The organism is Actinomadura sp. DC4, from assembly GCF_030406325.1.
GTDB lineage: Bacteria > Actinomycetota > Actinomycetes > Streptosporangiales > Streptosporangiaceae > Actinoallomurus.
This window is the reverse complement of sequence record NZ_JAUEQY010000009.1, coordinates 284532-333973: the sequence shown is the minus strand read 5'-3', so window position 1 is coordinate 333973 and position 49442 is coordinate 284532. Positions and strand designations below refer to the sequence as shown.

Annotated in this window: 37 protein-coding genes and 2 pseudogenes (1 of these 39 only partly in view); 8 read left to right on the top strand and 31 right to left on the bottom strand. The window is 70.2% G+C overall.

All coding sequences use genetic code 11. From position 1 onward, the window contains the following. Positions 1 to 228 precede the first annotated feature (228 nt). A pseudogene (locus QWU11_RS17935) lies at positions 229 to 489 on the top strand (IS5/IS1182 family transposase); the annotation flags it as partial. A 12-nt stretch (positions 490 to 501) separates the two neighbouring features. On the opposite strand, the gene QWU11_RS17930 reads toward QWU11_RS17935, so the two are convergent. The 3 genes and pseudogenes from QWU11_RS17930 to QWU11_RS17920 all read right to left on the bottom strand — a co-directional run bounded on the left by QWU11_RS17930 (position 502) and on the right by QWU11_RS17920 (position 2888). Then, positions 502 to 1008 (bottom strand): DinB family protein, encoded by a 507-nt coding sequence (locus tag QWU11_RS17930; RefSeq protein WP_290111378.1) that lies wholly within the window; start codon positions 1006 to 1008, stop codon positions 502 to 504. A gap of 1245 nt (positions 1009 to 2253) precedes the next feature. Further along, positions 2254 to 2412: pseudogene (locus QWU11_RS17925) on the bottom strand (IS3 family transposase); the annotation flags it as partial. A 239-nt stretch (positions 2413 to 2651) separates the two neighbouring features. Then, entirely contained in the window at positions 2652 to 2888 is a 237-nt protein-coding gene (locus tag QWU11_RS17920) for a hypothetical protein (RefSeq protein WP_290111375.1), read from the bottom strand. 791 nt (positions 2889 to 3679) lie between these two features. Between QWU11_RS17920 and QWU11_RS17915 the strand changes: the two genes are divergently transcribed. The 3 genes from QWU11_RS17915 to QWU11_RS17905 all read left to right on the top strand — a co-directional run bounded on the left by QWU11_RS17915 (position 3680) and on the right by QWU11_RS17905 (position 7079). Beyond that, positions 3680 to 4000: a MerR family transcriptional regulator gene (locus tag QWU11_RS17915; RefSeq protein WP_290111358.1), complete on the top strand. Its 321-nt coding sequence runs from the start codon at positions 3680 to 3682 to the stop codon at positions 3998 to 4000. Positions 4001 to 4058: 58 nt separating this feature from the next. After that, on the top strand, positions 4059 to 4319 hold the full coding sequence (locus QWU11_RS17910; RefSeq protein WP_290111351.1) for an STAS domain-containing protein: 261 nt from the start codon (positions 4059 to 4061) through the stop codon (positions 4317 to 4319). Positions 4320 to 5087: 768 nt separating this feature from the next. Next, positions 5088 to 7079: a DUF4157 domain-containing protein gene (locus tag QWU11_RS17905; RefSeq protein WP_290111342.1), complete on the top strand. Its 1992-nt coding sequence runs from the start codon at positions 5088 to 5090 to the stop codon at positions 7077 to 7079. 153 nt (positions 7080 to 7232) lie between these two features. Here the strand turns inward: QWU11_RS17905 and QWU11_RS17900 are convergent, their stop codons facing one another. From QWU11_RS17900 to QWU11_RS17890, 3 genes are all read right to left on the bottom strand, one after another. Beyond that, positions 7233 to 7928, bottom strand: coding sequence for a hypothetical protein (locus tag QWU11_RS17900; protein ID WP_290111340.1), 696 nt, complete (start codon positions 7926 to 7928; stop codon positions 7233 to 7235). A gap of 54 nt (positions 7929 to 7982) precedes the next feature. After that, a complete protein-coding gene (locus QWU11_RS17895) occupies positions 7983 to 8525 on the bottom strand; it encodes a hypothetical protein (protein WP_290111338.1) in 543 nt (180 codons plus the stop codon). A gap of 618 nt (positions 8526 to 9143) precedes the next feature. Then, on the bottom strand, positions 9144 to 9575 hold the full coding sequence (locus tag QWU11_RS17890) for a helix-turn-helix domain-containing protein (protein ID WP_290111336.1): 432 nt from the start codon (positions 9573 to 9575) through the stop codon (positions 9144 to 9146). A 336-nt stretch (positions 9576 to 9911) separates the two neighbouring features. On the opposite strand from QWU11_RS17890, the gene QWU11_RS17885 reads away from it, so the two are divergent. After that, entirely contained in the window at positions 9912 to 11120 is a 1209-nt protein-coding gene (locus tag QWU11_RS17885; protein WP_290111334.1) for an alanine racemase, read from the top strand. Between the two features lie 71 nt (positions 11121 to 11191). Here QWU11_RS17885 and QWU11_RS17880 read toward each other — a convergent pair whose 3' ends face one another. From QWU11_RS17880 to QWU11_RS17795, 18 genes are all read right to left on the bottom strand, one after another. Further along, entirely contained in the window at positions 11192 to 11938 is a 747-nt protein-coding gene (locus tag QWU11_RS17880; RefSeq protein ID WP_290111327.1) for a class I SAM-dependent methyltransferase, read from the bottom strand. Positions 11939 to 12033: 95 nt separating this feature from the next. Beyond that, positions 12034 to 14514 (bottom strand): insulinase family protein, encoded by a 2481-nt coding sequence (locus QWU11_RS17875; protein ID WP_290111310.1) that lies wholly within the window; start codon positions 14512 to 14514, stop codon positions 12034 to 12036. After that, on the bottom strand, positions 14511 to 15716 hold the full coding sequence (locus tag QWU11_RS17870; protein WP_290111392.1) for an MFS transporter: 1206 nt from the start codon (positions 15714 to 15716) through the stop codon (positions 14511 to 14513). The genes QWU11_RS17875 and QWU11_RS17870 overlap by 4 nt, the downstream gene beginning before the upstream one ends. Before the next feature lie 78 nt (positions 15717 to 15794). Continuing rightward, complete coding sequence (locus tag QWU11_RS17865; RefSeq protein WP_290111308.1) at positions 15795 to 16334, bottom strand: flavin reductase family protein; 540 nt, start codon at positions 16332 to 16334, stop codon at positions 15795 to 15797. After that, positions 16318 to 17478: a ThiF family adenylyltransferase gene (locus QWU11_RS17860; protein WP_290111305.1), complete on the bottom strand. Its 1161-nt coding sequence runs from the start codon at positions 17476 to 17478 to the stop codon at positions 16318 to 16320. Before QWU11_RS17860 ends, QWU11_RS17865 begins: the two co-directional genes overlap by 17 nt. Positions 17479 to 17505: 27 nt before the next feature. Beyond that, on the bottom strand, positions 17506 to 18693 hold the full coding sequence (locus QWU11_RS17855) for an HEXXH motif-containing putative peptide modification protein (RefSeq protein WP_290111291.1): 1188 nt from the start codon (positions 18691 to 18693) through the stop codon (positions 17506 to 17508). Further along, positions 18690 to 19973 carry a hypothetical protein gene (locus QWU11_RS17850; protein ID WP_290111289.1) on the bottom strand — a complete coding sequence of 428 codons (1284 nt, stop codon included), beginning with the start codon at positions 19971 to 19973 and terminating at the stop codon, positions 18690 to 18692. The genes QWU11_RS17855 and QWU11_RS17850 overlap by 4 nt, the downstream gene beginning before the upstream one ends. 4 nt (positions 19974 to 19977) lie before the next feature. After that, on the bottom strand, positions 19978 to 21237 hold the full coding sequence (locus QWU11_RS17845) for a hypothetical protein (protein WP_290111288.1): 1260 nt from the start codon (positions 21235 to 21237) through the stop codon (positions 19978 to 19980). 56 nt (positions 21238 to 21293) lie between these two features. Next, positions 21294 to 22847, bottom strand: coding sequence for an NAD(P)/FAD-dependent oxidoreductase (locus QWU11_RS17840; RefSeq protein ID WP_290111283.1), 1554 nt, complete (start codon positions 22845 to 22847; stop codon positions 21294 to 21296). Positions 22848 to 23221: 374 nt separating this feature from the next. Beyond that, positions 23222 to 26020, bottom strand: a complete 2799-nt coding sequence (locus QWU11_RS17835; protein WP_290111275.1) for a BTAD domain-containing putative transcriptional regulator — start codon at positions 26018 to 26020, stop codon at positions 23222 to 23224. Positions 26021 to 26085: 65 nt separating this feature from the next. Further along, positions 26086 to 28914, bottom strand: coding sequence for a BTAD domain-containing putative transcriptional regulator (locus QWU11_RS17830; RefSeq protein ID WP_290111269.1), 2829 nt, complete (start codon positions 28912 to 28914; stop codon positions 26086 to 26088). Between the two features lie 159 nt (positions 28915 to 29073). Next, a complete protein-coding gene (locus QWU11_RS17825; RefSeq protein WP_290111265.1) occupies positions 29074 to 30243 on the bottom strand; it encodes a hypothetical protein in 1170 nt (389 codons plus the stop codon). Positions 30244 to 30299: 56 nt separating this feature from the next. Next, on the bottom strand, positions 30300 to 30896 hold the full coding sequence (locus tag QWU11_RS17820; protein WP_290111254.1) for a class I SAM-dependent methyltransferase: 597 nt from the start codon (positions 30894 to 30896) through the stop codon (positions 30300 to 30302). A 31-nt stretch (positions 30897 to 30927) separates the two neighbouring features. Beyond that, a complete protein-coding gene (locus QWU11_RS17815) occupies positions 30928 to 32343 on the bottom strand; it encodes an MATE family efflux transporter (protein ID WP_290111242.1) in 1416 nt (471 codons plus the stop codon). After that, positions 32340 to 33608 carry a hypothetical protein gene (locus QWU11_RS17810; protein ID WP_290111225.1) on the bottom strand — a complete coding sequence of 423 codons (1269 nt, stop codon included), beginning with the start codon at positions 33606 to 33608 and terminating at the stop codon, positions 32340 to 32342. The genes QWU11_RS17815 and QWU11_RS17810 overlap by 4 nt, the downstream gene beginning before the upstream one ends. Next, on the bottom strand, positions 33595 to 35457 hold the full coding sequence (locus tag QWU11_RS17805; RefSeq protein WP_290111222.1) for an alpha/beta fold hydrolase: 1863 nt from the start codon (positions 35455 to 35457) through the stop codon (positions 33595 to 33597). Before QWU11_RS17805 ends, QWU11_RS17810 begins: the two co-directional genes overlap by 14 nt. Next, a complete protein-coding gene (locus tag QWU11_RS17800; protein ID WP_290111208.1) occupies positions 35454 to 36485 on the bottom strand; it encodes a SagB/ThcOx family dehydrogenase in 1032 nt (343 codons plus the stop codon). Before QWU11_RS17800 ends, QWU11_RS17805 begins: the two co-directional genes overlap by 4 nt. A 44-nt stretch (positions 36486 to 36529) precedes the next feature. Then, positions 36530 to 37651 (bottom strand): SagB/ThcOx family dehydrogenase, encoded by a 1122-nt coding sequence (locus tag QWU11_RS17795; RefSeq protein WP_290111200.1) that lies wholly within the window; start codon positions 37649 to 37651, stop codon positions 36530 to 36532. A gap of 435 nt (positions 37652 to 38086) precedes the next feature. Here QWU11_RS17795 and QWU11_RS17790 point away from each other — a divergent pair, with 435 nt between their 5' ends. Further along, positions 38087 to 39727 carry a carbamoyltransferase C-terminal domain-containing protein gene (locus QWU11_RS17790; RefSeq protein ID WP_290111188.1) on the top strand — a complete coding sequence of 547 codons (1641 nt, stop codon included), beginning with the start codon at positions 38087 to 38089 and terminating at the stop codon, positions 39725 to 39727. Positions 39728 to 40391: 664 nt separating this feature from the next. Then, on the top strand, positions 40392 to 41234 hold the full coding sequence (locus QWU11_RS17785; RefSeq protein WP_290111176.1) for an SAM-dependent methyltransferase: 843 nt from the start codon (positions 40392 to 40394) through the stop codon (positions 41232 to 41234). A 298-nt stretch (positions 41235 to 41532) separates the two neighbouring features. On the opposite strand, the gene QWU11_RS17780 is transcribed toward QWU11_RS17785, so the two are convergent. Beyond that, a complete protein-coding gene (locus tag QWU11_RS17780) occupies positions 41533 to 42888 on the bottom strand; it encodes an alpha/beta hydrolase (protein WP_290111174.1) in 1356 nt (451 codons plus the stop codon). A 438-nt stretch (positions 42889 to 43326) separates the two neighbouring features. Here QWU11_RS17780 and QWU11_RS17775 point away from each other — a divergent pair, with 438 nt between their 5' ends. Continuing rightward, complete coding sequence (locus tag QWU11_RS17775) at positions 43327 to 43893, top strand: TetR/AcrR family transcriptional regulator (RefSeq protein WP_290111164.1); 567 nt, start codon at positions 43327 to 43329, stop codon at positions 43891 to 43893. Here the strand turns inward: QWU11_RS17775 and QWU11_RS17770 are convergent. From QWU11_RS17770 to QWU11_RS17745, 6 genes are all read right to left on the bottom strand, one after another. Then, positions 43890 to 44510 carry an NAD(P)H-binding protein gene (locus tag QWU11_RS17770; protein WP_290111136.1) on the bottom strand — a complete coding sequence of 207 codons (621 nt, stop codon included), beginning with the start codon at positions 44508 to 44510 and terminating at the stop codon, positions 43890 to 43892. The genes QWU11_RS17775 and QWU11_RS17770 overlap by 4 nt on opposite strands. A gap of 154 nt (positions 44511 to 44664) precedes the next feature. Beyond that, entirely contained in the window at positions 44665 to 45081 is a 417-nt protein-coding gene (locus QWU11_RS17765) for a ribonuclease domain-containing protein (RefSeq protein ID WP_290111134.1), read from the bottom strand. 159 nt (positions 45082 to 45240) lie between these two features. After that, entirely contained in the window at positions 45241 to 45912 is a 672-nt protein-coding gene (locus QWU11_RS17760; protein WP_290111132.1) for a DUF6461 domain-containing protein, read from the bottom strand. A 47-nt stretch (positions 45913 to 45959) separates the two neighbouring features. Beyond that, a complete protein-coding gene (locus tag QWU11_RS17755; RefSeq protein WP_290111123.1) occupies positions 45960 to 46430 on the bottom strand; it encodes a cupin domain-containing protein in 471 nt (156 codons plus the stop codon). 172 nt (positions 46431 to 46602) lie between these two features. Beyond that, the gene (locus QWU11_RS17750; RefSeq protein WP_290111121.1) at positions 46603 to 47814 is read right to left on the bottom strand and encodes a cytochrome P450; all 1212 of its coding nucleotides are present in this window, start codon (positions 47812 to 47814) and stop codon (positions 46603 to 46605) included. Positions 47815 to 48061: 247 nt separating this feature from the next. Then, positions 48062 to 49442 carry the 3' portion of a helix-turn-helix domain-containing protein gene (locus QWU11_RS17745; RefSeq protein WP_290111108.1) on the bottom strand. The gene runs 290 nt beyond the window's last position, so 1381 of the gene's 1671 nt are visible here — the last part of the coding sequence; its start codon lies off the right edge, out of view; its stop codon occupies positions 48062 to 48064.

Here is a 49442-nt window from a genome sequence, read left to right as displayed (position 1 = left end):
AACGCCCGCCCGCGCACTCCGCTGCCCCCGCCCATCACCGAACCCGACCAGATCACCCGGCTGGACGTGCGAAGACGCCAACGCCTCGGCGGAATACTCAACGAGTACGAAAATGCCGCTTGACCTGAATGGACGGGGTTTTCGGCAGGGACACGGTGGGCCAGCCACCGCAGAGTCATCAACGGAATCCTGTACCGACTGCGCACTGGGGTGCCATGGCGAGATCTACGCCGCTACCTGCGACGACGCCAGATCAAGCACACCATCCCCGAACCGAAGAACCAGCGGGCCAACCGCCAACGAAGGGGCAGCAAAGGCGGTCGGCCCGCCGGCTTCGACAAGACGATCTACAGGCGAAGGAACGAAGTCGAGCGGACGGTCAACGCGTTGAAGAACTCCCGAGCTGTGGCCACGAGGTTCGACAAGCGTGGCGACATCCTCCACGGCACCGTCACCGTCGCCTCGATCCGACTCTGTCTCCACCCGTGATCTCCGCCAGATCTAGCCGCCGGTCGTGCCGTCGAGCATCTCCCGCATGATGTCCAGATGGCCGTTGTGGCGGGCCGTCTCCTCGGTGAGGTGGAGGAGGATCCAGCGCAAGTCGACGTGGAGGCCGTTGCGGATGGCTCGCTGTGCCTGCTTGTCCAGGCCGTTCCCGGCGACCAGTTCGCGGTAGCGGGCGCTCTGCTCGGCGTATTCATCGAGCAACTGCGTGAGCGGGAAGTCGACGGCTATACGCATCTCGCGGTCGGGGTCCTCCTCGGTCCAGGGACCCCGGTCTTCCTCGCCGAGGAAGACCATCTGGAACCAGTAGTACTCGACCCAGCGCAGGTGGTTGATCACTCCGCTCATGGTCATCAGCGGTGAGCCCGGCAGGAGCGCCTTGCGAGCATTCTCCGCAGAGACGCCATCGCATTTGGCGCGGGCGGTGTCACGTGCGTAGTCGAGAAACGTGGTGAGCTGCGTGCGCTCGTCCCACGCGGGCGGTGTGTCATCGATTCTTGTCATCGCGCGAAGCGTCCCCGATCACCGTGACCCATGTCGAGGGATTTATCGACGGCCCGAACCTGCTTCACCCACCTCCCTGTCCGGCGGGTCGATACAGCTTCAGCCCGGTGGGCCGACCAGCATGATCCGCCGGACAGACCGTAGGCGGCGTGTTCCGCGTGGTCAGGGCCGGCCTGGCCGGCGGTGTCTTCGTCGGATCGGTTGATCCACGCGACCTCGGGGATCGTGGGCAGCGTGGGCGTGCGGGTGAACCGTCGCGGGTAGGCCGCACGGAACGCCTCGATCGTTTCGGCTCGCTTGTGCTGGATCGCCGGCGCGGCGCCGATGTGGGCGGTGAACGGCGTGTGAAGCCCGATCCCCGCATGGTAATGCCGGTGATGGTAGTAATCGAAGAAATGATGGCACCGGGCAGTACTTCAATGTTTCGAACTGCGCCTCGCTGTAGGGGGTTGTCGTTACTCACCTTTGGGCGGGAGTGGGACTTGATGATGTCCAGATCCTCCAGCAGCACACTCACCGGATTGGAGGTCATCGAAGTCCCGTTATCGGAATGGATGGTGCCGGGCAGACGTCGAGCATCACATACAGGTCATAGAACTGCCGTGGACCGGGTCCGGGCAGTTTCGTGATGTCCCAACTCCAGATCTCGCTGGGGGCGCGGGCGGCCAGATACGGCTTCTTCTTCGCCTCGTGGCGGGCCTGAGCGCGCCGCTCCCGGACCTCGCCTGCGCAGCTCCCGGTACATCGTCGAGGGCGACGCCAGGTTAATCCCCTCGTCCAGCAGCGCGGCCCACACCTGCCGGGGTGCCTTGTCGGCGAACCGGTCGCTGTTGAGCACCTCGATGAGCTCGGCCCGTTCGGTCTCGCTCAGCGCGTTCGGCGGCACCGGCCGCACAGCCGGCGCACTCCTTCCGGCACCGGCTTCCGCCGCCGGTAGAAACTCCCGCACGGCACACCCGACAACACACGAGGTCCGAATCGGCAGATACTCGACCAGCAGGCAAAAGTTTCGTCCCGGCAACGGGTCACGAATTGTCGGTGTCCGCTCCCTCGGGAGTCATCTCTAAGAGCGCGATACCTTTTCCCATAATGTCCAGCGCAGCCTCGGTCTGGGCCGGCTTCTTGCCCATCGCGGCGTTCAGCCGCTCCAGTCGCGCCTTTCCTTACGCAACTGCTCCAACTCGGCCTGCTCCGGCGTTTTCTCCTTCTTGGTGGCGGGCGAGGAGTTCCCGAGGCGGTCAGTTCACCGGCGTCCCGCTGACGACGCCACAGCTGGATGCTGGATTCATAAAGCCCTTCACGGCGCAGCAACGCGCTCTTCTCGCCATGCTCGGCCGCGTCGTACTTCTCGGCCATCCGCAGCTTGTAAGCGGCGGTGAACGTCCGCCGCTTGGGCCGATCGGCCCGCGGCCCATCACCGGAAGGGAGGTCCTGGCCGGTCATCGTCACTCTGCCCGGTACCCGTTCTCGCCATGATCGTGTCAGTTAGTGAACTTCGTCCTCTTGTGTCCCACCTCAGCCTGACGCAGAGGGGGGCGGGAACTGGGCAACCTGACCGTGGCCGTCGCGGCGGGGCGGATCGGCCCCGCCGGCCAGTTCCTCACCCGGTTCGAGCAACAGGGCGCCGAGTTCTACGGCACCTCTCACGCGGTCGCCACGTGCAGCGGGTCCGCCCCGGCGCAGCTCTGGCCGGTCGGCCGCGGACAAGGCGATGGCATGGCCTGGGAATGCCAGCCGGCCTTGCGCGCCAGGACGGCCAGGTTACGGGCCGCCTCAGCGGTGATCAGCGGGCTGTCGGCCGTGCCGGCGATCGCGCGTGCCCGGTCGGCGGTCAGGCAGCCGAGCTGGGCGTCGTCCAGTTTGATCAGCATCCTGGTCACCAGCGTGTAGTCCTCGGCGAGCAAGGGCGCTGACGGCCGGGTTCTCGCCCGCCGGCGATCAGGCGCAGGAGGCGGCCGTACCGGCAGTGGTGGAAAACGGTGAGGGCTATCGCCAGGCCGGTGCGCAGCCGGTCCAGAGAACCAAAGAAAATCTCCCGTGGCCGGAGTAGACATTCGCCGCCGGGCTGGGTAGTGTTCCCCTTGTTGCGAAGAAAGAGAACATCAAAGAGGCACGGGAGACAACGAACTACCCGTGAACATGGTGAGTACGACGTCAGGTGTGCTGGGGCTGGTAACGGTAAGTGGCTCCGGGCGGTGGCGAGTGGCCCGTCGGGCGCGCTGGGGCGAGGTTCGCAGGTCCCAGAAGGTCCAGGAAGTCTCCGGGTCGCTGACTGGAGAAGGAAGGGCACGACGTCAGGTGTGCCGGGGCTGGTAACGGTAAGTGGCTCCGGGCGGTGGCAAGCGGCCGTCGGACGCGCTGGGACGAGGTTCGCAGGTCCCTGAAGGTCCTAGGTCGGTACGGAAAGGTTTTAGGAAGATCAGAGGAGAAGGGGAGGGTCATACGCCGTCGGATCGCCCGCTGCTGGTTGTGTCTCGCCGCGCGGGTACCGCAGTCCCATCAGAACGCGAGGTGGTCCTCGGTCACGCTTACGCGATCCCCGCACGATCGGCCATTTCAAGTGGCCGGTGCGGAAACGACAAGCCGACGCTGTCGTCGGTAGATGGTGTTGATACCTAAAACCCTGGGCCCCGGTGCTACGGCACCGGGGCCCTCATGGCATGGAGGCTCAATGGACCCAGCCCAGCAGCACATGGCAGACAAACTCGACGATGAGGACTACCCCGCCTACACCATGGGCCGCGCCGCGGAGATGCTCGGCACCACACCGGGTTTCCTGCGCAGCCTGGACGAGGCGAAACTGATCGTCCCCCAGCGTTCGGCCGGCGGGCACCGCCGCTACTCCCGCTACCAGCTCCGCCTGGCCGCCCGTGCCCGCGAACTCCTGGACCAGGGCATGCCCCTGGACGCCGCCTGCCGCATCATCATCCTGGAAGACCAACTCGCCGAAGCGCTCCGCCTCAACAACACCCAGAAAGCCCAAGACCACTGAACCTGCGCGGCGGACCCGAGCAGCGCTGAACAAACCGGCGCGGACCTGAGGTACGACCGTGATCAGCCCGAACACTCCCGGCCGCGACCTCAACACCCACAACCGGCCCGACCTAGACGGCCAGACGCCGCAGAACCGGCTGCGGATACGGACGGAGCATCAAGGCCCGTGCGTGGTCATCGGTGTGGCCGGTGAGATCGATATCGCGACCGCGGACCGGCTGGGCACCATCGCGGTGCTCGCCGCGACCCCGCCGTCGGTGGTCATCGACCTGGGCGAGGTGGAGTTCTGCCGCGATGCCATCACCGCCGCCGGATGATTCCCAGGACGGTACCTTGCCCGGCACCGCAGGTGGGGCCAGACCCTCGCCGCCACCATGACTTCCCCGGTGGTAGGAACCGTGCCGCTCAAACGGCTGTACGTGCCGGTGTTCATCGAAGACTGCACCTGGCGGAGTGACCGCAATCCGCACTACGACACTGCCCGACCGCACCAGTCGCGGGCCCCCGACCTCCGGGCCTTCGAACGCTGCCGACCCGGGACGCGACCGACCTTACCGACCTGCGGACCATCCGGCGAAGACCCGTCGTAGCGGGCGTGATCAGCGAATACCACCACGCCGCATAGCCGCAGCTCAGGCCACACGATCCAATATTCGAGCGGCACGCGCTCCGCGCGCTCCCAGAACCCGGCGAGACCGGCTCGGTGGCCCTCCTACACGCATACACGCCCAAGTCGGAGTTACGGCGCCCACAGGCCCTAGTTGCGGGATCGCTGAACGCCGCCGCGGTCCGCCTCCGGGCTCGTCACAAGCCAGGGCGCCTGTGCTCAACCCGGCTCGGAGATCACAGTGACCTATGCCGGTGATCCGTGCGACGGTTGTACCGATTGAGCGCCGGCCGCCCGCCGGCGGGCGGGGCCGTGACGCGGCCCCGTACGGACGTCAGGAGGACCCATGCGCGCTCGGGCACGCCGGATCGAGACCGACCCCACGCCGGCCCGCGAACCGCAGGCCATGAGGTCCCGCGAGACCGCCGCCGGCCCGGCTCTCGGCGCGCTGGCCGCCGCGGCGAGGTCGGGTGGGGCGGTGAGCGCCGCCGACGTCGCCGTCCTGCAGCGCCAGGTCGGCAACCGGGCGACGGCGTCGGTTCTGGGGCGGGTCCCGTCTCGGCCGGAGGCGATCCAGAGCGCGCCGGGCCGGCCGCTCGCCCCGCCGGTCCGCGCGCGGCTGGAGTCCGCGTTCGGCGCTGACCTGTCGTCGGTGCGCGTCCACACCGACGAGACGGCGCACCGCTCGGCCGAGTCGGTGGGCGCCAGGGCGTACACGATGGGCTCCCACATCGCCTTCGCGCGGGGCTGGTACGCCCCCGGCTCGGCCGACGGTCTCCGGCTGCTCGGCCACGAGGTCGCGCATGTCCTGCAACAGAGCGCCCACCGGGCCTCCGGAACCGACCGCGGCGACGGAGTGAAGGTCAGCCGCCCGGGTGACCCGCAGGAGCGCGAGGCCGAGGCCGCCGGCGCCGCGGTGACCATGACGTCGCGCCCCCATGGCTCCCCGGGCAGGGGACGGCCCGGCACCACCACTCCCGCGAGAGGCTCTGTCGTCCAGCGTTCGGTCGGCCTGGAGCTGGAGCACAACGTGCCGATCTATGAGAAGAAGTCCGACGATCAGGAGCAGAGCCTGCGGCAGGGCGCGTACGAGTACGACAACAAGAAAGTGATCTACAAGGCGGACGAGATCGATGTCAAAGTCGACAACTCACAGTACGGCTGGGAGCTGGCGAAGTATCTTCACGAGAACCGGTCGAAGCTGTACGACAACAAACTCCCCAAGCTCGGTATAAGCATTCCTGAATATACCACCAGAACACCAGGGTTGGACGAACTGAAGAAGAATGCGAAGGGCGAGTTCGTCAAGCACACACAGGACATCAAAAGAGAAATAAATATCAACAACAAGGGACAGGCCGGCCCGGGTTTCTATACGGGCCTCCCAAAGAGCATTTCGGACAATTTCTCCTACTCGACCTATCGCGGCCTTTCTGTCCAGTTCACCCTCGGAGTCTTCCCTTCGAAGCTCGACCAGTTGCATCGGCTCAGTACGACGGGCGGATTCGCCACCGGCGGCCCCCTCTGGATACAGCAGAGGATCAGTGCGCTCATCGACGGCCCGCTCTCCCCCGTGATCGATGCCATCGTCGACGGCCTGCAGAAGGAGACCAATCAGGCAGAGATCCTCAAGGAGGAGGAGGGCAAGGGGAAGCCCGCCCGCGACAAGGGTGCGAAAAAACAAACGGAGAAGAAAAAGAAGAAGAAAAAGAGCAAGGAAGAGGAAGAGGTCAAGGTTCCGGTCGAGTCCGCGAAGGAGGGCAGGTTCCGTCTTGCTCAGAAGGTGGAGGAGTTCGACTGGCTCGCCGAAAGCAACGATGACATCAGTGTCTACGAATACCTGATCGATCCGCGGATGGAGGCTCTCCGGACGATACTGAGAGAGACGACGATGAGCATCTTCCGGGTGGTCATCTCCTACTACCTCGCCGCGCGATGGGAGATACCGGAGAAGCTCCACGAAAAGAACGCGGTGGCTCTTCTGGCGCGTACGGATCTCACCGAGGTCTTCCGGAGGGCCGGTCTTGTGCAGCGTCACCAGGAGATCTTCGTCGAAGTGTTCGGCGAACTGGTCCGGGCCGAAGAGGCGACGATCGTCGGCATCATCAACAGCGCCGTGGAAGAGCTGGAGTTCAACGAAAAGGCCAACGAGAAGGTCCTCAAGTACAAAGGTTCGATCGTCGACCTCATGATCGACGTCGTCAGGGGCAAGATGAGCGACAAGGACTTCTATGCCATCCAGCCCGGCAGCAGCCCCGAGAAGCCCGACCCACTGAAGATCGAAGGCGCGCCGGCGAACGATCCGGGCCGGCTGGAGTCCGGCGGCACGCAGTTCGAGTTCCGTACGGCGGACGTCGCCAACTGGGACGGCAAGTTCGTAGAGCTGGGAAAGCGGGCGTTCGAGCTCAACACCGCATATCTGCCGGACGACCAGCGCGACGAGCTCCGCAAGGAGACCGGCTGGACCTGACGCGCCCGGCCCGGTGCATCGGCCGGCGACATGCCGTGGGCACCGTCAGCCGCCTGCTGATCGCGTCGGCGGGCGTGGCCGGAAGGTTGTAGGCGAAGATGTCGGGCACGTCGTGGCTCGCATGGACGTCCTTCAGCCTCTCGTCCAGGGCGTTCATCCCCGGGAGTCGAGGTGCGGGAGTCGTGGTAAAGGTGGCCTCGCACGCCCGGGACGGTGGTCAGATATCCGTCGTAGCCGAGCCCGGCGAACTTCGGATCGAGGTTCGCCTCCTGGGCCGCGTCGAGGATGGCTCCCGCCGCGTCGGAACATGGCGTGGCCGCCGCCGATGCTGATGACACCGTCGACGTCGCGATAGTGCACCGCCTCCACCACCCCGACCGCCGAGCCGAACGAGTGCCCGGCCGTGATGACATGCCGGAACGCGTGACCGTCGACGGCGCCCGACCGCAGGGCGGTCACGACGTCGTGCGTCGACGTCGCCTCACCTGCGAGGGTCAGGTCGGTGTACGGCGGGTGGGTGCTGTGTCCGCTGCCGATCCGGTCGACGTCGAACGTCGCGTAGCCGGCCGAGGTCGCCGCCCGTACGTAGGAGTAGACGCCGCCCCGGTACGGGAAGTCCCCGTAGGTGTGGTTGTAGGTCCCACCTGGGATGAGCGACTGCACCGTCTTGGGCGTGATTCTTCCCTGGTAGCACAGTTCGCCCCACATCCGGTACGCGGCGGGGCCGCCGTCGGCGAGCCGTACGTGCAGCACATGCGTCGAGCAGTGCGCGGGCGTGCGGGCCTGTGCGGGCGCGGCCGCGATGGTGGCGGCGATCAGTGCGGCGGCGAGCGATGGCAGGCGTCTCACGGCGAAACTCCTTACTGCGGCATCGATCGATGACAGTGCGGCCGTAGACGCCGATCAGGGCTGGACTGGTGAGAAGACGACCGGCAGCGCGATCATGCCCACCTGCTCCTCCTGGGTGAGCGGCCGCCCGTTGAACCGGCCTTCGTCGATCGCACCGATGACGGCGTTCTCCTCGCGCGCGCCGCCCAGGTGGTCGGCGATGTATTCGGTGAACTCCTCAGTCACCCGCTCGGTCTCCGCGAGATCGCCCGTGGCCGCCGTCATGAGTTGCCGTTCCACCCAGTACATGAACCGTTCGCCATCTTCGGGCGGGAGCCCGAGGATCATGGCGATCGCCATCGGCGGCACGTTGCGGGCCAGTGTGGCGATGAGGTCGGCGCCGCCCTGCTCGATCAGTTCGCTGAGGCGTTCGCGTACCAGCCGGCGCAGGAGCGGCTCGTAGCGAGCGGCGCCCTGCCGGGTGAACTGCCGCTGGACGATCCTGCGGTAGGCGGTGTGCTCGGGCGGGTCGAAGTCGAGGAGCGGCTGCAGGATGGAATGGACCCTGGGGATGGTGACGCAACCGGTGCTGGTGTAGGTCTGCGGATCGCTGGTCACTTCCTTGACGGCCTCGTGGGTGAGTGCCGCTCAGAAGCCGCGGTACTCGGTGCTGTGCACGACCGGGCAGTCGCCTCGGAGCTCGGCTGAAACCTCGTTGAGGCGTGGCGCCAGCCATGGATCAACATGATCGAATTCCCATCCACCAGCGATTGCCGTCATGTTCAGGGAATATCACCGCATAAACACTGAATCAATATAATGCCACCTGACGTGCCTGTACGGAATTTTCGGCGGAGATCAACGTTCCTCCCCCACCGGGGAGGTCTCGGCGAGGGCACGGTAGCGAGAAGTGGAATCTGACCAGGCATTCCAGGCTGACGGAGTTGGTAGACCACTTACAGAGTCACTACTTCAAAACGCACGGCCAGACCACCGGAAAACGGAGCGCGGACACCTTCGACAAAGGTCACGGAACCGCAGTCCCGCCGACCAGGCGGATCCGGCAGACGAGGTCACCGGCGCCGATCGCCGGAGAACACGAGCAAACGCTCGTGCCGATGGACGACGCGTCAGCGGCCCAGACGAGGGCAGATATGTGGGACTCGGAGCGGTTCGCGGCACACGAGAGGTTCTTCGTCCAGGACGTCGGCCGGTGGGCGCGGCCGCGGTTCGGGGTTATTCCGTGTCCTTCTGATCGCTGGTGTCGTCCTTGCCCTGCTCCATGTGAGCCGCGTAGGCGATCAGCTCGGCCACCATCTCCTGGCCTGCCGGTGACAGGTCGAGAAAACTGCGAAGCCGGGCGCCCCTGCCGTCGCGCATCGCCGCGAGCAACCGGAGCTCCTCCCCTGCCCGCTCCGGCGCCTCGTCGAAGAAGTAGCTCGGCGGCACACCGAAGAAGCCGGCCAGCCCCTCGATCGTCTTCTTGGTCGGGTTGGCGCTCTTGCCCTTGCGCAGCTTCCAGATCGCGTTGGCCGAGATCTTCTCCCCGGTGATCTTTTCGATCCCGGAGGCGACGTACTCCAGGGAGTACGGCTTACCGCCCGCGGGATGGACCGTGCGAAACAGCAGGTCAATCCGATCTGCGAGTGTCATCTGCTCGCCCCGCACCTCTCGGTCCTTCTCCACAGAGCCCCTCCCTCCCGCTCTCACATCACCTTCATTCGATGTTCACCTCTGCTCACAAACCTGAGTTGACATTACGATGAGACATTCTTAGCCTCGTCCACATCCATCGCCTAAAGGTGATGGAATCAACGTTAGTTTACCGACAGGTGATGCCTGCCGTGAAGAAGCGTGCAGGCAGCCAGAACAAGAAAGAAAGTACGACAAACCGGGCCTGTGGCCCCAGCCGGCCGGGAGGGCACGGAGAGGGTTCCTGCACTGTTTCTTCCCCGCACTCCGTCCACTGGCGAGCAATATGTCCATTTCAGAACCAAGGGATCGATGAGAAAATCACTCGCGGTCAGGGCGCCAGACGGCCCTGAACCTGCTCCCGGCAGTTCCCTCGCAGATCATTTCGGGTCGAAGGTCTTCGGCCTTCCCTATGAGACACCTTTTCTCGGACTCGACCTGACCACGGTCACCGAGGCGTACGAGCACCTTCGGCTCGCGCTCCCCCGCGGGACGGAAATCAAATTCGCGATGAAGTGCAACGCGGATGGCAGGCTTTTGCAGAAGGTCAAGGATCTCGGCGGTGGCTTCGTCGTCGCCTCCTACGGGGAGCTGGCCGTGCTCCGCGACCTCGAGATCGCCGCGAGCGCCGCCGACGCCGCCGAGGTGCTGTTCTCCAACCCGGTGAAGCGGCCGGACGACGTCTCCCACGCTTTCGCCGCCGGTCTGGATCGGTTCGCCTTCGACTCCGAACGCGAAGCGGAGAAGCTGGCCGAACTGGCACCGGGCAGTCGCGTCTACGTGCGGCTGAAGACCCGGGCGGCGCAGTCGGCCGTCCCGAGCGAGGGCAAGTTCGGCGTCCCCGCCGACCATGCCGCCCGGCTGATGCTCTACGCCGCCTCCCTGGGGCTCGTCCCCTACGGGATCACCTTCCACGTCGGCTCCCAGATGACAGAGGCAACGGCCTGGGAGACGGCCATCGCCGAGGCGGCGGCCGTCATGCGTGCTCTGGCCGACAACGAGGTCCGGATCCAGATGCTGAACATGGGCGGGGGGTTCCCCGTCCAGTACGACGGCACCGCGGTGCCCTCGATGGCGGCGATCGGCAAGAGCATCGGCCGCGCGATCGGCCAGCTCCCCTATCCGGTGCGGACCGTGGTCGAGCCGGGCCGATTCCTGGCCGCCCCCGCCGGCGTCATGGTCGCCTCCGTCATCGGCGTCGCCGAGCGCGACGGAGCACGCTGGGTTCACCTGGACGCCGGTGCCTTCAACGGCTTCATGGAGTCGCTCGAGACATCGAACACGCTCCGATACCCGGTGACCGATTCGCGGGGCCAGGGAAGCACCCGGACCACACATCTCACGGGCCCCAGCTGCGACAGCCAGGACACCATCATGTTCGGCGTCGAGCTCTCCCACGATCTGGACGTAGGGGACACGGTGGCCATCTGGCAGACCGGCGCGTACACACTCGTGTACGCGGCCGAGGCGTTCAACGGGATCAGCGCACCGTCGGCGTACCTGCTCGACCGCGCCGTATAGGGGCACCGCCTCCGGATTTCACCCTGTCGGGTGGCCGGGAGGGATCTCACCTCCCGGCTCCCGGCCGGAGATCATGAAGTGGAGTTCCGGGCCACGTAGAACGCGCGCGGCAGGTCATCCGCGTTCGGCAGCGGGGTGTGGAGGTCGGCCGGCTCGGCGGCGTGGACCCGGTCGAAGCCCGCGTCGTGGAGTGCCTCCTCGATGGAACGAGAAGGATACGCACGCTCTCGCACCGAATGCGTGAAGCGCTGCCAGGTGGCGCCGTCCCGCCGGCACCCGGATATCCGGGCGACCAGGACCTCGGCGTACGGGTCATAAATGGTTCGGGCCACGAACAAGGTGTCCGGGGTCTCTCGTACCTCGACGCGGTTCAGTTCGCGAAGGCCGGACACGGTGTGCATGTCGAAGACGAACACACCACCCGGGGCCAATGCCGTACGGACCGAGGAAAAGCATTTCCGCAGTTCGGCGAGGTCCGTCAAGTGGTTCATCGCGTCGAGCGTCGAGACCGCCAGCCCGAACCCGCGGCCGACGTTCATCTCCGTCGCGTCCTGGACCGCGAACCGAAGCCTGTGAGCATCGTCGGTCTTCTCGGCGTTCTCCCTGGCTCTCCCGATCATGTGCGGAGACGCGTCAATACCCACGACGTCGAAACCGTGGTTCGCCAGGTGGCAGGACACGTGCCCGGTACCGCAGCAGACGTCGAGTACCGGGCGGTTCACCGAGATGTCGTCATCGGTCTCGGCGAACCTGATCAGGGCCGCTCCGACGACCGGAACGTGCCGCTTCCACTCGGCGTCGTAAACGGCGGCGAACACGGGCCCATAACTCTCATCGGCATCCCTCGAACGGATCTCGTCCGCGCTCTCGGAGCGGGTCTGCGTCATCCTGCCCATCCCTTCCGACGAAGTGCTCACAGCAGGACCGCCCGGTCGGCGTTCCGAGGCCATCCCAGGGCCTGCCACCTCGAGGTGGCGATCTCCGCCGCGACCCGCCGCAGCGACTCCAGGTCCACTTTGTCGACCAGGCCGGCGAAGTCGTGGTTCAGCGACGGGGAGGACCGCGCGACTCCGCTGAGGTAAGTCAGCGTCTTACGGCGGCCGCGCTCCGTCCGTACCGCGATGAGCTTGGCCGTCTCCAGGTCGTCCCGCGACATCTCGCGCAGCGCGCCGGCCCAGAGCGTGCGGTAGAGGTCGAGGGTGCGTCGCGGTGCGGGATCGGCCTGCGACCACACGCACATCGTCTTGATGAGCACGTCCGCCTGCGCGCCCACCGCGTAGGCGCCGCCGAGCTCACGCACGTTGTGATGCAGGAAGCGGTGTACGTGTCCGGCCGCCACCAGGAGGGCCGGCCAGTCACCGTCCGGAATGCCGGACGCGTCCCAGGCGGCGCAGGTGACGCCGCTTCGCAGGAGCCCGTCCGGGATGTCGGGCGGCACGGCCTCGACGCTCGGAGCGTCGGGCAGCCGCCCGGAGCGTACAGAAACCCCCGGCGGTTCTTCGCCCACGATGACGAGAGAGACTCCGGCGGCGCCGACCAGCTCCCGCAGGCTCTCGATGCCGGCGCGCAGCCGATCCTCGTCCGCCAGGGCGTTCCCGAGGTTCACCGCCGCCGCGTGCCCGTTGAGCAGGTCGACCGCGCGGCCTGCGGCGCTCAGCGAACCGAGACAGATCCTGCGGGCGATGTCGGCGGGCCGGGTGATGACGGCTGCGGCGAGTTGCCTCCGCCACAGCGCCGCCGCCTTCGCGAGGGCGGGCGCGAGATCCGCGGGCAGCAGCTCATCCTGGACGCCGCCGCCGATCGGGACGACCAGGTCGACGACCGGGCGGTTCTCCTCATCCGTTCGCACAGCGCACGGGCCGAGCGGGTCGGCCGGCACCCCGTCACGCCGCCGGAGGATCTCACCGAGCGGGTGCAGCAGAGACAGCGCCTGCTCCCGTACGGGCAGTTCGAGGTGCCGATAGCGCCGATCCTCTCCCGGCCGCAGGAGGTACGACAGTCCCGCGGACCGGATCTCCATGGCCTCCAGCCCGCATCCGCCGCGCTCGCCGAGCCGTCGCAAGGGCAGCGACTCGTCGTCGGACCGTGTCGTCGTTCGCCAGACGCGGTCGTCCTCGGCCGCCCGATCGGCCGACCAGGCCGAGGAGACATCGTCGCCGCGTCCGGTGAGCTCGACCACGCGGATGTCGAGAGGGCCCTCCGGCGGCGGGTCCTGGTCGCCGGACCCCCAGAAGGCGATCTGGTCCACGCCGGCGACGCGCAGCGGTGCCAGCGCCAGGCCCCAGCGCAGTTCGGCCGGGAGGTCGCGGTACCGGGCACCGAGGTGCGCGGCCAGCGCCTCCGGTGACGTGTGCCGCGGTTCGCCGCCGGCCACCGGCCACAGCCGGTCGATCTTGTGAGGTTCACCGCCACGTAGCGCGCACCACAGCGCAGGCCGGCCGTCGACCAGCGCCGGGGGGCCGAGCACGTCGGGCCGCGGCTTCGCGCCGGTCGCGGCGTACGCTCCGGCCAGCCGCAGCGCGGACAGCCAGTCCGTCAGCGTGCCGCCGGGGAGACCGATCCGCAGTGCCGTCCAGCGCATGTCGCGGAGCCGATGAGGGCCGGAGAGCGGCGCCACCGGTCCGCCGGGACTGTCCGCGATCCGTTTCCCGGCCGCGCACGCGTGGTGGGCGGCGTCGAGGGCGCGCAGTACGGCCGGCAGCACGTCGCCGGACGAGAAGCTGTGGGCGTTGGCCGGGCGGTACCACCGCTCGTGGTAGTCGAGGCATTCCTCGTACGTCAGCCGCGCCACGGCGTCCGGCGTGCCTTCGTGGCGGTACTGGGCGAAACTCCTCGGCGACGTGTGCCGCGTCAGCAGACGGGAGATCCATTCGTCCTCGCGCTCCCGTTTGAGCCACATCTCGTGGAACACCACGCCCGAGATGACGCCTTCTCTGCCACTTTCCCCGGGATGTATATGGCGAGCGGCCTCACGCAGGAACTCACGCTCGCCGAGTGCGGGAAAGTAGACGGCATCGAGCAGTACGTCCAGGATGACGGCGTAGTCGGTGACGTCGGCGGAGACGAAGGTATAGCTGGTACGCCCGGTCTCAGTGAATCCGTTGAGGAAATCCGACATCGTGCGGAACATCGACATGTAAAGCGCGCAGGTGGAATGGTATTTCCGCGAGCCGGTCCCCACCAGATGCTCGAGGACGTGCGCGGCGCCGCGGTCGTCCCCGGACTCGGTGCGGAAGGTCAGGCCGAAGGCCGCGTCTCCCGGCACCTGCCAGCCGTGCAGATGGGTGGCTCCGGTGGAATGGGCCCACAGGGAGACGAGCCCGGAACCGGGAACGACGACGCTGTCCCGGTAGCTCCACTCGCCCACGTCGACGAGCTGCGCGGACGGCGTCACCGGACACTCGCCAGCGACGTCGAGAGCAGGAGTCTGGTGCCCCCGAGGACGAGTATCGCGCCGATCAGCGCGAAGGCGACGGACGCCCCGAAAGCGGCGGCGACGCTCCCGAAGACGAGCGCCCCCAGCGGTTGCAACCACGACGTCATCGACAGCAGGCTGCTGAAGACCCGCCCTCGCATCTGCGGAGCGACCTCGACCTGCACGTACGAGGACATGGACACCTGTGCCGCCCCGGATGCGACACCCACCACGACAAGCGCCGCGGGAATCAGCAATGGCCGGCCATAGGCGGCGACACCCACTATGGGAATGCCCTGGAGGATGAAGTTTCCGCGCAATATCCGGCCTCGATTTCTCTTCAGTGCGGAACGGTTGACCAGGATCATGCCGAGCAGCCGTCCGCCACCGAGCGCCGCCAGGCACAGCCCGTAGATGTCGCTACGCATGTGCCCGTAATGCGCGGAGATGATGAGCGGCAGCAGAAACGGAATGCAGTAGGCCGCGAATTCCATCAGCGGGAATGTCAGGAAACACGGCCGCAGGACGTCGTGTCGGAGCACGAACCTCAGCCCGTCGGCGGCGGCCTTGACCCGCGTGCCCGCCGCCCTCGGCGGATCGGGCCGCGGGGCCCCGGCGTGCATGCGCCGGCGGGCGCCGGCCAGCATGACCGCAGAGCAGACGAACGTCGCCGCGTCCGCCCACATCAAGATCTCGGGATCGACGATCGCCAGCAGGGCGCCCGACACGGCGGGACCGATGACGGCCGCCGAACCGGCCGCACCCAGGATCCAGGTGTCCATGGCGACCATCTCGTCGGTGCCACTGCTCATCTCGGGCAGCAGGGCCTGAAGACCCGGCGCGAACAGCACGCTCACCACCCCGAGCAGGCCCGCCAGCGCCAGGACGCCGGGCAACGGAGGCCGCGCCGACAGGAAGACGCAGCCCAGAGCGGCGACGATCGCCGCACGCAGCAGATCCGTTCTGATGAGCAGCCGGAACTTGTTCGTGTGGTCGATCAACACGCCGGACAGCAGCCCGAACAGGGCGGTCGGCAGCGCCAGCACCAGGCCGAGAGAGGCCAGGGCACCCGCCCCGCGGGAGGAGACACCGACGGCCAGGGCGACCCGGTAGAGCTGGTCTCCCACCGTGGAGATCACGAAGCCGGACCACATCAGCACGAACACCCGCGATCGGAACACCGCGCGAGCCGGCCGCTCCTCCGTCCGCGACACGGTCAACCATGTCCTCCGCCGTCCGCCGGCCGCCACGGTGCTCCCTCAGCTCGCCGGACGCCCCGGCCAGCGGACGAACTCCCGCAGGCCGTAGACCATCGGGTCGCCGGCGCCCAGTGAGGTGGCGACGACCTCTCCGAACACCACCACGTGGTCGCTCGCGTCGGTGCTCCCGGCCACGACGCACTCCGCGTGCCCGACGGTGCGGCCGCTCACGATCGGGATGCCGAACCGCGCCGACGGCGCCCACGCGACCACCGCGAAGGGGTCACCGTCGCGTTCCGCGAACGAGGCGGCCGTGTCCGCCGAATCGGCGTCCAGCAGATGCACCGCGAACGCTCCACGTGAGCGCAGTGCCCGCAGCGTCCGGCTGTCCCGGTGCAGGCACACCAGCAGCGTGGGCGGGTCCAGCCCCACGCTGGCGAACGCGGTACAGGTCAGGCCGTACGGAACCCCGTCGCGATCAGCGGTGGTCACGATCGCCACTCCGGCCGGGAAACGGCTCATGAGTTCTCTGTGGTCATCGGCGGCCACGCGGTCGGCGTCGACGGCGAGTCGTCCGACCGCGTCACGCACGCGTGTCATGACCGGCCGCTCCGACGCCGGGAATCAGCTCGGAGGGCGGCCCCACACGGGCCGGATCATCCGGCGAACCGCAGGTGGGGCACCTGTCGTTGCGTACGGCCCCGGTCAGCCGTGAGGTCAGGTCGGGGTTGAGCTGCCAGGCACGGCCGGCGGTCACCGGTTCCACCCCGACCAGGTAGCGGAACGCCTCCTGGGCCGTGAACGCCGCGGTCATCCCGCCGACCGGGCTGATGGGCCCGGGATCGGATTGGGGCAGCCGCCGCAGCGTGGCGAGCTGCGCCGGCGCACCGGGGTGACGGCTCACCAGATCCGCCCACTCGCACAGCGCGCAGCCGCGGCCGTCGTTCAGATCGAACGGGCCCACCCTCCCACGGCCCGGATGCAGCGTCGGGATCCCGAGCCGTCGCCCGGCGACGACGACCCACTCGCGGATCAGCCACGCGGGCTTGTCTCCGGTCGCGATCAGAAGGTCCACGCCGGACAACGCCTCGGCCAGATCGTCGGCGCAGGTGACCTGGAGTTCGACGCCCTCGATGACCGTACGTGGCGCGAAGCGCAGCAGCGAGTCCCGTACCGCGTCGATCTTCCGGCGGCCCACGTCCGCCTCGGCGAACAGGATCGACCGGTTGAGGTTGGACAGCTCGACCACGTCCGCGTCGATCAGCCGGAGCCGCCCGACTCCGCAGCACACGAGGTTGTAGAGCACCCATGAGGCGAGCCCGCCGACACCGAGCACCGCGACCGTCCTGCCACGCAGGCTCTCCAGGATCTTCCAGCGATCACGGTCCGGGGACTCATAGGTCGCCAGCCGGTTCAGCAGACGGTCGAAGCGGAGCAGATCGGTGTCGGCGAGGGTCGTCCCATCGGCGTCGGCCGGTTCCAGGAGGTCTCCACGGCGCAGGGTGTCGAACCACTCGGCGAACGCCGGCCTGCGCTCGCCGGGCAGCGAGCGCAGTTCTTCGACCACGTCGACGCCGTCGGCCAGGCGCCAGAGCACCTTCTCCGCGGTCTGGTCGAACGGCCGGAGGCGGGCGCGCGCGGAGCCGAGCGCCAGGACGAGCGAGTCCCCGCTCACGATCCGCTGGGTGCTGGCCCTCAGCCGGAGCCTGCGCCGGGTCTCCCCTTCCATCGCACTGCGGTCCACCGTGCCGACCTCCTGGTCCCAGCGTCGTCAGATCGCCGCGCGTACGCGGCCATCGAGGTTGGTGAGCATGTCGCGTCCGATCCGCGTCAGCGACGCGTGGGTGTGCAGGGTCTCGGACATGTCGAAGTAGGCCCCGGTGAGCTGTTCGTACCGCTGTTCCCACTGCTCGCCGAGGGGGCGCTCGAGTGCGCGGGCGAACGCCTGGACGAGCCGGCCGCAGACGAAGGCGGCGTGGTAGACACCCGCGGTCGGACGCGGGTCCTTCCTGAGAGCCGAGGGAAGGCGTCTGCCCGGCGGGTCGTCGTGGATGCGCACCGACCGCTGGATCGCGAACAGCCTCTGGTGCGCCGACTCGTGCACGATCCGCTCGAAGGTGAACAGCACGTCCCCGGGCGCCGCGCGGATGAAGGCCGCCCCCTGGAAGAGGGGTGTCGACCAGCCGAGCAGATACCGGCTATGGAACGGGACGATCAGCGTGGTGTACCGAGTCACCTCGGCGTGGGCCTCCGGCCAGGTCCCGGCCAGCAGTCGCAGCGCCTCGGCGAAGGTGGCCCGGAGGTCATCGCCCGGCTCCGGCAGCGGGGTGATGTCACGGCGCGGGTACGGGCCGACCCGTGGCGCGTCGTTCATCGCGGTGAGCACCCCCGTCGCCCAGGGGTCCGAACCGTCGGCGAACACGCCGGCCGCTCCGCTCCGACGCCGGCGTTCCGCGTCCACGAGCCGGTCCACCGGGCCGACCACCGTCGTCTCCGGAGCCCCCATGACCAGCAGGTCCTCTTCGACGGCGAGCCGGGTGATGGCGCCGGCGAGCGTGCCGGGCGCCCGTACGCGGTCCAGCCCGGGTACGTGGACCGCCGCGTCCGCGTGCACCGGCACGAAGACCCCGCTCGCGGGGAGGGTTCCGCCCCGCAGATGGGGCAGCAGGATCAGCCGGCCGAGTTCGAGGATCCATCGGGCGTCGGAGTTTCTGCTCACCTTCGAGGACCAGTGGCTGTACAGCGGGTCCGCGACGACCGCCGCGCTCTTCGCCCGGGGAAGCGCGTCGACGGCCGACGCGAGGGCGTCGACGTGCCGCTCACCGACCCCCTCCCCACGCAGTGTCCGGCCGAGTTCCACCAGTTCCGGCAGTCGCGTGAGGTTGCGGGTCACCATGGCGTCCCAGACGCCGTCATCCACCGCGCCGGGGTCGAGCGCACGCTCGTTCACCACTGTCATGACCGGCCGCCCTTCCGCATGGGAGCGGCGTACCGCAGGATCGGACCGGGCGTGAACGTGCCCACTGACCATGCCGGGGTCGCGTGCCGCTCCTCCGATGAGTCCAGTCGCTCCAGCGCCCACCGCGCGACCTCGCGCTGGCCGATCCGGCCCGCGCATTCGGCCAGCCTCCGGAGGGCGGACGGGCTGCCGCCGGCGTTCGAGACCGAGCTCGCGTAGGAGTCGAAGGCGGCCACCGGATCACCGCCCCGCAGCTGCGCGTCGCCCGCTCTCTCGAACGCGAGGCCGGTCAGCGGCGCCCCGAGGCGTACGGCCCGCTGGTACCAGGCCGCCGCGTTCCGGAGGTCGAGGCGCTCCAGCAGTGAGGCGTGTTCCAGGCAGGCCTGCGCGTCGAACGGGTCGCTCTCGATGATCTCCCGATGGATCTCGACCGCCCGCTCCACCTCGCCGGACCGCAGCGCGACCACCGTCCGTGCCTCGGCCACCGATCGCCGGCAGTCCTCCCAGGCGTGCGTCGCCGGCCGTGTCCCGGCGGCATCGTGTGCCTCGGCGACGAAGGCGGAGAACCGGCGCAGGTCTCCGGCACGGTCGAACGACCAGGCGCAGGCCAGCAGGCCGAGGCAGCACACGAGGCGGTCGACGGAGGGTGCGCGCAGGTCGGCCAGCAGGCTTTCCACGGCGTCGGCCGAGGCGCGTGGACCCACCAGGTACGTACGGGCGAGGATCCTCGCCTGGCGGTCTCCCCGGGCGCAGAGCTCGACGAGGGACTCGCCGGCCGATCCGCCGATCCTGGCGGCGGCAGCGGCGACCAGCAGAATCTGCGCCGCGTGGCCGGTCGTCATCTCCCCGCCGGCGCCGAGGACACGGCCACCCAGATCCACGGTGACCCCGAAGTAGCCGAGGGCGTTGCACAGTCCCAGCAGCGCGGCCCGGCGCTCAGCCGGAAGGTCCGGCCATGCCTCCAGGCCGTCGCACAGGTGCTGCCATCGCGGCGAGCGTTCGTCGCGTGGCCGGTCGGCCGGGTGCTCGGTCCCGACCCGCTCGTGCGGCCACTCCTCCGCCAGCGCGCGGCGCATCGACCCCGGCGGCTGCCTTCGCAACGGCATCGTCGTCGGACCGCTCACGTACTCGTCGTAGGCGAGTGCCACGCCCTCGGCGTGACGCGGGCCGTCCGGCCGGTGCCCGAGGTCCAGATAGCCGGACAGGAGAAGCCGGGACGGAGCGTCGGGCCCCGCCTCGGGCCGGGCGGCGACCAGCAGCCTGGGAACTGCGGATGTCATGCCATCACCGTCCGCTTCCGCCGGTGGACGCCAGCCGTCCGGCCCAGGACGCGCTGGAGGCGTCGTCGCGCAGCCGGGCCAGCCGCTGGGCCGCCCGCGCGCAGGTGACGGCGCCCGGTTCCGCGCGCAGAGCCGCGACGAACTCACTCAGCGCACCGTCGAGGTCTCCCGCCGCCTCCAGCGCGCAGCCGAGCTTGTACCGGGACAGCACCGTGTAGGGCGGGCCGAGCACCGCGGCCTGCCGGTAGCGTTCGACCGCGCGTCCACGGTCGCCGGCGCGCAGGTGAACGTCACCGGCCGTGATGTAGACCTTGGGTTCGAGCGGATCGAGCTCGATCAGGCGCTCGGCGCGGGCCACGGACAGGTCCAGGTCCCCCAGCCAGTTCGCCTCCCGGATCCGCGTCTCCAGCAGCGGGTGCAGGTACTGCCGCCTCATCGTGTCCTCGCCGACGGAGCCCGAAGGCATCGCGACGGCGTACCGCTCGGCCCGCTCCAGCTCCTCGGTGACCTGCTCCCGCAGTCCCCGCTGGAAGGGCACGAAACAGATCCCCCGCCAGTACGAGCTGGCCAGACCGAGACTCGTCCAGTGCTCCTCGGGCCGGAACCCGGAGAACAGCCGTTCGGTATGGGCCCGCCACCTGGCCGCGAGCGCGGGATCCTGGTATTCGCCTTTCGAGTGCTGCACCACCAGGCTGAGGCCCGCCGAGATCCGTTGTTCCAGCTGAAGGTGGTCGGCGAGCGCGATGTCCGCCAGATTGGCGATGTCCGCCTGGTGCGCCGTCCGGGACCGCAGGACGAGTGACCTCGCCCGCAGGACCCTGGTCAGCATCCAGGCGCCGAAGTCGGTGGCGAGCGGATCCGCGGCACGGGCCGCGCTGTTCAGGGCCCGCGCCGCGAGAGCGGTCACGGCGGTGTACAGGCCGAGTGTCTGGCAGAGCGAGATGACGGACTTCTGGCGCGTCTCCGGCAGGTCCTCGAAGCCGTCCGTCCATTCCACCAGGCGCGACCATCGGGCGGTACGCAGCTCCGGCGCGACTTCGGACGGCTGCGCGCAGGAGAACTCCCGTGCTCCCAGCTCCCGCAGTATCCGGTCCCGGAGGCCGGCGGCAGGGTGGTACTGGATCGGCAACGAGTAGCCCGGGTCCTCAAGGACGTGCCTGAACGCGGCTTCGATGCCCGATGTCTGCACGGACGCAGCGGCCGTCTCCGACAGGTCGACGAACGGCCGGGTGAGTGTCAGGTGCAGCGACAGCCTCTCGCTCAAGTCCCGCCTCGCTCGTTCACTGGGTCGGTTTCGGCCGGTTCGCCGGAGGCTCTGGGTCACGCCCTGATCAGTCCGGCTCGCTGAAGCGTCCCGATCGCCGAGGCGCACACGGCGTGGTCCGCCGGCCGCGTACTCAGCCGTCGCGCGATCTGGCCGACGGTCGTTCTGCCATCCACCGCCCGGCAGACTCCGGCGATCAGGCTTCCGTCCTGGTAGGCGGGCCGGACGGTGCGGTTCCGCGCGTGGGACAGGACGACGCCCGGTGCCACGGTGCCGTCCTTGTAGGCCAGTTCCCCGGTCCGGCTCACCTCGTCGGCCAGACTCGGAACGGCGGACTCCCGGCACCGGGCGATGCCGATGTCGACATGGAACTCCGAGAGCCGGCCGGTCAGTGTCTCCGGCATCCGCAGCCCCTCGTCGCGGTGGGCGTCCAGGAAGAACTTGGCGCCCACCGCCCCGAGCCGCCGGCAGATCGCCTCCGCGCCCTCGTCGTCGAGGCCGGTGAGATCGCGCCGGGCCCAGAACCGCCCCTTGCCCGGGTGCACTCCGTACAGAACCCGCACCGTCTCGTTGACGCGCTCGTAGTGCCGGCGCATCTCCCGGTCATACCAATGGGCCGCCTGCTCGTCCGGGACGTCACCCGCGAGGACCGACACCAGCGCGGCGGCCGCATGGGAGGCGGACAGCAGGGCGCCGTGCACCCCGGTCGAGAACAGGGGATCGACGAACATGGCGCTGTCACCGACCAGCACATAGCCCCGGTCCCACATCGGGGCGGTGACGACGTGGTTCGTGTACCGCAGCAGGCGGCCCCGGCGGGCCGGCCGCGACGTCTCCAGAAGTCCCCTGATCAGGTGGGTCTCCCCGATCGCCTGGTCGATCGACTTCTGCGGATGACGGTGCTCGACCAGGTCGGCGTCGGTGACCATGCCGACGCTGGTGATCTCATCGCTCAGCGGGATGAACCACAGCCAGCTGTCGTCGGCGGCCTCGGTGATGATGTCGTTGCGGCGGTCGCCCGCTGTTCTTCCGGCGCCCTCGTAGTAGGCGCCCACGGCGACACGCTGATGACCGTCGTCCGCCGACGGAAGCCCGAGCGAACGGGGTACGAACTGGAACAGCCCGCTGGCGTCGATGACGTACTTCGCCCGCAGCCGTCTCTTGAGAGTGCCTTCTTGGGTGAGGACCCCGTCGACGTCGCCCGCACCGTCACAGGACAGCTCGCGGGCCCAGGTCTCCCGTTCCACCCGCACGCCGGCCGCTTCCGCGCGCCGCAGCAGCAGGTCGTCGAATTCGTCCCGCGACACCTGATAGGCATAACCGGGATGCGGCATGCCCAGCCGCATCTCGTTCTTCTGCCCGCCCCACCGGAAGATGGCACCGGACTTGAGAACGAAGCCGGCGCCGTCGACGATGTCGCCCACGCCCCAGCTGCGCAGATAGGGCATCGACATGGCGAGGAGCGACTCGCCGATGTGGCTCCGCGGAAACCTCGCTCCCTCGATGAGCGTGACCGAGACACCGCGGCTGGCGAGCAGGCCCGCGGCACAGCTTCCGGCCGGACCGCCACCGACCACCAGCACATCGCAGTCTTCGCGCGACTCACTCACGAGATCGGAACCACCTTGTCAGGGCATCGCTCGGGACAACGGGCCTTCATGAACGCGCCGGCGCGGCGAAACGACCGGGCGGGCCGCCGGAGGCGACCCGGAACAGGTCGCCTCCGGCGACGGAGGCGGGCCGATGAGCTCCGCCCACGGCAGTAAGGGTCCGATCAGCCGCCGAGCGAGTAGTCGTACTCGGCCGCGACCAGCACACCGAAGTCGGCGAGGAGTGCCTCCTCGCTTTCCGGCAGCTCGACGCCATTGCGCAGCTCGTCCATTTCACCCTCCCTCCCTGGAACGGATGGCAGGGACCAGGCTGCTTCGGCGGCGTTGCAGAAACGCTGCGGATTCGTGGAATCCGCTGGCCGGGCCGCTGCCGCTCAGGTCCTCCGCAGCCGCTTGAGCCTGCCCCGGACCTGGTCGGCGCCGGCGTGGCCGAGCTCGTCCAGGACCTCCAGGGCGCGCTCCCAGGCGTCGCCGGCCGCGCGGCGGTCGCCGACGGCGTGGTGGGTGTCGCCCAGGCGGATGAGCGTGTCGGCCTCGTTGTAGCGGTCGGCGACCTCGCGGAACAGTCTCAGGGCGTGCTGGTAACAGTCCGCGGCCTTCGCGTGGTCGCCGAGATGGTGGTGGGCGTGGCCCATGGTGTCCCAGGTGGCGGCCTGCCCCTGCCGGTGATCGAGTTCCTGGTGCAGTTCGAGGGCCCGCTCGCAGTGGACGAGGGCCTGGCGGTGGTCGCCGAGGAGGCTGTGGTACCACCCGATCGCGTTGAGGGCGTGGGCGAGCCCGGCTCGGTGACCGGCCTCCCGGTACAGGTCGTGGGCCTGCCGGGCGTGGCCGAGGGCCTCGCCGTGGCGGTCGTGCGCTTCGAGCAGCCAGCCGAGGCCGCGGTGGGTGTTGGCCTGGCCGATCCGGTCCCCGAGCTCGGTGAACAGGGCGAGCGCGCGGTCGAGGCTCGCGCGGGCGTCGTCATGGCGGCCGAGCCGCGTGCAGGCCCGCACCAGGCCGGAGTGGGCGTGGGCCTGCCCGAGCCGGTCCCCCTCCCGCCGGGTCACGTCGAGGGCGGCACTCTGCGTGGAGAGGAGGTCGCGCCAGTGCCCCTGCTGGTCGAAGTAGGTCACCAGCGCCCAGGCCAGCTGCCAGGCGTGGGTGGCGAACCCGAGGTCGGCGGCCTCGTGGACGGCCGCGACCAGCACCGCGTGCTGGTCGGTGAACCAGGCCATCGCCTGCTGGTGGTCGGCCAGTCCGGTGGGGGTGACCCCCTCGCGGGGCGTGGACGGGGTGATCGGATGGCGGTGTGGGTAGAGCAGCAGTGCGGCGGTGTGCGCGGTGTGCACGTAGTGGTCCAGCACACGGTGCAGTGCCGTACGCCGCTCGTCCGGGGTGTCGAGGCTGTGGGCCTGTTCGGTGGCGTAGGCGCGCAGCAGGTCGTGGAAGGCGTACCGCCCGGCGCTGTGCTCGGTGATGAGATGCGCGCGGGCCAGCTCGGCCAGCAGCGGGCGCACCTGGGTGAGGGTGAGACCGGCCAGGCTGGCCGCACTGGGCTCGGCGATGTCGGGACCGGGGTGGATCCCCAGAAGCCGGAACAGCCGGGCCGCCTGTGAGGTCAGCGTGCGATAGGACCAGGAGAACACCGCCCTGAGGTTGGCGGTGGCCTCCCCGGCGTCCAGGGAGTCCAGCCGGGCGTAGTCCCGGCCCAGTTCCTTGGTGAGGACGCTGAGGGGGAGGCCGGGGCGCATGGCCGCGCGGGCCGCGATGATGCCGAGCGCGAGCGGCAGCCCGGCGGCGTGATCCAGCAGCTCGGCCACCGCCTCGGGCTCGGCCCCGACCCTGCCGGTGCCCAGGTGGCGGGTGAGCACCTGCTGCGCCTCGGCGGGCTCCAGGACGTCCAGGGTGATCGGATGCGCGCCGTGGCCGGTCACCAGACCGGTGAGCTGGTGGCGGCTGGTGACCAGAACGGTGCACGAGGATCCGCCCGGCAGCAGGGGAGCGATCTGCGCGGTGTCGCGGGCGTTGTCCAGCACGATGAGCATCCGCCGGTCGGCCACCAGACCGCGGTACAGCGCGGCCTGCGCGTCCAGCTCCGCGGGAATGCCCGACGGGGCCACGGCGAGGGCGTCGAGGAAGGTGCGTACGGCCACCTCCGGCGGCATCGGCGAGCCCGATGGGTCGAAGCCGCGCAGGTTGACGTGCAGTTGCCCGTCCGGGAACTCTGCGATGTTCCGGTGGGCCCAGTGCAGGGCGAGCCAGGTCTTGCCCATGCCGCCGCCACCGCCGATCGCGGAGATCACCACCGTCCTCCCCGCCTCGCCTCGTGTGTCCAGCGCCCGGTCGAGGGCGGCCAGCTCCCGGGACCGGCCGGTGAAGAAGGGCGGCGGCGCCGGAAGCTGCCGCAGGACCGGCGGCGCCGTGGTCACGTGGACGGATGGCGCGGCGGTCTCGGTGAGCGCGGGGTCGCCGGTGAGGATCTGGCGGTGGAGCCGCTGGAGGGCCGGGCCCGGATCGGCGCCCAGATCGTCGGCCAGCCGCCGCCGCATCCGCTCGTAGTGCTCCAGGGCGTCGGCCTGGCGGCCGCTGCGATAGAGGGCGAGCACGAGCTGCCCGGCCAGCCGTTCGTCCAGAGGCTGTACGGCGGCCAGCGCCGTGAGGCCGGCGAGCAGCGTCGCCGCCTCACCACGCCGTAGCCGGACGTCGTGGCAGTCCAGCTGCACCGCGAAACGCTCGGCCTGGAGCATGTGGCGCAGGCCGGTCAGCCAGGGGATGCCCAGGTCGGCGAACGCGTCGCCCCGCCACAGTCCCAGCGCCTGCTCGTACAGCGCCACCGCGGCGGTGGCGTCCTCGCCGGCGCGCGCCCGGTCCGCCAGACGGCGGAACCGGTGCAGGTCCACCGCCGCCTCGTCGATCTCGAGGAGATAGCCGCCGGAGCGGCGCCGGATGCCCCACTCCCCGGCGGCCGGCACCGCGACGCGCAGCCGGGACAGGTAACTGCGCAGCGTCTCCGCGGCCCGCTGCGGCGCATCCGCTCCCCAGACGCGGTCGACGAGCTGGTCGGCGGAGACGGGCCGGTTGACATCGGCGAGGAGCACCCCGAGCACGCATCGCTGCCGCTGCGGGCCCAAGTCGACCGCCTGGCCGTCCACCCGGGCGCAGATCTCCCCCAATACTCCGAACTCGACGCGCATCTCCCGCTCCTCCGGTGGGTCATTTTCGCGGCTACCCGCGCGAGCCCGGCGTCGCGGTGACGAGCTCAGCAGGGCACCACGCCGTGGGACGGATCCGCGGCGGCACCGCGGACGTGCCGCGCCGCGCGGCGGCTGGTCTCGGCCAGGCCGGCGAGGATGACGTTCTCGGCGTCGCGGTCGCCCAGGGTACGGATCAGGGCCAGGGCCTCCCGATGAAGGGTCACCGCGCGTTCGTGGTCGCCGCGGCCGCGGTAGGCGGCGGCGAGGTCGTCCAGGCTGCGGGCCTCGTACCAGGCGTTGCCGATCGCGCGGAAGAGAGCGAGGGCGTGGCGGTGGTGGCCGGCGGCCTCGTCGTACCGGCCCAGTCCGGCGACGGCGGCGCCGAGGCCGCCGAGCGATCGGGCCTCGCCCCAGCGGTCGCCGATCTCACGGGTGCGGACGACCGCCCGGCGATGGAGGCCGGCGGCCTCGTCGTGGCGGCCCAGCTCCCGGAGGACCGCGCCGAGCTCGTTGAGCGCCCCCGCCTCACCCCAGCCGTCACCGGCCTCACGGAAGTAGGCGAGGGACCGGTGGATGAGGCCGGCGGCCTCGTCGTGGCGGCCCAGCCGCCCGAGGACGTGGCCGAGGTGGCTCCGGCACTCGGCCTCGCCCCAGCGGTCGCCGGCCTCGCGGAAGTGGGCCAGGGCGCGCCGGAGATGGCCGGCCGCGTCGTCGTGGCGGCCGACCCGCAGGTACGCGACGGCGAGCGAGCTCAGCGTCCTGGCCTGGGCGGTACGGTCACCCCGCCGGTCCGCGGCGGCCAGCGCGAGCCGGTGGGTGGCGATCCAGTCCTCGACGTGGTGACGGATGGAGAAGAACCGCCACAGCGAGTGCGGCAGTCGCCAGGCGTGCTCGTCCCAGCCGTGCGCCGCCGCGTACGCGACCGCCCCGACGAGGTTCGCGTACTCCTCGTCGCACCATGCCAGCGCCGCGGATTGGTCCGCGATGGGCGGCACGTGAGCGGGCGGGCGCGCCGGTGTGGGACGGCCGGCGCCGAAGTGCCGGTCGGCGAGGCCTGCGACGTGGAGGTAGTAGTCGAGCATCCGCCCGGCCGCCTCCCGCCGCGACGCGTCCGGCAGGGTCGCGCGCGCCGTCGCGCAGGCGAAGCCGCGGACCAGGTCGTGCAGGCGGTAGCGGCCGGGTGCGGGCTGCTCGAGCAGGTGCACGTCGACGAGATTTTCGAGCAGCCGGTCGGCCCGGTCGAGACCGATCCCGGCCACCGCGGCGGCGAGGCAGGCGTCGACGCCCGCGCCGGGAAGCACGCCCAGCAGGCGGAACAGGTCCCGCCCGTCCGGCGTCAGGTGTTCGTACGACGGCGTCAACGCGTCGAGCCGCGGCCGATGCTCGCGCAGCCGCCGGGCCAGGTGGCCGATGGTCCACGCCGGGCGGCCGCGCAGCCGCCCGGCGGCGGCGCGGATGGCCGGCGGAAGGTACCCGCACGCCTCGGCCACGTCGGCGACCGCGTCCGTCTCCGCGTCCGCCCGCGCCTCCCCGACCAGCCCGGCGAACAGCGTCGTGGCGTCCCCGGGCGGCAGGACGTCGAGGGACAGCGTCTCCGACGCGTCCAGATCGGCGAGCCGACGCCGGCTCGTGACCAGCACCAGGCAGCCGCCGCCCCCGGGCAGGAGCGGCCGTACCTGCGCGGCACCGGCGGCGTTGTCGAGGACGATCAGCGCCCGCCGGCCGGCGAGTTCGTCCCGCCACATCGCGGCCCGCTCCTCCGCGCGCTCCGGGATGCGCTCGCCGGGCACGCCGACGGCGCGCAGCAGGACGTCGAGCGCCTCGGCGGGGTCGACGGGCTCGCGACCGGCGGTGTGGCCGTGCAGGTCGAGAAAGAGCCGTGCGTCGGGGTGGCGGCCGGCGAACCGATGGGCCAGGCGTACGGCGAGCGCGGTCTTGCCGACCCCGGCCATCCCGTCGATCGCCAGGACGACCACGGCCGCGTCGGGTCCGGCCTCGTCGATAGCGGTGACGAGGCGCCGCGTCTCGGCCCAGCGTCCGGTGAAGCCGGGAACCTCGCCCGGCAGGTCGTCACGCCGGAACCGGACTCTCGGAGCCGGCGTCGCGAGGCGTGGATCCCCGGCCAGGATCGCCTGGTGCAGTTCCTGGAGCTCGGCGCCGGGCTCGACGCCCAGTTCCTCGGCCAGCAGCGCGCCGACCGTACGGAAGCACTCCAACGCCTCGGCCTGCCGTCCACAGCGGTACAGAGCGATCATCCGCTGCGTCCAGAACCGTTCCCGCAGCGGGTGCCGGGCGGTCAGGTCCCGCAGCCTGACGAGCAGGTCGTGGTGGCGGCCGAGCGCCAGCTCCGCGTCCACGTACGCCTCCAGCGCCAGCGGCCGCCGCTCGGCCAGGCCGGGCACGATCTCACGGTGCAGGAACTCCGACGAGACGTCGGACAGCGGTGCGCCGGACCAGAGCGTCAGTGCCTCGTCCAGCAGGGCGGACGCCCGCGCCGGCTCGGCGGTCTTCGCCTCGTCCACCAGCACGTCGAACCGGTACAGGTCCAGCGCGTCGTCCGGCACCTCGATGAGGTATCCCTCAGGCCTGGTCATGATGGGGACGGGCGCACCGCCGCCCGCGAGCACACGGCGCAGCCGCATGACGTAGGTGTGCAGATTGGCCCGCGCGTTCTCGGTGGAGCCGGTCCGCCACACGCGGGCGATCAGCTCGTCGGCGGGCACGATCTGGTTGGCGTCGACCAGCAGCGACGCGAGGAGCGCCCGCTGCCTGGCCGCCTTGACCTGAACGGGAGCCCCGTCGTACGTCACCGTGAGCGGACCTAGGAGCCCGAACTCGAAGCGCCGGCCGCACCCGGCTCGCGCGGCGAGGCCGGGATCACCCAACGGGCTCATCCATCCGCCACGCTCCTCGCCTCGGCGGGCCCACCGCCGGTCCGGCGGCCCATCGCCATCTTGGGCGGGCGCGCCTGAGAAGCCCCGGCATTTGCAGATTCTTCGAAGCGACGCCTTGGCCGGGGCGACGTTGGAGACGGCGCGCGCGGCCGGGCGGGGTCAGCCGGTCAGGTAGTCGCGGGCCTCGACGGCCGTCGCGTCGAGTTCGAGGCAGCGCCCCATGGCGTTGACGGCGCCGGCGCGATCGCCGAGGAGGTCGTGACACTGCGCGGCGCGGAACCAGCCGGTCGCGCCCGCTCCGGTGCCGAGCTCACCGGCGCGCGAGTACCAGAGCGCCGCCTCGGCGTGGTCCCCGGCGGCCGCGAACCCGTCTCCCGCGAGCAGGCGCGCGTGCACGCAGTACGGGTCGAGCCGGAGCAGCTCGCGGCAGAGCGAGCGGGTCCGCGGACCCGGCACGCCGCGCGTCTCGGCGGCCAGCTCCAGTTCGAGGAGGTAGCGCCGGTTCTCGCGAACGATCATCTCGTCCGCGTCGGTCGGCGGCGAGACCGCCAGGTCGTCGTGGAGGCGTGCCGCCACGGCCAGCGCGCGCCGCGCGGCTCCGGTGTCGCCCTCTTTCAGCCGGAGCAGGGCGACCGCCCGGTGGAACCGGCTCCCGACCAGACAGGAGTGCCAGTCGTCCGGCGGTTTCGCCAGGTCGTGGCCGCGTTCCTCGAACCGCCGGGCCCGCGCGAGGTCGTTCGCGTCGCGGATCGCGTGACCGATGCCCTGGAAGCACGCGGCCAGCGCCACCGGCCCCCCGCCGGAAGAGGTGGCCAGGTCCTCGAACAGCGCGAGGGCGCGTGCGGCGTGGCCGGGACACCCGGCGTGCACCCGGGCGACCTCGTAGACGTACCGGTCCCGTTCGGGGTCGCCGTCAGGTCGTACGGCCCCGGCCAGTTTCAGCGCGAGCGGGTGATAGGAGAGCTGGGTGAGCTGAACGACCACGAGAGTGCGGGCCCGATGGTCGAGCTCGGCGAACCGGTCCACCGTCTCGGCCAGCGTGGTCCACCCGGGCGTGCGAAGCTCCTCGGGCAGATCCCGTGGGTCATGACAGTCGTACCGGTCCAGGCCCGCGTGCCGGACGACCTGACGCCGGAGGCCCGGGAGGCCGATCCGCGAGAACCACGGCCACGCCGCCGACGCCGGGTCGGCCAGCCACGCCGCGACCGGACGGATCATCCGCAGCCGCAGCGGCGCGACCTCGCTGTCGGTCAGGTCGAAGAGCGGCCGCCAGAAGGCCGCGAGCCGGTTGTACGGGAGCGCCGGACGGCCCGTGACCCGCGGGAACATGCCCCGGGGGTCGCTACGCGTGTAGCGCTGCCGCACCCGGAACCCGTCCGTCGCGCTCAGGGCCCCGGCCTTTCGCTCTTGCGGTGGCTCGCGATGACGAGCCCGGAGGCCCAGTCCACCAGCGTGGGCACCAGGTCCGGTTCGGCCATGATCTCCTCACGGAACCGCTCGACGCGCGGATAGTGGGCCTCGGTCCACTTCTCCTGCGGCAGCAGGTCGTCGGCGACGAACAGGGCCCCGTCGGCCAGGTGCGCGAAGACCAGGTCGCGGCGCTCGAACTTGAGGATGGTCGTGTCGACGAAGACCAGGTCGAACGGCGGGCCCGCGTAGGCGGTGAGCCAGTCCACCGCGTCGGTGTGCACCACCTCGGCGCGGCCGTCGGCGGCGAGCACCGACGCACAGGCCTTGGCCAGGCCGGGGAACAGCTCCAGGGTCGTCAGCCGGGCCGCGGAGTCCATGCCGGCCAGCAGCCAGCCGGAGCCGACGCCCACGCCGGCGCCGATCTCCAGGATCCGCCCCCCGGGCTTGCTCGCGGCGAGAGTCCGCAGCAGCGCGCCCGTCTGCCGGTCCGACGAGAGGCCCCATCTGCCCTTGTCCGCGATCGCCTGGGCCTTCGCGGACAGCGGCGGGACCTCGATGAGGTGTTCGGTCACAGTCGGCTCCTTTGTCGTTCCATGCGAGGGGTCAGGCTCTCGGGTCCGGCATCGGGGCGGCGGGCTCCAGGACGCCGTCGTCCTCCGCCACGGCGGCGGGCCGCGTCTCGCGCCGGATGCCGCTTCGGGCGAGCATCTCGGTCAGCGCGCCGCGGACGAGCCAGTAGCCGACGACGCCGACGTACGCGCCGGTGATACCGAACCCCGCCACGCGCGCGAGCAGCCAGCTCAGGGGGAGCTGGACGCACAGCGCGGCCACCAGGTTTCCGTACATGTCCCAGCGGGTCTGGCCGAGCGCGCGGAGCACGCTCACGTTGCCGAGCGTCCAGGCGATCAGCAGGGCGCAGAGGCCGATCAGCGGCATCGCCCTGGCGGCGGCCGTCACCACGGCGGGAAACGAGGTGAACAGCAGCGCCGCGGAACGGGGGGCGGCCACCAGCGCGACCGTCAGGACCAGGGCGGGCGGCAGCAGGACCAGCCGGGTGCCCCGCCAGAGGGCGGGAAAGTCCTCCACGCGGCCGGCGCCCGCGGCACGTCCGATGAGGATGCGCGCCGACGACGAGAAGGCCGTGCCGACGCCGTAGATCAGGACCATCGTCTGGAAGGCGATCCGGCCGCCGCCCAGGGCGGCCTCGCCGAGCCCGCCGATGATGGCGAAGAAGATGGCGTTGCTCGCGTAGTCCAGCCCCATCGAGACGACGGCCGGCCAGCCGAGCCGGAGAATCGAGGTCTCGAAGTCGGCGGCCTCGCCGGAGCCGGGCCGCCGCAGCAGGTCCGCCAGGCCGAAGCGCCGGGCCGCCACCAGCAGGCAGCCGATGCCCAGCAGCCAGGAGATCGTGGTCGCCAGCCCGTTGCCGGTCGCGCCGAGCCGCGGCAGCGGGCCGGGCCCGTAGATCAACAACCAGTCGAGCAGGATGTTGACGGCGTTGACCACGACGCTCGCCACCATCGCGTAGCGCGGCCGCTTGTAGGCGTTGAACGTCGCGGCCAGGAGGCTGAAGGGCACCAGCAGCAGCAGCGTCGGGCCCCGGGCGGTCAGGTAGTCCGCGCCGAGCCGGCGGAGGTCGCCGTGGCCGTCCGAGATCAGCCCGGTCAGCCAGCCGCCCCCGAACAGGCAGAGCAGGGTGAGCAGGATCGCCAGCCCGCCGCAGTACCGGACCGACGACCGCAGCGACCGGCGTATCCCGGCGGGGTCGTCGCGGCCGGCGAACCGCGCCGCCAGGATCTGGTGGCCGACGACCGAGGCGAGCACCACGCCCGAGAGGACGTCGAAGATCGCCGAGGCGCCGGCCACCGCCGCCAGCTCGGCGGAGCCGTACCGGCCCATCATGGCCGTGTCGATGACACCCGAGATCGAGGAGGAGAAGGCGCCGAGGAGGAACGGGAGCCCGAGGACGACGATCTGGCGGACCGGCGTCCGCGCGTCGGAGGCGACGTCCGCGGTCATGCCGGATCGCCCGGCCGGCGGCCCGTGGTCAGATACTCGCGGGGCTCGACGGCCGTCGCGTCGAGTTCCAGGCAGCGTCCGTAGGCGTTGACGGCGGCGCCGCGGTCGCCGAGGAAGTCGTGGCACTGCCCCGCGCGGAACCACCCGATCGCGCCGGCCCCGGTGCCCAGTTCGCCGGCCCGCTCGAACCAGCGCGCCGCCTCGGCGTGGTCGCCGATGGCCGCGTGCCCGTCACCTACGGCGAGCCTGACCAGCACGCAGTACGGGTCGAGCCCGATGATCTCCTCGCACAGCGCCCGCACCTGGGTCGCGGACTCGTCACCGCGGGCCCGGATCGCGGCGTTGATCTGCGACTCCAGCAGGATGCGCCGGTTCTCGTTCGCGACCATCGTGTCGATCTCGCCGGACACCTCGGGACGCAGTCTCTCGTGGAGGTCCAGGGCCGTCTCCAGCTCGTCGCGCATCTCCCCGAACCGGCGCTCGTTCAGGCGGAGCAGGGCCAGCGCCCGGTGGAAGCGGCTCTTGACCAGGTAGGTGTGCCAGTCGCCGGGCAGGCCGGTGATCGCGTGGCCGTACCGCTCGAACCGGCACGCCAGGTCGAGGTCGTCCTCCTTGCGGATCGCGTGGCTGATCCCCTGGAAGCACGACAGCAGCGCCAGCAGCGAGTCCTTGGACGACGTGGCGAGCCGCTCGAAGAGCCGCAGGGCGAGCGGCCTGCTGCCGGGCAGGCGCGCGTGCAGCCGGGCCACCTGGTAGACGTACCGGTCGCGAACGGGATCGCCGTCGGGCTCGACGTCACCGGCCAGCCGTACCCCCAGCTCGCAGTAGGAGAGCTGGGCGAGCTGGAAGAGCACGATCGTACGGACGTAGTAGTCCAGGTCCTCGAACCCGTCGATGGCCCGTACCAGCGTCTCCCACTCGGGCGTGCGCAGCTCCTCGGCCAGGTCCTTCGGCTCCTGGCAGTCGTACGCGTTCAGACCCGAGTGCCGGATCACCTGGTGACGCAGGCCCGCGACGTTGATCCGCGCGAACCACAGTGGCTCGGCCGAGGCCGGATCGGCCAGCCAGGAGGCGACCGGACGGATCATGCGGAGCCGGGACGACGCCAGGTCGCTGTCGGTCATGTCGATGATCGGCCGCCAGAAGGCGCCGAGCCGGTTGTGCGGCAGCTCGGGAAGGCCGGTGAGACGGGGGAACAGGCCCTTGGGGTCGCTGCGCGTGTAGCGCGACCGCATCCGCAGGCCGGGTGAACTAGCGGGCGCCAAGGTGTGCCTCCAGGAAATGCTCGACTTCGGTGAAGAGGGCCCGCCGGTTGACGTTGGACCTCACGTGGTGCCCCTCGTCCTCGAACCGCAGGTACCGGACCGGGACGCCGAGATCTCGCGCCCGGTCCGCGAACAGGTCGACCTCCGCGACCGGCACGCGAGGGTCGCGTACGCCGTGCGCGAGCAGCACCGGCGCGCACGAGGCGTCCAGCGACTGGAGGGGTGACCGGCGGCGGAGCGCCTGCTCCCCCAGCGGCCGGCCGCCACGGTCGCCGAGCACCTGCCGCCGGAGCAGTACGGCGAGCGGCTGCCAGTACGGCGGCGGCTTCTGGGTGAAGGAGACCAGGTCGCAGGGCGGGCTGATGGCGACCGCGCAACGCACGAGATCCGGCCGGGTGCAGGCGGCGAGCAGTGAGGCGTAGCCGCCGTACGACGCGCCGAAGAACGCGACCCGGCCCGGGTCCACCAGCCCCGCCGACACGCCGTGCGCCACCGCGTCGTACAGGTCCCGCTGCATCCGGCCGCCCCACTCGCCGTGGCCCGCCATCCGGAACTCGCCGCCGGAGCCCTTCGACCCCCGGTAGTTGACGTGCAGCGACAGGTAGCCGAGCGACGCCAGGTACTGCGCGTCGGCGTGGAACCGCCAGTAGTCGCGGCTGGCCGGGCCGCCGTGGACGAGTACGACCGTCGGGAACGGCGCCGTTCCCGCGCGCGGGCGCATCGCGTACCCGCTCAGCTCGCGGCCGTCGTCCGCGGTGAAACGGAAGTCCTCGAGCCGTGACAGCCGGTGCCCGGCGAGGTCGGGCCGGTTGACGAACAGCGGCTCGGTCGCCCCGGTGACGGGATCGTAGGAGTGGTAGGCGATCGGGCCGTCGTCGTGAACGTAGACGATCAGCCAGGTACGGTCGTCCGCGCTCCGGTCGATGATGACCGCGGAGTGCTCGTCGGTGGCGGCGAGGCGCGCGACGGCGGCGCGCGCCCGTTCGGTCAGCCCGTGGTAGCGCAGCCGCTGGTCCATGACCGCGCAGACGTCCGGCCGCCCGGTCACCGGGTCGAACCACACGCCGTCGTTGCCGATCGGGTAGCCGCCGACGTCCAGCTCCGGGTGCTCGAAGACCGTCGAGGTCGTGCCGTCACCCGAGTCGGCCGCCACCAGCCGTCGCGTGCCCGTCTCACCGCCCGTCAGGAGAAAGAGACGATCGCCGTCGCGGCTGAAGCCGTACACGGCCAGGTCGGGGACGGCGTCGACCGGCACGGTGAGCACGTCGCGCCCCGTGTCGAGGTCGCCGCCCAGCACGATCGTCGTCGAGCCGTCCTCGGCGAGCCGGGTACCGCCGCGCGGCCGGAGCGCGCCGTCCACGAGCCAGCGGTGGAACCCCGGGTTCACCGCGATCCGGCGGTGCTCGCCGCCGGGGTCGCCGAGGTCGGCCCGGTACAGGTCCCCGCGACCGCTCCCCGGGCCGCGCCGGCTGTAAGCGAGCGCGTCGGGGTCCGTGCCGGAGGGCCAGTAACCGGTGACCGATCCCCGCGCGGCGATCGTGATCGGCTCGAAGGCGGCACCGCGCAGTCCCGAAAGGCTCCAGGACTCGCGCCCGCGCGGGGCGTGCCGGTAGAGCAGCGTCGAGCCGTCGGCCGTCCACCGGAGGTCCTGGATCGCCTCCCCGTGGTGCGCGGCGAGCCGGCGCTCGGCGCCGTCGCCGGTGCGGATCCACAGCTCCGGGCCGTTGTCGTCGGTCCGCACGAACGCGATCGAACGGCCGTCCGGCGACAGCCTGGGCGCGGTGTCGCGCTCGACGGCGAGCAGCGCCCGCCTGAGCCGTGAGCCGTCGAGCACCGGTGACGCGGTCACGAGGCGCCCGGGGCGTTGTCGAAGCCGACGCCCTCGCTGCCGCGAGAGAGCCCCATCGTGAGTGTGTAGACCGGCGCGAAGCGGTCCTCGGGAAGGTCGTGCAGCGCCAGGTAGGCGCGGTCCTTCTGCGCGGGCGTGACCAGCGTGTTCAGGCCGTACGCCATGGCCAGGACGATGAGCTGCTGGCCGAGGACGCCCGCCTCGAGGTAGAGACGCCGCAGGCCGTGCTCGTGCCGGTAGCGCCACTGGTAGCGGGGGAAGTCGGCGACCAGCCCGAGGGTCCACGCCGCGGTCGCCGGCGAGTGCATGCCCTGGAGGACGTCGATCATGGCGTCGCGGTGGTCACCGGGCCGTACACCGATCAGCTCGTGGTTCAGCACGTCGTACCGGTAGACGCCCGGCTCGGCTCCGTCGACCTTGTAGACGCAGAGGTAGAAGTCCCAGGCGGCGCCGTAGCAGTCCAGGTAGGTGGCCGGGTCGAGCCGGCCGGTGTCGCGCCGGCCCGCGCGCACCTCCGCGAGGCCGTACCAGAGCAGGGCCGAGAGGCTGTCCAGCGAGGGCGCCCGCCTGATGTAGGAGCGCCCGCTGCGGCGGGTCACGAGCAGCCGGGAGATCTCCTGCTCGCCGAGGGGCGGCGGCGTGCCCAGCGACAGCACCGGGCCGTCCGGGCGCCGCTCCTCCGGCGGCGGCCCGTCCGCCAGCAGGAAGAGATCGATCATGCTGAGGCGGATGGAGTCGTCGACGTCGGCCTCTTGCGCCTGCCCGCCGAGCCGTGAGACGAGGTAGTAGTGGTCGGACGGGTGCCAGCGGCGATGCTGCCAGTGCCGCCAGTCGGGGATGAGCTCACGGCGTTCGTCCGAGGTCTTGAGGGCGTTCTTCCACTCGTCGCCGTCGTCCAGCGTCGCGAGGTCGGTGTCGCCGCGCATGATGTGCTCGGACAGCGTCTCGGGAGACCAGTGGAACCGCCGGCCGGTGGCCGCGTCGGTCACCTCGACCTCCGCCGACTCCGGGTCCGCGGCGGGCCTCATCCTGAATCCGGCCGGCCAGCGGGCCCCCGGGCTTGCAGCCGACGTCATGGTCGTTCTCCCTGTGCGTGCTCCGCCGGCTCGGCGCCGTCGGCGATGGCGACGGTGAGCAGGTAGCCCTCCCGCATGCCCCGGATCCCCAGGGCCTGTTCGACGTCCGCGGCCGCGTCACGGTCGTAGACGCCGGCACTCAGTCCCAGCGCGCGCGCCGACATCGACAGCGTGCTCGCGATGTGTCCCGCGTCCATGTGCACCGTCCGGAAGGTGCGCGGCTCGCGATAGCGGTACATGTTGCGCTCGAAGAAACTCGTGATGACGACCAGCGCCCGAACGTCGCCGGAGAACCGCCGGCTGGTCTCCGGGAAGATCCTGCGGATCTGCTCGTCGTCGATGGGGCCGCCGTCTTCCAGCCTTCGCAGGCCGAACGGCTGCATCGTGACGTGGTAGCGGCCCGCCTCGACGCCGGCGACGTCCCGGACGACCACGTATCCCTCGGAGGGGTTACGCCCTCCTCCAGACGGGCTGCTCCTGCGCAGCAGCGGCGCCGCGTCGGTGATCGGCACCCGCACCCCGGTGGCGCCGAAGGACAGCGACAGGACCCGGGAGAGGGCCTCGACGTCGACCCGGCTCCGGAGCCGCTCGTCGCCCCACACGGTGCGCACCGTCCCGGGCGCCATCTCCTCGCCGGGCGGGGGAAGCGGGAGCCCGGGCCGGTCGGCGTAGTCCAGCTTGTACCGGTCGGTGTCGGGCTCCACGGCCTGGTAGGCGCGCATGCGATCGTGGTCGAAGTACGTGCCCGCCGCCTCGGAGTAGTCCACGCACGGGTAGTCGTAGGCGAGCGTGTGGTACTCGGCGGCCTCGGCCCAGCCGTACCGGCTCCAGCTCTCACGGAGCCCGGCCAGCCAGCCGAGCCGGGGGTCGCCTGCGGCCCGCGACGCCTCGACGATCAGCGCGCGGTCGCGCAGCACCTCGACCAGACCCGACCAGTACGCCGCCGGCCTCCGCTGGGGATCGTGGTCCGCCAGGCGCCCGGCGAGGTCGTCCGGCGTACGCGGCCGGAACGCGGCGGTGAGCGCCGCGGCCGCGGGCACCTGAAGGTTGTAACGCTTCTTCTCAAGCAGATTCTCCGCTATCCAGCGATCGCCGACCAGCTCCGACGGCGGAATCACTCGGACCGCTGGATTGATTCGCACGAGCATGAGGCCCTCAGACGTCACTCGGCGGCAACGGTCGAATGTCGTGGTGCCGTCGCCGTCTGCCAGCGCCGGCACCACGACACCGACTTACCTGTGTCTTACTAGTAGCACTCGCACTGGAGAAGCATCACGTCGTATTCCGACGTGTCCTCGACGACATCGAGGGCCGTGGTGGTCTCACCCATTTGTGTTCACCTCCCCTTGTTCCGATTTGTTTTAGCACACCGCGCTATCACCTCACTGGCAACCGCCTGTCAGGTGCCTGACAGGCGACGAATTATCGCAATGAGGCACTTGTATTGCCAGGTCAGCAGCCCCGTAACGCGTTACGGCAATAGCGATATCCGTCCACCTTGACAGCGGTGTTCCTTATTGAGAGGCTTTTTTCGGCGCGAAGGAGAAGTATCCATGTCGAGTACCTATATCGTTGGGATCAATACCGGATCACATGACGCCTCGGCGGCATTGCTGAAGGACGGTAAGATAATCTCACTGGTCGAGCAGGAACGGATCAGCCGCCGCAAGCGCGCGGTCAACGAGTCACCTCGTGACGCCATGATGACCTGCCTGAAAGACGCCGGCATCGCGCTGAGCGACGTCTCGTGCGTCGCCGTCGGCTGGGATATGCCGAAATACTTCGCGCTGGAGGGACGAGGCTTCCCCCTGGATGTCTTCCGGAAGCGCATCGGCGTTCCCGAGGAGATCCCGATCCGTTTTTACGGCCACCATCTGGCGCACGCCGCCAGCGCGTTCTGGACCAGCGGCTGGGACCGGGCGACGGTGATCATCACGGATGGGCGGGGCGAGGACGCCGCCACGACGACGTACTACGCCGAGGCCGACGACTTCAAGCAGCTGGCCCAGTGGGACCTCGCCGAGTCACTGGGCCGCTACTACAGCAAGGCGTCGTCGTGGACCGGGCTCGGGCCCACCGACGTCGGCAAGTTCATGGGCCTGGCCGCGTACGGCGCTCCGGCGATGGCGATGCCGATCGAGGTGACCTCGGACGGCTACCGGCTGGCCGGAGCTGAGCGAGTGCCGAACCGGACCATGCCGGAACTGCGTGAGGCCCTGAACCGCAGTGTCACGCCCTACTTCTCCGCGTGCTTCCCGTACGGGGAGGGCGACGGTGTGGAGATCATGGCGTACGCGGACTTCGCGGCCTCCGTGCAGTCCTCCCTGGAGACCGCGCTGAGCTCCCTGTTCAGCGCCGCCGTGTCGGCGACGGGCTGCGCCAACGTCGTCCTGGCCGGTGGGGTCGCGATGAACTGCTCCGCCAACGGGAAGCTCGCGCGCCACCCGTCGGTCGAGGAGCTCTACGTGCCGCCGTTCGCCTACGACTGTGGCGTGGCCGCCGGCGCGGCCCTGCTGGCCGCGAAGGACGGCGGCATGGCCGGCATGTCCACCGTGAACGGCAGGGTGGGCGCCTACCTCGGCCGCGACTACTCCGGACAGGTGGCGGAGGTCGCGGAGACCGCGCCGCTGGCCGGCCAGCGGCTCTCCGACTCCGACCTGGTCGACTGCGTCGCCGAGCACCTCACCGCGGGCCGCCTGGTGGGCTGGTATCAGGGCAGGGCCGAGGTCGGGCAGCGGGCGCTGGGCGCCCGGAGCATCCTCGCCGACCCGCGGCACCGCGCGATGGTCGGCCGGTTGAACCAGGTCAAGGGCAGGGAGCTGTGGCGGCCGCTCGCGCCCAGCGTGCTGGCCGAGGACCGCGACCGCGTCTTCGCGCACGACGTCGGCGACCTAGGCCACTACATGCTCGGAGCGACTCTCGTGCGCGACGGCGTACGCCCGCTGATGCCGGCGACGGTGCACGTCGACGGCACCGCGCGGCCGCAGTTCGTACGCCGGGAATGGACGCCGCGCTACTACGAGGTGATCGAGGCGTTCCGCGACCGCACCGGCACGCCGGCCGTGCTCAACACGTCCTTCAACCTGGCCGGCGAGCCCATCGTGAGCTCACCCGAGGACGCCCTGTCCACGTTCATGCGGAGCGAGCTGGACGTCCTTGTCCTCGACGACCACGTACTGGAGCGCACCGGCTGAGAGGTCGCGTGGCGGAAGGCGCGTCATGGCGTCCCCGCCCGCGTACGCGACCTCCGCCTCGTCCGCCTTCCAGATCGTCCTCGTCGCCCCGGCGGCCACGCCGATCCCCGTCGTGACACCCGGGCGGCACGTACTGGGGTGGATGCCACGACCGGCACGAGGTTCACGCCGAACCTCTCCGCGCCGGCACCGGCGGCGGTGGACTTCGGCCACCACGTGGTGGGCCTCTACTCGCCGGCCGCCGCCCGTGCCACCGTCCCGTCCGCAGACAGGAAGCCGCAGGCCCGACGCGCGCATTGACGGCCCCGGGAGACCCCCCTCACGAACGCGCTGACTGGCGCCCGCGCCGCCGCCGATGAACTCTCCCGGGGTCGCCGCCCAGCCTTGGACTGGACGAAGCTCGCCGGCGGGTGCGAGGGTCCGGGATGCCTCGACGTGGTGACCGTGTCGGTGCGGCTCGTCGGCCGGCCGCACTCGGGCCGACGCCGGCGTTCCCCCGGACGCCGGTTGCCAGGAGCCCGTCCCCGGGCTTGCGCGGTGAAGCAGGCTTGGCCGGACCGGACGGACCGGCTCCAGCAATCGCGGCGGATGACCGTATTGCGAGGATTTCCCGAGCGCTGGGCCATAGATTGGATCAGTTGCGGTGACACGCGAGAGGACTGCCTTGACCGAGAGGGAGCGGGCGCCGCGAGGCGTCGATACGACGGTGCCCAGCGTCGCCCGCGTTTATGACTATCTGCTCGGCGGCAAGGACAACTTCGCCGTCGACCGGCAGGTGGCCGAGATGGCTCTGGAGATCTCCCCGGACGCGCCGGCGACGGGCCGCGCCAACCGGGAGTTCCTCCAGCGCGCCGTGCGCTACCTCGCCGGCGAGGCCGGCGTCCGGCAGTTCATCGACCTGGGGTCCGGCCTGCCCACGCAGGGGAACGTGCACCAGATCGCCCAGGCGGTCGCTCCGGCGGCGCGCGTGGTGTACATCGACCACGACCCGATCGTTCTCACACATGGCCGGGCCATGCTCGCCGAGGACGGAATCACCAGCATTGTGCAGGGCGACATCCGCGAGCCGGAAGCGCTCCTGGCCCACGCCGAGGTCCGGCAGCTCATCGACTTCGACCAACCGGTCGGCCTGCTGCTCTTCGCGATCCTGCATCATCTGAACGACGACGAGGATCCACGCGGCATCGCCACCCGGCTCCTGGCCGGGCTCCCCGCGGGCAGCTACATCGCCATCTCCCACTTCCACAATCCCGGCGCCGCGCACCCGGCGGTGGCCGCGCAGGTCACCGCCGACGAGAAGCTGTTCAACGAGCGCCTCGGCACCGGGCGCTGGCGAACACGCGAGGAGATCCTCGCCTACTTCGGCGGCCTGGAGCTCGTCGAACCCGGCCTGGTGCCGCTCCTGCAGTGGCGCCCGTCCCCGGAGGCGGCCCCGCATGTGCAGACCGCCGCCGAGATCGCGCCCCTCCACTACGCGTTCCTGGGCGGAGTCGCCCGCAAGCCCTGACCGGCGGGCCGATGATCTCCCTGCCCCTCGGCCGGGCTTGCCGCGCCGGCCTCACGAGCCATCGGGGCTGGGAGCGCCGCATCCTCGGAACTCATATATCGATCATCGTTCCCGCCTCCGGCGCCGCCAGGGCCGGAGGCTCATGCGTACGGCTCGCCGGCCGGCTTCGACGCCTGAGAAAGGGCACGGTGCCCGGGCGCTGGGATGCGACCGGGATCCGCGAAACCTCGTGGGTCCGTGGACCACGTCGCGCCGTGCCGTGTGGACGTACGCGGAGCCGACTGTCGCTGTTATGGGCTCAGTTGAGCGGCTTGGCGGTGCAGTGGACGTCCTTGGCCGGGAGCTTCCCCTCGGCGAGGAACGCGACCGTGGCGGCGTCGGCGCACGTCGATCCGGAGTGGTAGACGTAGTGGCCGCCGTTGTCGACACCGACGAAGGCCGCCTGGGAGCCCAGTGCCCGGCGCAGGCCGCGTCCGGTTTCCCAGGGAGTGGCGTTGTCGCGGCGATTCTGCAGAAGCAGTACGTCACGGGAGCCGTGCGAGGTGACCTTCACCGGCGCCTCGATCGGGGCGTGCCAGAACGCGCACGGCCAGATGTTGCCGGGCATGCCGGCGCTCAGTGGCCACTTCTCACGGTCGGCGGCGGTGCCGGCCGCGTACTTCGCCACGTCGTGTGACCATTGGACGTCCCCGCAGGTGAGGGCCAGGAACATGGTGGCCTGGTTGTCCGCCGGAACGCCGGGCTCGGGTGGGCTGTCCGCGAACAACTGCCCCAGCACCGCGGAGTCCTGGCTCGACGGCTGACCGGCGGCCATATCGGCTGCGGCCTTCCAGAACTGCGTCAGGACGGGGAGCAGCTCATTGTGCAACAGCAGCCCGTACGTGAACTGTCGAAAGGTCACCCCGTTCAAGGATGACTTCGAGCCCGGCAGCGGAATGGGCTTACGGTCGAGGCGGTCGCCCAGGGCCAGGTAGGCCTTCTTGACCTGGGCGACGTCCTTACCGAGTTCAAGGCTGTCGTTGTGGGCCGCCGCGAGGCGAGCGGCGTCGGGAAACCGGTCGGCCATTCCCTTGCCCCAGGTGGCGGACTGCCGCGCCCAGACCTTGTTCGGGTCGACGTTGCCCTCCAGAACCATCCGGTCGGTGTCGGCGGGGAACAGTGAACGGTAGACCGTGCCGAGATACGTGCCGTAGGACTGGCCCCAATAGGAGATCTTCTTCTCCCCCAGTGCCTGACGGACCAGGTCCAGGTCCCGTGCGGTGTTCCGCGTGGTGAACAACGCGACATCGTCACCGAGCGCCGAGGCGCACTGCCGCGCGGTCGTACGTGCCAGGGTGACGTTGGCCGTGATCGAGCCATCGGCGGCGGGGTAGGGGAACATGTTCGACAGGCTGGGGTCGGTCAGGTGGCAGCTGATCGGTGCGCTGTGCCCGACTCCGCGCGGGTCGAACCCGATCAGGTCGTACTCGTCGAGGACCGGCGCGGGCAACGTCGGTGCCATCTCTCCGGGCGTGTCCAGCCCTTCCAGGGCCGGTCCGCCGGGGTTCAGCAGCAGCACCCCGCGCCGCTTGCCCGGCTTGGCCGTGGCGATCCGGGACACCGCGATCGAGATGGTCTTGCCGTCCGGATGCCGATAGTCCAACGGCACCTTCACCGTCCCGCACTTCTCGCGCGGGTCTCGTTTCGCTCCCTGCGCGAGCGGAGGACATGCGCCCCACGCGAGCGCGGCCGAACTCGTTGTGGCCGGGGCTGAGGATGATTTCTGAGCCGCCGGTTGAGCGGAGGAGGAGTCGGCCGAACACGACGTCGCCATGCCCATCACCGCCGCGATTCCGGCCGTCACCGTCATCGAGACGTTTCGCCTTTTATGAGAGTTGAGGGGTGGACGAGTTTTCATGCTCACGCCTTTCAAGCGAGAATCGACCGCGAACGGGGTACGCGGCGGCAAGAAAGGCTATTGAGCGGATCGGATACCACGCTTCACTCTGCGGAGGACATTTCAGGTAGCTCGCACTGGGGACAACGAGCGACCAAGCCTCCCGGCGGCGCCGGTCGACGGCCGATGAGGCAACGTGTCTCGTACGCTGTTCCGGTGAGGTACTCGACGGATCCGCGCGCGGCGCGTAGCCGGGAGGCGATGCTCGTCGCCGCCCGGGAGCTGCTGGTGGCCGAGGGGCCCGGCGCGGTCACGCATCAGCGGGTGGCTCAGCAGGCGGGTGTCGGGCGGGCCACCGTCTACCGGCACTGGCCTCGGCCCGAACAGTTGCTGCTCGACGTCATGAGCGGGGCCGATCTCCCACTCTTCAAGAATCCCGAGGCGCCGGTCCGCCGGTGGCTGCGTCGAGAGCTTCGGCGGATGGCCGATGAGCTTGCCGTACCCGCGGTCGCCGCCATGTCGCTCGCGCTGATGCAGTCCGCGATCTGGGATCCGGAGATCGCACACCGGCGTGACGAGTCCCTCAAGACGATCACCGAACGGATCTTCGTCGCCGTACGGTCGGCCGCCGAGGCGGGGGAGGTCGAGACCGACGCCGGTCCGGTGGATCTGGTGGCGATGCTGGTCGGGCCGATCGTCTACCGGACGACGTCGCAGATGGACGTGGTATCCGATGACTTCATCGACCGGCTCATCGGCGGCGTGGGCACCTGGCAGGTCTAATAGACGGCGACGGTCCGCCCCGCGTACGCCGGGCTCTCGACCTCGGTGACCATCGCCGCGGCGACGTCGGCGCGGGAGACCTTCGGCGGCATGAGCCGCCAGGACCGGTCGAGGAGGTCCAGCGGGACGACCGTGGCCGTACCCGTCGCCGGCCCGCCGGTGAGCATGACCGGATGGAACACCGTGCCCTGTGAACCGGTGACCACCTCGTCCGCGACCGACTTGTCGGCGAAGCCGTCACCGAGCACGAGGCGCAGGATCACGTCGTACGGCAGGCCCGCGCGACGGGCGGAGGCCCCGGCGCCGAACGTGCCCGTCCAGGCGATGCGCGGCGGTCCGGCGTCGACGATCGCTCGGGCGCCGGCTGAGAGAGTGCCGGCCGGCGCTCCCCTCCTGACGCCCAGCGCGCTGATGACCGCATCGGCGTCGCGGCAGGCCGAGGTGACCGTGTCGGGAACCCGCACGTCCGCCTGCCTGATCGCCAGGCCGTCGTGCGCCAGGTCGGACAGCGCATCGGGCCGCCGGGCGAGCGCGACGACGTCATGGCCGCGCTGGAGTGCGGTGTTCAGCACCTGACGGCCGGTGGGTCCGGTAGATCCCAGAACGACGATACGCACGGCTCTCCTCACGGCAACACCATCGATGTGAGACATAATGTCTCAGAGATGAATGTTCCCATGACGCCAGTTATGAGGCAACTTGCCTCATAAGCCGTACGGCCCCGCGCCGCCTCCGTGTCGGAGGTGGCGCGGGGCCGGCCCTGGCGGGGGTTCAGAGCAGGTAGAAGTCGGTGTAGTGGTTCGGGGAGAACCAGACCTTGCCGAGGCCCTTGTCGACGATGATCCGGTAGGCGTCACGAGCGGCGCCGCAGGTGCGCGGGTAGACGTCGTACTCGTAGTAGGTGCGGCCGCTGGGCAGTTCGGCCTCGTAGTTGTAGTACTGGCCGCCGGCGTAGCTGCACTGGCCGCCGGTCCACGTGACCCATCCCCGAGTCGTCGGGTAGCCCTTGGCCTTCCAGGCCGTGTTGGCCGTCCGGGCGTCCGGGCACCGGGAGATCGTGCAGGTGCTGTAGACCGATGCCTGCGCCGGGCTGACGACCGCGGACAGGCCGAACACCGACGTGACGGCGACGACCGCGACGAGAAGCCGCGTCGTCCAGGCCGGCCGGACACGTTGTCGGTACTGCATGGAGCCTCCTTGGCGGGTGCTGGGGCCGATCGCCTTAAGGGTTTCTTTTCAGCTCCTGACAAGAAATGGCAAATATCGCCAAGTGTCGGCGAGTCCGTTAGGGCATAGGAATCACACGAGCAACTTTCCGGTCGTCGCCAACCGACTACATGTACGCACTCAATTAGATCTGTCCGACTGCCGCCGTGGGCGCCTTGGCGTGGAGTCCGGCTTCCTCTGCAGACTCTGCGGGGCGGGTTCCGGAGCATTCCATCCGGGAATCCTCACCGTCGGTAGCGGGCCGTTGACAATATCGGGGAACACGCTTATTTCGAACTCGCGCTCCACCGCCAGCAACACCATCTCCGCAGGGTTCCAATGGTCGTAGTCTTCGCTTCCGTCCTGGAAGAATCCAACTTCTGACAAGCCGCGGTTGAGGCGCGAGGGATCCGGCCCCTTCGCCGGTGTGAAGTCCCAATCAAGGTAAGTGGCCAGGACCTCCCCGTCGCGCGCATGCGTGGCCTTGGCCGTACTGTCCATCAGCTTCTGCACGCAGACCGCCTCGGTTCCGACGGACAGGCGAGAGAGCAACTGCTTCTGGAACGCCGCGTCGGTGATATTGGGATTGACCTCCAGCAGGAGGGTCCAATCACCGCCGGCGTGCACGCGCACGACCGGGACGCCGTAGCCGAAATGCCGTGCCGCCTCAAGTGAGGTGTACTGCGGATGCGGTCCTTGGCCGGAGACGCCCAACCTGGCCGGCACCTCGTCCGGCGGGAGGCCGCGTACGCATGTCACGCAATAATGATCGCTCGCCACACAGGAGTACAGCTTCGATCGCAGGATGATCACCTCTGCCGGTTCGGCTCCCACCGCGCCGCTCGGCGCGAGGACGCCCCCTACTGTGCGGGGGCCGACCGCCAGTTGGGAAGGTCCGCGAGGTGGAAGTCGTAGCGGTCCCGTTCGGGGAGAAGCGAGGAGAACTCCGCCTCGCCACGGCTGATGGCGGCCAGGTGTTCGAAGAGGCCGAACCGTTCGATGCCGGGGCTGAGCACGACGAGCACGTCGGCCACCTCGCCGTCCGCCGCGCCGAAGGCGTGCACCATGCCCGGCGGGACGATGACCAGGCCGCCCCTTCTCACCGAGGTCAGAGTGTCGCCGAGACGGAAGAGCATCGTCCCGTCCAGCACGTAGAAGACCTCGTGGGAGAGCTTGTGGTGGTGTGGGGATCCCCCGTTGGCGCCGGTTCCGAGGGTGAGGCGGCTCGTGCTGACCGCGCCCCCGTCGGTGAGAAGTTCGAACTCACCGTTCGCCAGCGACACCCTGGCCGCCTCGCCGGGCTGTACGACCACGGCGGAGGTGACTTCCATGACGACTCCTTTTACCGGCGGCAGCGCGCCCGATGGATCCGCGAAGACCACCCAGTTTACCCGTCGAGACGATCTTCACCTCGCCGGGTGGGCCCGTGACCTGCATGGACGCGACCCTGGCGCTGCGCCCCGTTGACCGGGGCCGTGCCGATCAACGGGGGCGGCAACGCTCTCAGTCCACGATGACCGGCAGGGCGGTGAGCCCGTTGACGAGCAGGCTGGCCTGCATCGTGAGCTCCTCCGGGGGTACGGCGAGGCGCACTTTCGGGAATCGATCGAACAGTGCGCTGAGCGCGATCCTTGCCTCGAGCCGCGCCAGCGGTGCGCCGAGACAGTGGTGGATGCCGTGCCCGAAGGCCAGATGCGCCTGTGACCTGGTGATATCGAGCCGCTCCGGCTCAGAGAACTGACCAGGGTCGCGGTTGGCGGCGAGCGGTGAGGGCAGCACCATCTCGCCGGCGGGGATGGTGACGCCGCCGATCAGTACCGGCGCCGCGGTCCGGTACGGGGGCGTCACCTGCACCGGGTTGTGAAAACGGAGCAGTTCCTCGACGACCGCGGGCCAGCGGCCGGGTTCGGCGCGTACGAGGTCGAGCTGGTCGGGATGGGTCAGCAGCGCCCGCGTGCCGCCGGACATCAGATGGGCCGTCGTCTCGTAGCCGGCGAGGAGCAGCAGGAAGAGCATCGAGGTCAGCTCGTCCTCGGACAACCGGTCGCCGTCGGCGCGCGCCGCGACCATTGCCGAGATCAGGTCGTCGGACGGGTCGACCCGCTTCTGCGCTATCAGTTCGCGGATGTAACCGATCAACGACGTCGCCGCGGCGACGAAGGCGTCGGCGGCGTGGGCCGGGCCGTGAATGGCCACGGTCGTCCATTCCAGGAAGTCGCGCCGGCGGTCCTCCGGTACGCCGAGCAGTTCGCTGATCACGGTGAGCGGCAGGGGATAACACAAGGCGGCCAGCAGGTCGACCGGTGCGCCATTCTGGCCCGCGACCGAGATATCGTCCAGCAGGTCGTCGACAATGCGCCGGATCGCCGGCTCCAATGCGTCGATGCGGCGCCGGGTGAACGCGGCGGACACCAACTGCCGCAGCCGGGTGTGATCGGGCGGATTGGCGCCGAGCAGATTGTTGTGCATCGCCGCGGCGAGGTCGGCCGGGACCGCGTCATTGTGCGGGCCGTCACCACTGCTGCCCTTGATGATGTCCGGGTGGGTGAGCGCCTCCCGCGTCTCGGCGTACCCGGTGATCACCCATACCGGGATACCGGTGAACAACGTGACCTGTTGTACGGGCCCGGCCGCCGCGAGCTCGGCGAATGCGGCATAGCGAGCGGTCGGTGCGGCTTCAACGAACGGCGAGGCTACGGGTGGTGATTCCGTCATGGTCGACTCCGATCGCGGCCGTCATCCGGCCGGCAGCCGATGATTACTACGACCAGCTCAATGTACCCACGATCGACGACTTTCCGGCGTGCCGATTTCGTGCTTCCGGATCCGCCGGCCGACCTCGACAGGCTGAGCTGGGCAATGTCGGTTCGACCATCCCTTTAGCGGACCTAAAGCCCCGGGCCATGAGGACGGCGACCGAATTAATCGCCCCCCATAAGAAGGCCGACGAAACGGCCGATCATCAGGGGTCGGGCGGGGAGTCGACGCGGAGTACCTGCAGTTGCACCATCATGGCGAACCGCTGATCGGGGTCGCTGAGATCGCACTGTCCGACCTCGGCGACCCGCCGGAACCGGTAGCGGAAGGTGTTCTGGTGGACGCCGACGGACTCGGCGGCCATGACGACGTCGCCGAACGCGTCGAGCCAGGCGCGGAGTGTCTGGACGAGATTGCCGCGGTGGCGGCGGTCGTAGGCGATCAGCCGCGCCAAGGCTCCCGTCGGCTCCTCGCTCCGCGCTCCGGCGAGGTCGCGCAGCTCCGAGATCAGTGCTTCGCCCTGCATCTCGTCGAAGCGGCCGATCCGCCGGTGGAGGCGCCGGTCGCGGAGCACCCGCAGGACCCGGTCCACGCACGATCGGCTGTGGGCCACGTCGGACAGGTCGAGTGCCACCGGGCCGACCGCGGTGATCGGTGGCAGCCGGTCTCCCACGCGGTCCAGGAAGTCCTGGAGGATCCCCACCGCGCGGGTCTCGGCCGTCTCCGCGGCTCCGGTCATGGGCACCAGCCCGTAGGTGACCGCGCCGATCGCCGCCGCCGCGGACCGGGGGTGGATCGCGGACAGGTGCAGGGCGAACGCGTCGCTCAGCCGCTGCCGGTCGTGGACCACGGCCGCGCTGTCGGCGTTGTCGTAGTGCGGGCCGCGCTCGTCGAGGGCCACTCCGAGCACCAGCAGGGGCTGGCTCGACAGGCCGAGCCGTTCGAGCGCCTCGCCCGCGCCGACGCCGCCTTCGAGCGCGGTGCTCAGCAGGTCGGCCCGTACCCGCCGCTGCACGTCGGCGCCGGCACGGACCCTGAGCATGTGCAGCGCGACCAGCTTGGCCGACTCGCGCAGCGCCTCGTTGCGCTCGTCGCTGAGACGGGCGGGTACCGCCGCCCAGATGGAGCCGAGAACCTCGTCGCCCGCGCGTACGGAGATGGCGACGCGTGGCAGCGTGAAGCCGCCCATGCCGTCGGAGATGGGTTCGATGAAGACGGGCTGGTCGCTGCGCAGCAGGTCCCGGAAGACCCCGCCCTCGTGCAGCATGCGCGCGTACCGCTCCGGCACCTGCCGGCCGAGGATGGTCTCGACCCGGGAGGGGTCGGCCTCGTCCTGGCGGCCGGAGAAGGCCAGCACGCGGGAGTTGCGGTCCTCGATGGTGATCGGCGCGTCGAGAAGCGCCGCGATCGCGTTCGCGACCGCGAACAGGTCACCCGCCGGCAGCCCGCCGAGCGACTCCGCGGACTCCACGCCGGCGCCCCGGGCGAGCAGGGACCGGAGCATCTCGCTGAGGTGACCCCACGGAGCGCCGCGGCGCAGGCCGAGCACGGCGACCGCCGCCTCGTCGGCGGCGGCGCGGACCTCG

What these genes read in the sequence shown, in the direction of transcription:
- QWU11_RS17825 (WP_290111265.1), bottom strand. Translation starts at nt 30,243, where the DNA reads ATGTTCCCGCGGGTCACGGGCCGTCCGGCGCTCCCGTACAACCGGCTC.
- QWU11_RS17765 (WP_290111134.1), bottom strand. Translation starts at nt 45,081, where the DNA reads ATGCAGTACCGACAACGTGTCCGGCCGGCCTGGACGACGCGGCTTCTC.
- QWU11_RS17885 (WP_290111334.1), top strand. Translation starts at nt 9,912, where the DNA reads ATGAGAAAATCACTCGCGGTCAGGGCGCCAGACGGCCCTGAACCTGCT.
- QWU11_RS17835 (WP_290111275.1), bottom strand. Translation starts at nt 26,020, where the DNA reads ATGCGCGTCGAGTTCGGAGTATTGGGGGAGATCTGCGCCCGGGTGGAC.
- QWU11_RS17750 (WP_290111121.1), bottom strand. Translation starts at nt 47,814, where the DNA reads ATGACGGAATCACCACCCGTAGCCTCGCCGTTCGTTGAAGCCGCACCG.
- QWU11_RS17855 (WP_290111291.1), bottom strand. Translation starts at nt 18,693, where the DNA reads ATGACAGTGGTGAACGAGCGTGCGCTCGACCCCGGCGCGGTGGATGAC.
- QWU11_RS17865 (WP_290111308.1), bottom strand. Translation starts at nt 16,334, where the DNA reads ATGACACGCGTGCGTGACGCGGTCGGACGACTCGCCGTCGACGCCGAC.
- QWU11_RS17800 (WP_290111208.1), bottom strand. Translation starts at nt 36,485, where the DNA reads ATGAGGCCCGCCGCGGACCCGGAGTCGGCGGAGGTCGAGGTGACCGAC.
- QWU11_RS17815 (WP_290111242.1), bottom strand. Translation starts at nt 32,343, where the DNA reads ATGACCGCGGACGTCGCCTCCGACGCGCGGACGCCGGTCCGCCAGATC.
- QWU11_RS17915 (WP_290111358.1), top strand. Translation starts at nt 3,680, where the DNA reads ATGGACCCAGCCCAGCAGCACATGGCAGACAAACTCGACGATGAGGAC.
- QWU11_RS17790 (WP_290111188.1), top strand. Translation starts at nt 38,087, where the DNA reads ATGTCGAGTACCTATATCGTTGGGATCAATACCGGATCACATGACGCC.
- QWU11_RS17755 (WP_290111123.1), bottom strand. Translation starts at nt 46,430, where the DNA reads ATGGAAGTCACCTCCGCCGTGGTCGTACAGCCCGGCGAGGCGGCCAGG.
- QWU11_RS17830 (WP_290111269.1), bottom strand. Translation starts at nt 28,914, where the DNA reads ATGAGCCCGTTGGGTGATCCCGGCCTCGCCGCGCGAGCCGGGTGCGGC.
- QWU11_RS17930 (WP_290111378.1), bottom strand. Translation starts at nt 1,008, where the DNA reads ATGACAAGAATCGATGACACACCGCCCGCGTGGGACGAGCGCACGCAG.
- QWU11_RS17850 (WP_290111289.1), bottom strand. Translation starts at nt 19,973, where the DNA reads ATGACATCCGCAGTTCCCAGGCTGCTGGTCGCCGCCCGGCCCGAGGCG.